Source organism: Parabacteroides sp. AM17-47 (genome assembly GCF_003434625.1).
GTDB lineage: Bacteria > Bacteroidota > Bacteroidia > Bacteroidales > Tannerellaceae > Parabacteroides > Parabacteroides distasonis.
This window is the reverse complement of record NZ_QTLI01000026.1, coordinates 1-57671: the sequence shown is the minus strand read 5'-3', so window position 1 is coordinate 57671 and position 57671 is coordinate 1. Positions and strand designations below refer to the sequence as shown.

Below are 57671 nucleotides of genomic sequence, written 5' to 3'. Positions count from 1 at the left end.
TGGCGAGATGAAGGCTGAGACTGAACTGGGCAAGATCGCTAAGGATTATATCGAGAAGGGACAATTGGTTCCGGACGAGTTGATCGTTGATATGTTGGCGAATGTATTGGATAGCAAGAAGCCGGCTAAGGGCGTAATCTTCGATGGTTTCCCTCGTACGATCCCTCAAGCGAAAGCCTTGAAGAAGATGTTGAACGAGCGTGGAACAGACGTTTCCGTTATGTTGAACCTTCAAGTAGAGGAAGAGGAGTTGATCAAGCGTTTATTGGAGCGCGGTAAAGTATCCGGACGTTCTGACGATAACTTGGAGACGATCAAATCCAGACTGGATGTTTACCATACTCAAACAGCTCCTTTGGCAGACTACTATGTAGGTGAAGGCAAGCACGTAGCCATCAAAGGGATGGGAACAATCGAGGAAATCTTCGGTCGTATCAAAGAGGCGGTTAATAACGTAAAATAATTGAAATAAACCAATATGGCTGAATCGAACTTTGTAGATTATGTCAAGATCTATTGCCGCTCAGGAAAGGGTGGAAGAGGGTCTTCTCACTTCCGTCGTGAGAAATACATTCCGAAAGGAGGTCCCGACGGGGGCGATGGAGGGAGAGGAGGTCATGTGTATCTCCGTGGTAACCGGAATTACTGGACGCTCCTTCACTTGAAATATGAGCGTCATATCATGGCCACCAATGGTGAGAGTGGTAGTGCGAAGCGTAGCTCGGGTAAAGACGGGGAGGATCGAGTAATCGAGGTTCCTTGCGGTACGGTTGTTTACGATGCTGAGACCGGAGAGTTTATTTGCGACGTTACGGAAGACGGTCAGCAAGTGATGTTGCTGAAAGGCGGTCGTGGCGGTCTGGGGAATTTTAACTTCAAGACGGCTACCAATCAAGCGCCCCGTTATTCGCAACCGGGTGAGCCGGCATTGGAACGTACGGTGATTCTTCAGTTGAAATTGCTGGCCGATGTCGGTTTGGTAGGCTTCCCGAATGCGGGTAAATCTACCTTGCTTTCTGTCGTATCCGCCGCTAAACCGAAGATCGCTAATTATCCTTTTACTACGTTGGAGCCTAATTTAGGCATCGTGAGTTATCGCGATAACCGTTCGTTCGTAATGGCCGATATACCGGGTATTATCGAAGGAGCAAGCGAGGGAAAAGGTTTGGGACTTCGTTTCTTACGTCATATCGAACGTAATTCATTGTTATTGTTCATGGTTCCCGCTGAGGCAGACGATATCAAGAAAGAATATGAGATCTTGCATAATGAGTTAGTGAAGTATAATCCGGAATTGCTGGATAAACGTCGTGTACTGGCGATCACCAAGAGCGATATGCTGGATGAGGAATTGATCGAGGCTTTGTCGCAAGACTTGCCGGAGGGAATTCCGTATGTCTTTATATCTTCTATCACGGGACTGGGTATTGTCGAGTTGAAAGACCTTTTATGGAAAGAGCTGAATAAGGAGAATTTCCATGAGGCTGAGCGAATTGTCCATAAGAATATAGATGTAAGCACGTTGGAATTTGAGGACGACAACGAATACATCTTCCCCGTGGATGAGGACGAGGATGACCCGGATGAGGTATACGAGGAATACTGGGACGATGATGAAGATGAAGATACAAGAAAATAAGCAAATAGAGGTGTCGCGGTTCTCCGGGTTAAGCGGATACCGCGACATTTCTCATTTTACGACAACACGTCATGGCGGCGTGAGTACGGGAACGTACGCTTCGATGAATCCGGGCGTTTATACCGAGGATGATCCGGGCTTCATCCGGAAGAACTTGGAACTTCTTTCGGATGCGGTCGGGATTTCCCTAGAGAATATGGTTATACCTCATCAGACCCATGAGGATCGAGTATTGGCGATCGACGCGTCTTTCCTTTCGCTGAATGATAAAGAGCGAAAGCTACGTTTGGAAGGCGTGGACGCTTTGGTGACGAATGTTCCGGATGTATGTGTAGCCGTATCTACGGCGGATTGTGTCCCTGTCTTGTTATATGCGCCGGATCGTAAAGTGGTAGCTGCCGTCCATGCGGGTTGGCGGGGTACGGTTTTACACATAGCTCGTAAGGCGGCAAGCTTGATGATCGAGGCATACGATTGCGATCCTACTCAATTGGTTGCCGGAATAGGTCCCTCTATCAGTCAAGCGGCATTTGAGGTGGGAGAGGAAGTCGTAAAAGCTTTTCAAATGGCGGGCTTCCCAATGGAGCGGATTCTTCGACGTAATGCGGAGACTCAAAAAGCGCATATCGATCTATGGGAAACCAACCGTTTACAATTGTTAGAGGCAGGATTGCTCTCCGGGCATATAGAGATCGCTGGCATCTGTACTTATATTCGGTATGAGGATTATTTCTCCGCTCGTCGCCTCAGTGTCAAAAGCGGCCGGATCCTTACCGGGATATGCTTGAAAAAATCTTAGTTATATTGGCTCAAACTTATAATAGACATGATTTCAATCACTCTTTCATCTGAGATATCGGAGGCTTGCCCCGATCTTCACGTGTTGGCTATCGCTTGCCAAGTAAAGAACACGGAGCCCGATGAACGACTTTGGGAAGAAATAACCCGTGTTGAGGAGGACATCCGTTCTACCTGTAAGATAGAGGATATTAATAAGTGGACTCCTATTTTCGCTACCCGTCAGGCTTATAAATGTCTGGGGAAAGACCCGAATCGGTATCGCCCTTCCGCCGAGGCGTTAAGACGGCGGATACTTCGCGGGCTTCCTTTATATAAGATAGATACCTTGGTGGATATCGTCAATCTGGTTTCTATCCGTAGCGGTTATTCTATCGGAGGATTTGACGCGGATAAGATTGTAGGCGGATTGGAACTAGGTGTCGGAAAAGAGGGGGAAATTTATCACGGTATCGGACGTGGTGAATTGAATATCGCCGGTCTTCCAGTCTACAGGGATGGAGTAGCGGGTGTCGGAACGCCTACCAGCGATGAGGAACGTACCAAGATTGAAATGTCGACCACTTCATTGTTAATGATTCTGAATGGTTATTCCGGTAAGGAGGGCTTATTGGAAGCGGGTGGTTACTCGGTTGACTTATTAAAAAGATATGTCTCAGCGGTAAACGTGGAAGCGGAACTGATATGCCGAGAAAACAGAGGAAAAATAACGTTATAACCGTGTTAATATTGTTTACAAAGCGAAAAATGTCCATCTTTTATGCTAAAAAACATCTATAATCTTTTGTTTTAATCATTTAATCTATAAATTTGTCCCCAGTAATCAAATGTTATCATAAAATGATTGAATTAATTGGTACAAACGCCGGCCTTGTATGGAACGTTTTAAATGAAGGCGGTAAAATGAGTTTTAAGGCAGTGAAGAAAGCCACGAAGATTAAAGCGGAAAAAGATATGTACGCCGCTTTTGGTTGGTTGGCGAAAGAAGGTAAATTAGCTTTCGAGGAGATTGAAGGTGAAATGTATGTTTCTTTAGTGTAAACAAGAGGAACGTTTACAAGAATTAGGGAGGGCTGTTCGATTTTTTTGGACGGCCTTTTTATTTGTCCATACGTTTTCTGTCAAAATAATTAAGTCTACAGTTGGTTAATTCAATTCAAAAACTTACTTTTGTGTAGAATTTGGTGTGAAATGACCGAAGATCATAAGAGATTGTTAGCTGTATTTGAGGTTAGAGTTCGTGATTTGATGGCGTTATGCGATCAGCAGAAACGTAGAATTGACGAACTTACAGCTGCTTTGAGCCTTAAAGACGAGGAGTTGCGGCAGGCGAAGGATATGATTGAAGGATTGAATGCCAAATGTGATAACATGCTGACGGCGCGAATTGTTTCTACGAATGAGGAAGAGATGAAGAACGCCCGGATGCGGTTATCAAAATTAGTGCGGGAAGTAGACAAGTGCATCGCACTTTTAAATGAATAGAAGCGATGGACGAAGAATTTCTTATAAATATAGTGATAGCCGGAAAGAAATATCCGCTTACGATCAAACGTCATGAGGAAGAGTTGGCGCGTGCCGCCGCTGATCAGATCAACAGCAAGATTCTTCAATACAGGCAGCATTTTGCGGTCGAGGTGGATACGAAAGATTTGTTAGCCATGGTGGCTTTTCAACTCTCGATGCATAATCTGGAGTTGGAAAAACGGAATGATACAAATCCTTTTACGGATAAGATACAGGAGCTTACAACCGAGTTGGAAGGATATCTGAAGAAATAACATACATATTGTAAGAAGAGAGTTTCCGCACTGCTTTGCACGGTAAGACCGTGTGATGGTAGTGCTTTTTTTGTATATAAATAAATGAATCTTAAATTATTAGTTAAATGGTTGGAATGTATATAATCATACCGATAGTAACCTTCATCATTGGTGGGTTGCTTGCGTGGCTGGGCATGCGTTTCCTTCTGAAGTCGAAGTACGACTCCGTGCTTCAAGAGGCGGAGAAGGAGGCCGAGGTGATAAAGAAGAACAAGATGCTGGAAGTAAAGGAGAAGTTTCTTCATTTGAAAGCGGACTTGGAAAAACAGGTATCACAGCGTAACGCTAAGATCCAGTCTGTCGAGACTAAATTGAAACAAAGAGAACTGACGATGAATCAACGTCAGGAAGAGTTACAGCGTAGGAATAACGAGGTAGAGGCTGTAAAGGAGAATTTATCTTCTCAGTTGGAGTTGGTGGAGAAGAAGAAGCAAGATTTGGATAAACTTCATCAGAAGGAAGTGGAGCATTTGGAGGCTATCTCCGGGTTGTCCGCCGAGGAAGCCAAAGAGCGTTTGATCGAGTCCTTAAAGGATGAGGCAAAGACGCAAGCCGCTTCTTACATCAACGAGATCGTCGAGGAGGCGAAGATGACCGCTAATAAGGAGGCGAAGAAGATCGTGATCCAGTCTATCCAACGGGTAGCGACGGAGACGGCTATCGAGAACTCTATTACCGTGTTCCATATTGAATCGGACGAGATCAAAGGACGTATCATTGGTCGTGAGGGACGTAATATCCGTGCTTTGGAGGCCGCTACCGGTATTGAGATCGTGGTGGATGATACGCCTGAGGCTATCGTTCTTTCCGGATTCGATCCGGTTCGCCGTGAGATCGCTCGTTTGGCCTTGCATCAATTGGTACAGGACGGACGTATCCATCCGGCTCGTATCGAGGAGGTGGTAACGAAGGTGAAGAAGCAAGTGGAAGACGAGGTCGTAGAGACTGGTAAGCGTACCGTGATCGATTTGGGTGTGCACGGTTTGCATCCGGAATTGATCCGTATGATCGGTAAGATGAAGTATCGTTCTTCTTATGGACAAAACTTGTTGCAACATGCTCGTGAGACGGCCAACCTTTGTGCCGTGATGGCTTCTGAATTGGGCTTGAACCCGAAGAAAGCGAAACGTGCCGGATTGTTACATGATATTGGTAAAGTGCCCGATGATGAGCCGGAATTGCCGCACGCTATCTTGGGTATGAAGCTTTGCGAGAAATATAAGGAGAAACCGGATATTTGCAACGCCGTAGGCGCTCACCACGATGAGGTGGAGATGCAGACGCTGTTGGCTCCGATCGTACAGGTTTGCGACGCTATTTCAGGTGCTCGTCCGGGTGCACGTCGTGAGATCGTAGAGGCTTATATCAAGCGTTTGAATGATTTGGAACAATTGGCTTTATCGTATCCGGGTGTTGTCAAGACTTACGCTATCCAAGCGGGTAGAGAGTTGCGCGTAATCGTTGGCGCTGATAAGATTGACGATAAGGACACCGAGAACTTGTCCGCTGAGATCGCTAAGAAGATTCAGGATGAGATGACTTATCCGGGACAGGTTAAGATCACGGTGATCCGTGAGACTCGTGCGGTAAGCTACGCTAAGTAAGAATATATTTAATATAAATAAAAAAGGCCGGTTTGTGTAAGTCGGCCTTTTTTATATCTGTCGTTATCGATTTCCCAGATCGTCGTATAAAGTTTGTAATAGGACTTTTCCTTTCTCCAAGCGGGTCTCGTTTCCGCTTTCAGGTTCTTCTACTAAAATCTTGTTCCCTTCATTGTCGTATACGGAAACACCGGATTCGTCTATAAAGCCAAATCCATTATTGAATGTATAAAAGGCGTAATGCGGGACGCAAGGATTCAATATATCTTTGCTGAATGAGAACTCATCCGTGGGGAGACCCATCTGATTTAATAAGGTGGCTGCCAAATCGGTTTGGTTCGCATACGTATCGATCACTTTAGGTTCGGCGATCGCTCCGCCTAGCCATAGCATAGGTATGTGGAAACGTAAAGGTCCGTACTCCTGCATGTTTTCAGGGTAACGGTATCCGTGGTCGGAGACAAAGATGACTACCGTATTTTTCCATGCCGGCAGTTCCTTGAACGTATCAATGAAATTACCGATACAGCTATCCGTAAACGCGACGGAGTTTAGATAAGGATGCTCCAAATGGTGAAACGGGACCTCGAATGGCTCATGGCTACTTAATGTCAGGAATGTACTTAACCAAGGTTTGCCGTCGACTGGTCTTTGCTTGATATCCTCGTAAAGATGCGAGAACGTGATATCGTCGTTTGCTCCCCATTTACTCAGACGGCTGCTCAAGGGAAAATCACGGTCTGCCGTTATCTTGCTGTAGCCGGAACTATAGAAATAACTTTGCATATTCGTGAAATTGATATCACCTCCATAGAGCATATCCGCCGTATATCCTTCTTTGTTAAGACTCTTTGCGATAGATGGAAGGGTCTGGCTTTTCACCGGATACTTCATGATGGAGGTGGTGGGTTGGGCTAAATAGCCGTTCAATACGGAGACTAAGCCTCGGTCGGTACGGAACGAGTTGGCATATAGGTTCGTGAATAATACACCTTCTTTGCTCAGCCGATTCAAGTTCGGCGTAATTCCCGGCTCACCACCAACAGCCTCGATAGCATTTGCCGTGAAACTCTCCATGATGATAATGAGAATATTGGGACGAGTCGTTGTCAATAGCTTGACAGGCTCTGTAGGTATGGAATCTCCCGGGCATAAGGAGTCTTGGGCTTGAATGAGCGTATCGAATAAGGCTTTCCGCTTTTCCTCCGGATAGAAATCGAATTGCGAGGCAAAATCCTGTTGCTTACTCAATGAGGCTATCAGACTGAAACACGGGTTGATCGCCGAATGATTCAAGAACTGGTTCTGGCTGAAATAAACCATGCCGACATTTGCCGTAGACGTAGTTACGCCTCCCCGGATCGGAATAAACAATATTCCCCCTGCTAAGAGGATGGCGAAAGTACTTCCCAATTGTTCCAATCCCGTAGGTGGAAAGCTAGGCTTTACTGGCGCGAACCGGAGGATGAAGGTGAACCAAGCATAGATACCTAGCGCATATGCCACGAATACCAATAATTGGATAAAGAACATTCCCAGCGGAACGCTCGCCATCGCATCGGCGGGCGATTGTAGGTAGAAGAATAAGGTAGCGTCCAACCTGAATCCCCAAAAGCTATATAAAGCCACATCTACGGAAAAGATCGCGGATACCAGAATTCCCATGATCAAGAAGTTCCCTTTCAATACCTTCTTTAGCCAAACGCCCGGAATCCAAACTGATACTAAAGTCAATAGGAGAGGGATGGCCGTAAGGTATCCCGCTATCGTACAATCCAGCTTCAGCCCATGAAGCATAACCTGTAGGAAGTCCGTGAAGGTACAAGCCTCGGACAACGCATGCTGATAAAACATAAATACCGGTTTTTGAATAACAAAAACCGGTAGCCATGCGATAAAAACGATTAGTATGAATAATAATCTTTTTTTCATTTCGAATATAGCTTTTCCCGTAACTCAGCGATAGCCGGATCTGTGATGTAATCATCGTAATCCATCATCTTATCGATGATACCGTTAGGAGTCAGCTCGATGATACGGTTCGCCACGGTTTGTATGAACTCGTGGTCATGGCTGGAGAACAGGATATTTCCCTTGAATGTCTTCAATGTATTATTGAAGGCTTGGATGGATTCCAAGTCCAAGTGGTTGGTCGGAGTATCCAAGATCAAGCAGTTGGCGTCGGTGAGCATCATACGTGAGATCATACAACGCATCTTCTCACCTCCGGAAAGTACGCTTACCTTTTTCATGAGCTCCTCGCCCGAGAACAACATACGTCCGAGGAAGCCTTTCAAGAATACCTCGTTAGTATCCGGCGAGAACTGGCATAACCAATCGAGCAGGTTGATATCTGTATTGAAATATTTGGAGTTATCGAGAGGAAGATAAGAGGTCGTGATCGTCTGTCCCCACTGATACGTACCGGCATCCGCTTTCTCCTCACCGTTGATGATCTGGAACAAGGCGGTCATGGCACGAGGGTCGTGACTGATAAATACGATCTTGTCATCCTTCTCCACGAAGAAGTTCAAGTCCTTGAACAATACCTGTCCGTCGATACTCTTCGACAATCCTTTCACCTCAAGGATCTGGTTGCCCGGTTCGCGGTTAGGCGTGAACAAGATTCCCGGATAGCGGCGTGAGGACGGTTTGATCTCCTCGATATTCAGCTTCTCCAACATCTTTTTGCGACTGGTGGTCTGCTTGGACTTCGCTACGTTGGCACTGAAACGGCGGATAAATTCTTCCAACTCTTTCTTCTTCTCCTCGGCTTTCTTATTCTGGTTCTGCTGTTGACGAAGGGCTAACTGGCTAGACTCGTACCAGAAGCTATAGTTTCCGGCGAATAATTGTAATTTACCAAAGTCGATATCCACGGTATGCGTACAAACGGAGTCGAGGAAGTGACGGTCGTGGCTAACAACCAATACGGTATGCTCGAAATTAGAGAGATAATTCTCCAACCAAGAAACCGTCTCAAGGTCCAAGTCGTTCGTCGGCTCATCCAATAATAGGTTATCGGGCTGTCCGAACAAGGCACGGGCCAATAAGACACGTACTTTCTGCTTACCGCTCAAGTCCTTCATATACATATAATGCAAATCCTCCTTGATGCCTAGTCCGCTCAATAGGTTGGCGGCGTCGCTCTCTGCGTTCCAGCCTTCCATCTCGGCGAATTTCTCTTCCAGTTCCGATACGCGGATACCGTCGGCGTCACTGAAATCAGGTTTCTCGTAAAGGGCGTTTTTCTCGCTCATCACCTCCCATAAGGTCGTATGTCCCATCAATACGGTATCCATAACCGTATATTCATCGAACGCGAAGTGATCTTGGCTCAATACGGAAAGACGTTCGCCCGGTCCTAGGTTAACGCTACCTCTGGTAGGGTCTAATTGCTTGCTGATTACACGGAGAAACGTAGATTTTCCGGCCCCGTTAGCACCGATAATACCGTAGCAATTGCCCGGTGTAAACTTCATGTTCACATCCTGAAAAAGGATGCGTTTTCCAAACTGTACGTCCAGATTGTTAACTGTTATCATATTTCGTATACCTATTAAATTGCGATTGAGGATGCAAAGGTACGAAAAATATTGTTTATCTTATCATTGGATGTCATACATCCCGCTCGTTCTCTCCCTTTTTTAGGCTAATTATCTTTTGGGCGTTGAGCGGTGAGATAACGCTTTTCCCGGTTTTGGCTTCCAGTCCTCTTTTCTTCCATTCATCTGTTAGATCTTTCCGTATCTCTATGGATTTCAATCGTTGGTTGATCCAATTATCCGAATAGCCCAATCGTTTATAATCGACCATGGCTTGCTCGATAGACAACTCCGGATCTTGCATTTGATCCAAACGTTCCTTCGCTACTTGGGCGATCCATAACTTAAAAGGTTCTGCTTTTGGAGATGGTACTGATTGGATAAGGCGGAAGAGTTGCTCGGTATTGGCTACGTCGGTTAAATATTTCTTGTCATCAGCGGCCTGCATTTTCAGTTGACTACAATTTGTAGTCAACTCGCTACCTTCTCTTTTCAATCTGGTTTTTAATACACTCCAGTATTTTCGAGGGTTGGGGCTATCTGTTAAAATAGATATAACATCAACGATCGAGAAATACCATTCCTCTTGTTCGTCATCCCATATGGCGCGAACTTTTCTTTCTTCGAATAAGCGGATAGATTCTTTTTGTGTCATTTGTAGTTGCTTTGAGTAGTTATAGACAAAGGTAAATGAGAATTTAGTATATCCATAGTTTAATAGTTTGATTAAAAGTTTATTTATCGCAAAGTAAGTATATTAATCTCATTTAAGCAAACGATACGCGGTTTAAATGAGAAGGTACGAAAAATATTGCTTATCTTTGCATTATACATTAATATCCAATTGTGTAATGAATAAACAATCTGTCATATCTCTTCTTCGGAAAGCAAAGCAGCCTTTGTCGCAGAGTTGCGGTGTAAAGCAGTTGGGGCTTTTTGGCTCTACTGTTCGTGAGAGCAATACGGAAAGTAGTGATGTGGATATATTGATCGACTTTGAGGATGATAAAGAGACTTATTCCAATTTCCTTTTGGCTTGTGAGATATTAGAGAAGCTTTTTGACAGATTGAAAGTGGACATAGTCACCCTTAAAGGGTTAAGCCCTTTTATTGGCCAGCAGATATTAAAGGAGGTAGAATATGTGTAAGACCCCTATCGCTTATTTGCTGCATATATTGGAGGAATGTAACTACATCCTTTCTGTAGTTACGGATGATCTGCCTATGTATCAATTTCTTTCGGATGAAACGTTAAAGAGGGCGGTTTGCCGTAGTTTGGAGATTGTCGGTGAAGTGACTAAGAAAATTCCCGCAGATGTTAAATATCAATGGAGTGACATTCAATGGAAACATATGGCTGGAATGAGAGATCGGTTGATTCATGACTATATGGGTGTTAATTATCTGATTGTTTGGGATGTGGCAAAGAATATTATTCCAAAATTGCAACCTCAAATAGAAGCGGTGATAGAGAAAGAACAGAGTCGTTGAGAGAGTTGTTGTGTTAGATATGTTTAGAAACCCTGCTATTTCGTAGGTGCTTATCTAGCATGGAACAGTTTTATGTCGTATATTTGCGGCGAATATAAAAACGAAATAATAAGAAACAGAGAGTAAACGATAGAGATATAAGAGATTGACATATTAGTATTTGCTATTTATTTCTTAATGTAGTAAAACGACCAAATAATAAAGCTCAAGAAGAAATAAGTTCGATAGTGAGTACACCCAAACGGGGTGTGTTCCTAGTGCTTATTTGGTTTGGGCTTGGGTGCTTGGTCGTACCTTCTACGTTCTGAATAAGTAGGGTTCACACCTTTTTTTGTGTCCTTATGCCTCTTATTTATTAACCCCATAATAGTATAGCCTATGATTTAAACCCATTCTTTCCTTATTTCCTTAATTTATGCTTCGCCGCATTTCTCCGGAAGAAAAACGACCAATTTTATTCTTAAAGCCCAGAGAAAGGTAAAGGTGGATGCGCCCCCGTTTTATTTTGTTTCGAAATGGGTGCGACACGCTTTTGCATTCTTTTCCCTGTTGGATGGAGATGCAGAGCGTGGCGCACTTTTAGTTTCAAACAATTTAAAAACGAATCTTTTTACGATGACAAATGATGAGTTGCAATCGAAGACGATTGCCTTTTTGCGCTTTCCCTTGATCGTGGGGGTGGTATTGATACATTGCTATTATAAAGAATTGCCGATAGGTGGTGTTAAGGTTCCCGTAATGGATGAATATCCCATTTATAAATTAATAGCGGACCTGTTTTCTCAAGTGCTGGCACGTACTGCCGTACCCCTTTTTTTCTTGATATCCGGTTATCTGTTCTTTTATAAGAGTTCCTTTAGTTGGCCTATGTATGGCTCTAAATTGCGAAAGCGGGCACAAACCTTGCTGTTGCCTTATCTATTTTGGAATGGAGCATTGGTGGGTTTGCACCTCTTGATAGAACTTTTGTTTCCATCTGTGCTTTCCGGTGAGGCTAAACCTGTGCTGGATAACGGATGGTGTGATTGGTGGGATATCTTTTGGGCGAGAGAACCTAGTGAGCCGGGAGGAATGCCGATGCCGATCAACTATCCGTTGTGGTTTATCCGTGATTTGATGGTATTGGTGGTATTCTCGCCATTGGTGTATGCTATGGTACGCTATTTACGGCAATATGCGTTAGCGCTACTTGGCTTTCTTTGGCTCATTTACGATGGGGTCAGTTCGCCGGGTTTAAGTCCGACCGCTTGGTTCTTTTTCTCGCTTGGTGCTTTCTATAGCGTGCATCGGCGGAATTTTGTAGTGGAGACGCGTCCTTTATTACGGGGGCGGCATTGCTTTATGTGGTTTTGGCTTTAGCGGATCTTCTTTCAAAGGAATTAGGATGGAATGTTTATGTGCATAATGTAGGCATTCTTGTGGGCTGTGTCTTTGCGATCTCTCTTTCGGCGTATGGATTGGAAAAGGCTCTTTGGCGGACTAACTCCTTCTTGGAGGGGGCTAGTTTCTTTGTCTTTGCCTCTCATGTTATCGTGCAGATCTTTATATATCGATTGATATTATGGTTCTTCCGGTCTTCTGCAGAATGGGCGATTATTGGGATTTACTTCGGGGTTGCTTTGGGAGCTATTTTGATCTGCTTGGCTTTCTATGCCATGCTTCGGCGCTTCCTACCTAGGCTTCTCTCTGCAATCACGGGAGGCCGATAGCTTTCTGTGGGGTGATGACTTGTCAGTGGGAGGCGCTTTGTTATGACTATTTGGTCAGGATTGGCGTTTTACGCTGACAATGCCTTTTTATAGGCAGGGTGAACTGGAGGGAAAGGAGAGCGAAAAAGGTCGGTTTTTGCCGGTTTTCGGGTCTGCGGATAGGCATTGTAAGGTTGTTACGATCCAGTTGTAGGGTGTTTACGGCGGCGTTGTTAGTTGCTTTCGACTGCGAATGCTATTGTTTTCGGAGCGAAACACTATTGTTTTCGAGTGAAAAGTCTATTGTTTTCGAATAAGAAGTCTATTGTTTGTATGTTTGAGGGTGATAAGAGACGGGAATCCTCGCTAGAATAAAAGCTCCAAAAATGATATGTCCTTGAAAGATAACTAATTGCTGATTTTTATTCTCAAATATGGAAACCGACTGTACTCTGGGGCGAAATATTCGATTCTCTGGAGCTTTAGAATACAAAATGTCAGAATGTCAAATTGGGCGATCTTCTATTATTAACAAAGGAAATCTCATTATCTTAGGGCAATGTCATAGGTTGTAGAGATGGGGCGTGCCCCGTCTCCCGTATCATGTGCGATGGATTCATGTTTCTTTGGCTATGGATGAAATTTGGTATGGTTGCCTTGTTTTTATCTGAATAATAAGGCTGGATTGGAAATAAATATCTACTTTTGTGCTCTAAAACATTAAAGTAAACGAAAATAGAAAGATGGCTGCAACGAAACGAATGAAACGTGCCTTGGTCTCTGTGTTTCACAAAGACGGGCTGGACGAAATCCTAAAGAAATTGCATAGCGAGGGTGTGAGCTTTGTATCAACAGGTGGTACTCAATCATTTATCGAGTCATTGGGTTTGCCTTGTGATGCGGTAGAGGACTTGACTTCTTATCCGTCTATTTTGGGCGGTCGTGTGAAGACGCTTCATCCGAAGGTATTCGGTGGTATCTTGGCTCGCCGTGAGAACGAGAATGACCAGAAACAATTAGCTGAATATGAGATCCCGGAGATTGACTTGGTTATCGTTGACCTATATCCTTTCGAGGAGACTGTCGCTTCCGGCGCTGAGGAACAAGCAATTATTGAGAAAATAGATATAGGCGGTATCTCTTTGATACGTGCCGCCGCAAAGAACTTCAAGGATGTGGTAATCGTAGCTTCCAAGGCTCAATACCAGCCGTTGATGGATCTTTTGAACGAGAAGGGCGCTGAGACAAGCATCGAGGATCGTAGATGGTTCGCCAAAGAGGCGTTCGCCGTTTCCTCGGGTTACGACTCCGCTATCTTCAATTATTTTGATGGCCGCAAAGGTTCCCATTTCCGTGCAACGGTAGATAGTCCGATGCATTTGCGTTATGGCGAGAATCCTCATCAAGCCGCTAAGTTCTATGGTAAGTTTAACGATATGTTCGATCAAATCCATGGAAAAGAGATTTCTTACAACAACTTATTAGATATCGACGCTGCCGTGAACTTGATCGATGAGTTCGACGAGCTGACGTTCGCTATCTTAAAACATAATAATGCTTGCGGTATCGCTTCCCGCGGTAATGTGGTTGAGGCTTGGAAAGAGGCTTTGGCTGGTGACCCGGTTTCCGCTTTCGGTGGCATCTTGATCACGAATACTACGATTAACAAGGAAGTGGCCGAGGAAATCAACAAGATTTTCTTCGAGGTGATTATCGCCCCGGCTTACGACGCTGACGCATTGGAGGTACTTCAACAGAAGAAGAACCGTATCATCTTGATCCGTAAGGATTGCAAGACTTGCCCGATGCAGTTCCGTTCTTTATTGAATGGTGTCTTGATGCAGGAGAAGGACTTGAGCATCCAAGGTAAGGCGGATTTGGAGCCTATGACGGATAAGCAGCCGACAGCCTCGGAGGTTGAGGACCTGTTGTTCGCCAACAAAATCGTGAAGAACAGCAAGTCCAACGCGATCACCTTGGTGAAGAACAAGCAGCTTTGCGCCAGCGGTATCGGGCAGACCTCTCGTGTGGACTCTTTGAGACAAGCCATAGAGAAGGCTAAATCATTCGGCTTCGACTTGAATGGCGCCGTGATGGCTTCCGACGCTTTCTTCCCGTTCCCCGATTGCGTTGAGATCGCAGACCAAGCAGGTATCACGGCCGTAATCCAGCCGGGAGGCTCTATCAATGATAAGTTGTCTGTCGAGTACTGTAACCAACATGGTTTGGCTATGGTGAAGACAGGTGTTCGTCATTTTAAACATTAATAATAAGACTAATGGGATTGTTTTCTTTCACACAAGAAGTTGCCATAGATTTGGGTACCGCTAATACCATTATCACGTGTAATGATAAGATGGTGGTAGACGAACCTTCGGTGATTGCTTTGGATGCTCGCTCGGACAAGGTGCTGGCTGTCGGTAAGGTGGCCCGTGAGATGTACGAGAAGACGCACCCGAATATTCGTACCGTACGACCGCTTCGTGAGGGAGTTATCGCGGATTTCTACGCTGCCGAGCAAATGATTCGCGGCTTTATCAAGATGGCGAGCGGAAGGAAGCGCTGGTTCGCTCCGTCCTTACGTATGGTGATCGGTATCCCTTCAGGTAGTACGGAGGTAGAGATACGTGCCGTGCGAGACTCTGCCGAGCATGCCGGTGGACGTGATGTGTACATGGTTTTTGAGCCGATGGCTGCCGCTATCGGTGTCGGTATAGATGTCTTGGCCCCCGAGGGTAATATGATCGTGGATATAGGAGGTGGTACTACCGAGATCGCTGTCATATCCTTAGGTGGTATCGTGTCGAATAAATCAATCCGTATGGCGGGTGACGATTTAACGGCTGATATCGTGGAGTATATGCGTCGCCAACACAACGTGAAGGTGAGTGAGCGTATGGCCGAGCGTATCAAGATCAACGTGGGTTCCGCGCTTACTGTATTGGAGGACGCTCCGGAGGATTATGTGGTTCACGGCCCGAATCAGATGACTGCCTTACCGATGGAGGTACCCGTCTCTTATCAGGAGATCGCCCACTGTTTGGATAAGTCTATCTCGAAGATCGAGGCGGCTATCTTGAGTGCCTTGGAGCAAACCCCTCCCGAGTTATATGCCGATATCGTGAAAAACGGTATCTATTTGGCTGGCGGTGGCGCTATGCTTCGCGGTTTGGATAAGCGCTTGCGGGATAAGATGAATATCCAGTTCCATATCGCCGAGGATCCGTTGCATGCCGTGGCGAAAGGTACGGGAGTCGCTTTGAAGAATATTGAGAAGTTTAATTTCTTAATCCGATAAGAGTAAATAATTGGGAATTGAGAATTGAAAGTTGAAAATTAGCGAGCCGATAGGTCTAGTTCTTTTCAATTTTCAATTCTCAACTTTCAGTTTTCAATTCCTATGCGTAAGTTACTAGAGTTCCTGATCGGGAAGAGGCATTGGTTTTTGTTCATTCTGCTTGAGGCTGTTTCGTTGATGTTGGTCTATCGTAATAACGCGTACCAACGGAATATTATATTCAGTTCAGCGAATGTCGTGACAGGATATATCGCCTCGATATCCGGATCTGTTACTTCTTATTTGAATCTTCGGGATATCAATAAGGAGTTATTGGAGCGTAACGGACAGTTGGAATTGCAAATGCTGGATCTGCAAGATCAGTTAGATGCGCTGATTGCGGATACGGTTAGTTTTAAGGGATTCGCGCCGGATTCGACGGAGCAATTTCCTTATTCGTTTGTCGTGGCGGATGTAGTGAACAACAGTGTCACGCATTTGTCTAATTATATTACCGTGGATAAAGGGAAGCTGGACGGGATCATGCCCGATATGGGAGTTGTCTCGGAACGAGGTGTGGTGGGTATCGTATCGACGGTTTCCGATCATTTCTCCGTGATCATTCCGTTGCTGAATCCTAAGTTCCGGTTGAGTTGTAAGGTATTAGGTAGTAGTTATTTCGGGTCATTAAGCTGGAATGGACGCAATACGCTGTACGCCAACCTCGATGAGTTGCCGCGCCATGTGGAGTTCCAGAAAGGCGATACGATCGTGACGAGCGGTTACTCCGCCGTATTCCCCTCGGGTATTATCGTAGGTACGGTCGCTGATTTCGAGAAACAACACGATGATAATTTCTATTCATTACAGGTAGAGTTGGCTACGGATTTTCAAGCGTTGAACAACGTGCGTATTATCAAGAATTTCCGTCAGACGGAGCAAATTGGTGTAGAACAAGAGGCGAAAAGAAATGATTAATAATTTACTGCGTGGTTTCATATATTTCGTGGTGTTTGTGTTGATTCAGGTCTTGATCTTGAACAACATTCATTTCTTGCGGATCGCTACCCCGTTTCTGTATCTCTATTTCATTATTAAGATGCCGGTCGGTAGCTCACGGACGCAAGTCGTTTTCTTCTCTTTCATAGCCGGGGTGGTTATCGATACGTTCAGCAACACACCGGGTATGCATGCGGCCGCCTGTACATTGGCGGGATTTTGCAGGGAGCCCTTAATCCGTGTATTCATGGGGAAAGATTTGCCGGAAGGTATTTACCCGTCTTATAAGACCTTTGGTTTCGGAGGCTTTTTCCGATATGTGTTATCGTTTGTGTTGATACAACATACGACTCTTTTTGTGATTGAGTCGTTGACTTTATTTGACCCGTTGTTTCTGGTTGTCCGTATCCTCTCGAGCGTGGTGATGACAACCTTATTGATTTGTACGGTAGAAGCATTCAATATAGAGTCTCAGAAAAGTGGAGAATAATACCAAGTATGAGTTTGAGAACAGGCGCTATGTCTTAGGTGGGGCGGTGATCCTGTTGGTTATCATCTTTATTATCCGTTTGTTCATCCTTCAGGTGGTCGACAACGATTATAAAGCTTGGGCGGATAGTAACGCTTTCTTGAAAAAAACCTTATATCCTTCCCGGGGTATGATGTACGATCGTAATGGTAAATTATTGGTCTATAACCAGCCCGCTTACGACGTGATGCTTATCATGCGTGAGATACAGCCTTTCGATACCCTCGATTTCTGTGATGTGCTGGGCATCACGAAAGAGCAATTCCTCAAACGTATAGCGGATATTAAGAACCGGCGGTTAAATCCCGGTTATTCTTCCTATGTCCCTCAAGTATTTATGAACCAGCTTTCCGCACAAGAATATGGCGTGTTGCAGGAGAAGTTATACAAATTTCCCGGCTTCTATATCCAGAATCGCACGATCCGCCAATACGAGTATCCCAATGCCGCTCTTGTGCTGGGAAATATCGGCGAGGTAAACCGGAAAGATATAGAGAATGACGCTTATTATACACAAGGCGATTACTCCGGCAGGACCGGGATCGAGCAATCGTACGAGGAATATTTGCGGGGCGTGAAAGGAGTCGAGATCCTGTTGCGTGACGCTCACGGACGTATCAAGGGGCGATACGAGGAAGGCATGCACGATATCCAGCCTGAATCCGGCAAGAACTTGAAATTATCCTTGGATATGGACTTGCAGGCTTATGGGGAGAAGTTAATGCAGAATAAATTAGGGGGTATCGTGATGATAGAGCCGGAGACAGGGGAGGTACTTTGTATGGTTTCCGCTCCTACATATGATCCGAGTATCTTGATCGGGCGCCAGCGGGGAAAGAACTACGTGGCTTTGCAGAAGGACCCGTTGAAACCTTTATTCAACCGCCCGCTCATGGCGCAATATCCTCCCGGATCTACATTTAAACCGACTCAAGGTTTGATCTTCTTGCAAGAAGGGGTGATTACTCCGGAAACTCAATATACCTGTGCGCATGGATATACCTTCCGGGGAGGTAAGCCGGCTTGTCACGGGCATCCGTCTCCTCTGAATCTGGTCGGGGCGTTGGCGACCTCTTGTAACTCTTTTTTCCCTTGGGGACTGCATGATATGATCGACAGCCGGAAGCGATATCCGTCGGTACAGGAGGCTTTTGAGGTTTGGAAGAATTATATGGTTTCTATGGGGTATGGCTATAAGCTGGGAATCGATCTTCCGGGGGAGAAGCGAGGGTTCATTCCGAATAGTAAGTTCTACGATAAGGTGTACCGGGGACGTTGGAATTCCAGTACGGTTATCTCGATCGCTATCGGTCAGGGTGAGATATTGGCTACGCCTTTGCAAATCTGTAATTTGGCGGCTACTGTCGCTAATCGGGGATATTATATTACTCCGCATGTCGTGAAAGAGATTCAAGACACTCCGCTGGATACATTATATAGTAAGAGGCATTATACATCGGTGGATACGCATTATTATAGTTATATTGCCGAGGGTATGCGAGGGGCTGTTACGGGAACCGCTTATGGTGGAACCTGTCGTGGGGCGGCTTTACCGGATATCGAGGTTTGTGGAAAGACGGGAACGTCGGAGAACCCGCATGGTAAGGACCATTCTATTTTTATGGGATTCGCTCCTTATCAAAAGCCGAAGGTCGCCATTGCCGTGTTTGTGGAAAACGCCGGATTCGGTGCTACCTATGCGGTGCCTATCGGTAAATTGATGTTGGAGAAATATTTGAAAGGAGAAATATCCGAGGCTAACAAGGCGACGGAGGAATATATTATGAATGCCGTAATACTACCGAACAATGCGCTATAGGAAAACGGAAATATGGAAGTCGGTAGACTGGATTACCATTTTGTTGTATTTGATTATGGTAATCGCCGGTTGGTTTAGTATTTGTGGGGCGAGCTACGAGTTTGATAACGTTGGCTTGTTCGATCCGTCGGGTCGTCCGGGGATGCAGATGATTTGGATCGGTACCTCACTCGCCCTTATTTTCGTCATATTGATGCTGGAAAGTGACTTCTTCGATATATTCGCCTATCTGATCTATGCGTGCGTGATCGTATTGTTGATCGCCACTATATTTTTAGCACCTAATATCAAGGGATCGCATTCTTGGCTCGTATTGGGACCTATCCGTTTGCAACCAGCGGAGTTGGCTAAGTTCGCTACCGCTTTGGCCGTGGCGAAGTTTATGAATGGCTATGGCTTTAAGCTAACGACGGTCAAGAATTTCTCAATCACTTTGTTCTTGATCTTCTTGCCGATGGTTTGTATTCTTTTACAGAAAGAGACGGGGTCGGCATTGGTTTACTTGGCATTCTTCCTGATGTTATACCGGGAAGGAATGACTGGATATATTTTGTTGATAGGAGTTTGTGCGGTCGTCTTTTTCGTTACGGGAATGAAATATTCAGAGGTGATGGTGGGTATTACCCCATTGGGTGAATTAATCGTCTCTTGCCTTGTCTTATTAATAACCATGGGATTAGTTGGGAGTGTCCGTAAGGATTATATAAGCGTTAAGATCATGCTTGGGGGAATTGCTTCGACATTCTTGATCGGGTATGTCGTTTCTTTGTTTGTCCCGGTAAACTTCACTTGGATATCGATAGGCTTGGTAGGAGCTGCGTCAATCTATTTATTCTATTTATCCATTCGAAACTGGGTATGGCATTATGCGTTAATCGCTCTGTTCGCTTTAGGTTCTATCGGTTTCCTATTTTCTGTGGATTATGTGTTTAATGACATATTGGAACCTCACCAACAAATTCGTATTAAAGTCTCTTTAGGCTTGGAGGATGATCCTAGCGGGGCGGGGTATAATGTGAATCAATCCAAGATCGCTATCGGTTCCGGAGGATTATCCGGAAAAGGATTCTTGAATGGGACGCAGACCAAATTGAAGTATGTGCCGGAACAGGATACGGATTTTATCTTTTGTACGGTAGGCGAGGAGCAAGGCTTTTTGGGAGCCTCTGCCGTATTGATCGTATTCGGACTTTTTATTCTTCGTCTGATTGTATTGGCGGAGCGGCAAGATAATGCTTTCGGGCGAGTCTATGGCTATAGCGTAGCCTCCATATTCTTTTTCCATCTGGCGATTAATGTCGGCATGGTGACGGGATTGACTCCGGTTATCGGCATTCCCTTGCCTTTCTTTAGCTATGGAGGTTCCTCGCTTTGGGGATTTACGATCTTATTGTTTATTTTTCTTCGTTTGGACGCTTCTCGGAAGGAGCGTTAGTGGAAGAAGGTAAGACCCGTAAGCCGATTTCCTGAATGCCCGGAAGTTGGTCGTTACGCATCCCCTGCCGGAAGCTAAAGGTATATTGCCCTTTAACGGGGAAATAGTAAGCAGACCGTATCGGGAAACTGGATTGAAACAGGGAGATCCCGTCCCCATACCATTTCCCAAACTCATCAGCTAACATACATTCAATCGTATCCCTTTTTAAAGGACCTATCGGAAGTTCCTCGCTGCAAAATACCCATAGGTTCTGATACGGATACATATTATTGTTCCGTACTTCCAAGGTTAGGTCGTACGGAACCGATATATCCTCAATCAAGAAAGTGAAATAGTACTCCTTATTCTTCTCCCACGAGGTGTTCTGGATAGCTTGATACTGATCGTATACAGCTTCATTCTCGCAAGAGAAGCATAAGAAGCATGTTACACAGGCGGCAATGAACTTTTTAAGCCTCAGGCTTTGTCTCTGGCCTATTCTCCGTTTTATCAGGTCTGGCCTGTTTGATCGGTTGCTGAGGTTTGTCATTATTCGCAGGCTTGTCATTGTTGGATTGCTTATCGTTATTAGCTCTCGGCCTTTGTTTCGGGCGATTGTTTCGGTTGTTCTCCCTGTTATTATCACGGTTGTTCTCCCGACTGTTTTCCCGGCTATTATCTTTGTTATTCTCCCGGTTATTCTCTCTGTCCCGGTTATTCTCACGATTGCTATTCCTATTATTTCCTCCGTTGCGGCGATTATTGCCACCGGCTCCGTTTCCTCCGTTGTTCTTATTCTCAGAAACAGGTGCGTCGGTGTTGGTAACTGCCGTCGCGGTGGTGTTAGCTCCGTTCCCGTTTCCATTGTTCTCGCCATTATTCTTGTTGGCAGGACGTTTTTTCTTTTTCTTTTTAACAGAGTCGAAACGTGTGACGCTTTCTTGCCCAAGAATATCTTGAGCGTCTCGTTTCGGTGGTTGTGGCTTCGTATCCGCCTCTAGAGATATCGGCTTCATGCCTTTCTTATTCATGTTAATGACATCGAAAGCACGGCTTGCCGGAATCGTGATAAGATTAGCCGCAAATGATTTATCCGTAGAATAGGTAATTTCCCGTTTGAAAATATCCGTCTTGAAATGATAGTAATTATTATCTTTGGTCTCCAAGACAATCTCCCGGGAGGGAAGGCGTTTCTGGGCTTCCACATATGTATCTACCTCATAGTTGATACAACATTTCAATTTAGCGCATTGTCCGGCCAATTTCTGGGGATTCATGGAAATATCTTGATAACGGGCAGCTCCGGTAGCGACCGATACAAAACTTGTCATCCAACTGGAACAGCAAAGTTCTCTACCGCAAGGGCCGATACCACCGATACGTCCGGCTTCTTGACGAGCACCGATCTGCTTCATCTCGATACGAACACGAAAAGCCTCCGCTAGCACTTTAATTAGTTGACGGAAATCTACACGTTCATCCGCTATATAATAAAAGATCGCCTTATTACCGTCACCTTGATACTCTACATCACCGATTTTCATATTCAATCCTAAATCGGCTGCGATTTGCCGCGAGCGAATCATAGTGGCATGTTCCTTTGCTTTCGCTTCCTCATATTTCTCGATATCGGTCGGTTTTGCCTTTCGGTAAATCCGTTTTGGCTCAGCTTCCGTGCGCACGTTGTTCTTCTTCATTTGCAGCAGAACCAATTTACCCGTTAAAGAAACCGTACCGATATCATGACCGGGACTTGCCTCTACGGCTACTATATCACCTTTTTCCAAAGGTATTTTAGCACTATTCAAGTAATACCCTTTGCGGGTATTTTTAAATTGAACCTCTACGAAATCAGTCGAGCCTTCCGCGTCGGGTACATCGCACAACCAATCATAGGTATTCAGTTTATTGTTTTGCCTTTTGCTGCAACCTTTGCAGCCCATATGGCTACTTCCTTTATCTAATATGAAATCCATTTATTTTTAATTTGTAAGAGGGCCATCGACATAACCGCCCAATTTATCTAAATATGCAAAAATAGTGATTTATTCCCATTCAAAATCATAGTTATGATTTTTTCAGTTATAAAAAAAGACCCGAAGATAGGTGTTATACCTAACCTTCGGGCCTTTTCTTATATATTTACACGATTAGTCTACCAACCCATGGCTCTTGAATACCTTGTGGATTGTCTCCAAAGCGTAATCTAGTTGCTCTTTCGTGTGGGTAGCCATAAGGGAGAAGCGGATCAGTGTATCCTCGGAAGCAACTGCGGGAGCTACTACCGGGTTTACGAAGATTCCGGCCTCAAATAATTCTTTTACGATAAGGAATGTCAAGTCGTTGTCACGGATAAACAACGGGATGATCGGGGTAGAAGTATGTCCGATCTCACAACCCATGTTACGGAAACCATCCAATGCGTAATGAGTCAAATCCCATAAATGTTGGATACGTTCCGGTTCGCTTAACATGATATCTAATGCCGCGTTCGCTGCGGCAGTAGCGGCAGGCGTATTGCTTGCGCTAAAGATATAGGAACGGGAGTGGTGACGTAAGTAATTGATAACCGGTTCGTCCGATGCGATAAAACCACCGATAGAAGCGAAAGACTTACTGAAAGTTCCCATGATCAAATCAACATCGTTCGTAACGCCGAAGTGATTACAAGTACCGCGGCCATGATCACCGAATACACCGATACCATGAGCCTCGTCAACCATTACACTTGCGTTATATTTCTTTGCGAGAGCTACGATTTCCGGTAATTTAGCGACATCACCTTCCATGCTGAAGACACCGTCGATAACGATAAGTTTCACCTTGTCTGGCTCGCATTTCTGGAGTTGTTTCTCCAAGGAGTCCATATCGTTATGCTTGAATTTCAATTTCGTGGAGAAAGAAAGACGATGTCCTTCGATAATGGATGCATGATCCAACTCATCCCAAAGGATATAGTCCTCACGTCCGGTGATACAGGATACAACACCTAGATTAACTTGGAAACCTGTAGAGTATACGATGGCGTCTTCTTTACCAACAAATTCTGCTAAACGTTTTTCCAACTGGAGGTGTAAGTCCAACGTTCCGTTTAAGAAACGTGAGCCGGCACAACCTGTACCATACTTTTTAATGGCCTCGATCGCTGCTTCTTTTACTTTAGGATGATTGGTTAATCCTAAGTACGCATTAGAACCAAACATCAAGACTTTCTTCCCGCTGATTAGAACTTCCGTGTCCTGATCGCTCTGGATTTCCCTGAAGTAAGGATAGATTCCCATTGCCATGGCTCTTTGAGGAGCGTCGTACTTTGCTAGTTTCTCTTGTAAAAGTTTCATATTATTATAAAAGAGAATGATTTATCTCGCTATTTATTTATTCTAATAAAGAACACAGGTTCGCCGCGTACATAATCCCATGTTTCGGCAAATCCAGCCGCAAAAGTAGTAAAAAAATAACTTATAGTAGTCGAAATGCTTTAAAAGTTTTATAAAAGCATTATTTTTGTCCTCTCAAATAAAAAAGAAGAAGTGAGGATGAGCGAACGGGATATAAAAGTACAAGCTATCATAAACCCTATATCAGGTGTAGGGTCGAAGCGCAAGATACCTAAGATGATCGAAGGGATCTGCTCGAAAAAGAACTGTTCGTTAAACATTTCTTTTACAGAGTATGCAGGCCATGCCAGCGAGTTGACTCGGCAAGCCATAGAGGAAGGAGCTGAATATATTTTGGCGGTAGGCGGTGACGGGACGGTGAATGAGATAGCGAGAGCTATGATCCATTCGAACGCGATCTTAGGTATTATCCCGAAAGGTTCGGGCAATGGCTTAGCTAGAGAATTGCACATACCGATGGACGTGAAAAGGGCTATCGATCTGATCGCTAAAGGGCATGTTACGACGATAGATTGCTGCCGGGCGAACGGACAGGTCTTTTTCTGTACCTGTGGAGTCGGTTTTGATGCCGCCGTCAGCCAGAAATTCGCAAATGAGAAACGGCGCGGGTCTCTTACTTATATAAAGAATACGATAGAGGAGTATCTGAGCTATAAGCCTGAGCCTTATGAATTGGTGGTAGATAATCAGACGATCAAGGAGAAGGCGTTTCTAGTCGCTTGCGCGAATGCTTCGCAATATGGTAATAATGCGTTTATCGCTCCGCACGCAAATATACAGGACGGACGGATGGACGTTACGATCTTATCCCCTTTTATGCCATTGGATATCGCTCCTTTGGCCATTCAATTGTTTACCAAACAGATTGATCGGAATAGTAAGATTAAGACGATGAAAGCCCAGCAAGTCACGATTATTCGCCAACATCCGGGCGTGATGCACTTGGATGGAGAACCGATCATGGCAGATCGCCGTATCGATATTACGGTGGAACCGAAGGCCTTACATGTGCTGACTCCGGAGGTTGTGTCTTTCACCAAGGAGGTACATAATTTATTTGACGAGGTAACTCGCTTCTTCGATAAAAAACTTCCTTACATTTTCAAGTAAAAGTCTTTAGCTATAGCGGTGAATTCATCGCTATATCGATGCCGCTCGATTTCTAGGGTCAGATGAGACGACTTGGGTTTTGCTACCGGCGTCGCTGAGAGTTCTATTAATAAACGCTTAGGAGGGGCGTCCGGTATGGGGGAAACGTGGGCTTCTCTCGATGGCGACAAAGACTCTTCTCGAGCGAGGTCTATTAAAGACTCCCGTTGATCGAAGGGAAGCACCAAGGCGATATTTCCTTCGGCTGCCAACAGTTTGCGGCTATCACGCAATAAATCCGGGAGTGATAGAGTATCCGTATGCCGGGCTAGATTACGTTTAGTATCCGGGCATTTCAATGAATCAATAAAATAGGGTGGGTTGGATACGATCAAGTCATATTTGATATTCTCATCCGGCATATATTCGGAGAGCGAGGTTTGATAGACTTGTATCCGGTTGGCGAAAGGCGATTTCGCGATGTTTTCCCGAGCTTGTAAACATGCGTCTGAATCTATATCGATAGCGTCTAGGATCGCGGTGCTACGCTGCGCCAGCATGAGGGCGATCAATCCCGTTCCGGTTCCCACATCCAAAATCCTCTGACATCTCTCTATGCTAGCCCACGCCCCAAGCAAAACGCCATCCGTTCCGACTTTCATGGCACATTTATCGTGCCATACCGTAAATTTCTTGAATTGAAAATAAGGATTTGCCATATCTCTATCGATTGTATGCCGCGAAATTAGTAAGAATTGAATGAAAAGCTGTAACTTTGGCACGTTTATTGTATTAACATATACAATGATGAATGTATATATGAAAGAAAAGACGAGAGTATTTTGCCAGAATTCGTTTGATGACTTGGATGACAATATTGGTATCGTAATGCCAATTCTTACAGAATGCGATGTAGATGAGGATTTCACGGAAGGAATAGAGAAAGTTGGAGACACTATACCCATTCTTCCGTTAAGGAATATGGTACTCTTTCCGGGTGTTGCCATGCCGGTGATTATCGGGCGTCCTAAATCGATGCGCCTGATCAAAGAGGCTGTACATAAAAAGAGTTTGATCGGAGTTGTTTGCCAGAAAGAGATGGATACGGAAGATCCGGTTTTAGAGGATTTATATACTACCGGGGTAATCGCTGACATCGTTCGTGTCTTAGAGATGCCGGATGGTAGCACTACTGTTATTCTTCAAGGTAAGAAACGCTTTGAATTGAATGAGTTGACCGAGACAGATCCGTATCTCTCCGGTAAGATCACCGTGTTGGAGGACACGAAGCCGGACAAGACAGACCGCGAGTTCGAGGCTTTGATCTCAACGATCAAGGATTTGACCATCAAGATGCTTGGGGCTGTGGCTGAACCTCCCCGGGATTTGATCTTCTCGATCAAGAATAATAAGAATGTCTTGTATGTGGTCAATTTCTCTTGTAGCAATATACCGAGTGGATCGGCCGAGAAACAGCAATTGTTATTGATCGGGGACTTAAAAGAGCGTGCGTATCGGTTACTTTTTATCTTGAACCGCGAGTATCAGCTGGTGGAGTTGAAAGCTTCCATCCAGATGAAGACACATGAGGATATCAATCAACAACAAAAAGAATATTTCCTTCAACAGCAAATCAAGACCATTCAAGAGGAATTGGGCGGGAATATCAATGAGTTGGAGATAAAAGAATTACGGGAGAAAGCCAGTCGTAAGAAATGGCCTGCCGAGGTAGCGCAGGTCTTTGAGAAGGAATTGCGAAAATTGGAACGATTGCATCCGCAATCTCCGGATTATTCCGTACAGACGCAATATGTCCAGAATATCGTTAACTTGCCGTGGAACGAGTATAGTAAGGACAATTTCAACTTGTCTCATGCCCAGAAGGTCTTAGATCGTGATCATTATGGTTTGGAGAAGGTGAAAGAGCGTATTATCGAGCATCTGGCCGTATTGAAACTGAAAGGGGATATGAAATCTCCGATTATCTGTTTGTACGGTCCTCCGGGAGTCGGCAAGACTTCATTGGGGCGTTCCATCGCAGAGGCTTTGCGCCGCAAATATGTACGTGTTTCTTTAGGTGGATTGCATGATGAGGCAGAGATTCGCGGACATCGTCGTACCTATATCGGCGCTATGTGCGGACGTATCATCCAGAATATACAGAAGGCGGGAACATCGAACCCTGTCTTTATCTTAGATGAGATCGATAAGATCACGAATGATTTCAAGGGGGATCCGGCATCCGCTTTATTGGAGGTCTTGGACCCGGAGCAGAATAATGCGTTTCACGATAATTATCTGGATATCGATTACGATTTAAGCAAGGTAATGTTTATCGCTACCGCTAACAATTTGAATACGATTTCCCAGCCGTTGCTGGATCGTATGGAACTGATCGAGGTGAGCGGTTATATCATGGAGGAGAAGGTAGAGATCGCAGCGAAGCATCTCGTGCCTAAGCAGATGGATGTACACGGCTTGAAGAAAGGTTCCGTGAAATTCCCCAAGAAAACCTTACAAGTGATCGTTGAAGCCTATACACGCGAGAGCGGTGTCCGGGAATTGGATAAGAAAATCGCCAAAATCATGCGTAAGCTAGCCCGTAAGGTCGCTAGCGATGAGCCTATCCCGACTAGTATTAAGCCGGAGGATTTGTATGAATATCTAGGGGCGGTCGAATATTCCCGCGATAAATATCAAGGGAATGACTATGCCGGCGTGGTTACGGGATTAGCTTGGACGGCTGTTGGTGGTGAAATTCTTTTCGTGGAGTCGAGCTTAAGTAAAGGTAAGGGATCAAAGCTTACTTTGACCGGGAATCTGGGAGATGTGATGAAAGAGTCTGCCATGTTGGCACTTGAGTATATCCATGCGCATGCGGCTCAGTTTAATATCAACGAGGAGTTGTTCGAGAACTGGAATGTGCATGTCCACGTACCGGAGGGGGCGATCCCGAAAGACGGACCGAGTGCCGGAATAACGATGGTGACTTCTCTTGTCTCCGCCTTTACTCAGCGTAAGGTGAAAAAGAACTTGGCTATGACGGGCGAGATTACGCTGCGTGGCAAAGTGCTTCCCGTAGGTGGTATCAAGGAGAAGATCTTGGCGGCTAAACGTGCCGGGATTAAGGAATTGATTCTTTGCAAGGAGAATGAGAAGGATATCAATGAGATCAAACCGGAGTATTTGAAAGGCTTGGTGTTCCATTATGTGAGTGATATTCAACAGGTGGTAGATCTTGCGTTGCTGAGAGAAAAGGTGGATAATCCCTTGTTCTGATAACGACTTTTTAGGCATATATAGGTGTGGGCTTATACGTATATACGTGTAGGCCCATATTAGTATCGGCGTAAGCCTATACGTATATACGTGTGGGCCTACGCCGATATAGATGTTTTTAAGGGAAGCGTATACTTCTATTTAGAGCATTTCCGTAGGAATTCCAAGCTGTTGCGTATCTCTTGGATATCAGATTTGAAATCATCGTACTCAATGGAGATAAGCCCGTTGAAATGCTGACGCTTCAGCTCGTTGACGAACGCTTTTACCGGTAAGATCCCGGTTCCCCATGTGGCGTCTTCCATCTTGTCGGTGAGGTCTTTCAAATGCGCCACCTTGATGCGTCCGGATAACTTCTGGAGATTTTTGAGCGGATCTTCACCCACCCGTTTCCAATGGCCGATATCGGCGCATACTCCCATCAAGGGAGAACGGCCTTTCAGCACTTTCTCTACCACCTCGGCACTTGCGTAAATGCATGGACTCGGATGGTTATGAATCGCTACCTCCATATCGTACTTCTTGGCGAGGGATTCGATGTAGTCCAACTGGTTTAACTCCGGTTCGACAGTCACGATATGCGCGCCTATTTTATGAGCGAACGCGAAGAACTTATCCCATTCCTCGTTAGTCCCATAAGAGGCTACACCAAAGGCGATCGGCTTGATTCCCCTTTTCTTGAACTCATGGCGTAATAAAGCGCAGTCATCATCGCTTAAGTCGTAATTCAGATAGGTCTCTTTTGGGAACGGAGCGCCCAATTCTTGGAAAAAGAAAGCCTCCGCATACCCCATGCCCAGTTGTTGGGTCTTATCCAAGGTCTCCATCAACGTAAGATTGTGGAAAGTCCAAGTCTGTATACCCACCTTCCAGTCCGCTTTTTGCGCCGCCAGCTGTACGGCCTGCCCAAGGAGCATGACCGTACATAGTGCTAATATAATATATCGTTTCATACTTATACCGGCATTTCCGGAAGACTCCAGCCTTCACGATAGGTATGTCTGATATATTCGTTGGCAGCCTCTAGCGCATTGAACTCCGCGTATTTCGTATCGAAATAGGGGTGACCGTCTATCACCTTGAAATCATCGCTGGTTACGATCTTCAATACGTCGGAAGAGGATATGTTGGTGAAACGCATGTTTTGGGCGTCCCACATCAATTTCTTGTTCAAGCCTTGCAGACGGATCGCTAATACACCCAATAGCACCATCTCGTTGAATGGTCCGGAATAAGCGAAGTTGGAAGTTCCTTCCACACGGTTCTCCGGCGATTCTTTACAAGCACGGATCCAGTCTTGCTCATGGAAACCGTCAAAGTATCCGGTAGCGTTCGGGATACGGCGCAAATAGGGGGTTACTTGAGGTACACGGCCGGATAATAACCGGGAGTTGAAACCTCCGCAATCGCAGATCAACGTGTCTTTAGTACCTACGAAGATACATCCACCCAAACCGTCACGCATCATATCTACACCATCCGGTAATAAGTCCGGACGCTGAGGAAGCATACCGCCATCGTACCAATATACTTTCACCTCCGGTAAGGCTACCTTTGGAAGATTGTCACGAGCCGGGAAGCGGAATTCTACCACCTCCGATTGAGGAGCGGATTCCGTATTGATCTGGGTAGAACGGCCTTGTACACGATCCGGATAACCTAACTTCAAGGATTGGTAAACCGGATCGAGCACGTGGCAAGCCATATCTCCGAAAGCTCCGGTTCCGAAATCCCACCATCCACGCCAGTTCCAAGGGGTGTAGATCTCATGGAACGGACGCATGGCGGCCGGGCCGATAAATAAGTCCCAATTCATCGTCTTCGGACAACGTTGTTTTTCGGTTGGGCGCTGTAATCCTTGCGGCCAGATCGGACGGTTGGTCCATGCGTGTACTTCTTTTACTTCACCGATCTCTCCGTTCCAGATCCATTCGCATAATTGACGGACACCATCGCCGGAGTTCCCTTGGTTACCCATCTGGGTCGCTACCTTATATTTAGCGGCGAGTTTTGTCAATAAACGGCTCTCGTAAACGGAGTGGGTAAGCGGCTTTTGGCAATATACGTGTTTACCCATTGTCAAGGCCGTGGCCGCGATCGTGGCATGAGTATGGTCCGGAGTAGCTACCATGACACCGTCGATCTGGTCGCCCAACTCATCGAACATCTTCCGCCAGTCCCAATAACGTTTAGCGTCCGGGAATTCCTCGAAGCAGTTCTTCGCGTATTTCCAGTCGATATCGCAAAGCCCGATGATGTTCTCGGTTTTCATGCCGACCAAGTTCGGGTGGCCTTTACCACCGATACCGATACCGACAATATTCATCGTATCACTTGGTGCCTTATGGCCTAATCCTGCGATCGTTTTAGAGGGGACGATTGTTAGACCAGCTGCCGCTACGGCTGCTTTTTTCAGAAAATCTCTTCTTGATTCCATGTTGTATAATTTGTTTTTTTTAGTAGTTACTGTTAGAAATTGAAACAGGAGGTTACCATTCTATGATCCGAAGGGTAAGGGGAGACTACCACGTCCGAGGTGGTCTCGCTTTCGCCTGTGATAAATGAGTCTGTTACCTTACATCCGGAATATAGTACGAAATCCAGACGGTCTAGTATTTCTTGTTCGCTAGGAACGGGAGTCCATGTATAGCCGGGTGTGGAGACCTCGTCCGGATGGATTGTCCGGTAGGAGTCGTTCATCCCGATCTCAGAGAAAGCCTTGGTTGCCGGCCACTCCACCTTGATCTTGTGGATACCGGCATCGGCGGCCCGTTGTGTCCAGTCCAAGAAAGAAGGCTCATTAAAATCTCCTGTTAAAAAGACAGGATAACCTTCTTTCATGACTTGCTGTATATCTTTTTGATAACGAGTTACTTCTTCACGTCGGGCCTCGTTGGCGAACCGGATAGCTTCCTCCTCGGTATCGATAAACGGATAATCGCCATAAGGAATCCCATTCAATTGATAAGGCTGATACGGGATATAATATAGATGGCAATTAAACATCCAGCAGAATTTGTCTTTGCCTACCTGTATCTTCACCCCGTAGCGGGAAGCCGTACTGTCGACGACCGGATAACGAGATAAGATATAATGTCCCTCCCCTTGGTTGAAAAGGTGGAAACCTAGGGATTCCGCGATTTCCGGCACATGATCGTGCTTGATGCCGTCTTCTTCATAGATATGCCCTTCTTGGATTCCTACGATATCCGTCTGGCTAGCCTCGATCACTTTCGCTGTCTGGCTAGGGGGAAGCTTTCCCCCTAGGGTATTCAACCAAATATTGAAACTACTGACTTTTACCGTTGCCGGCTTGTCGCTACATGCGCTCAATGCACAACAAAGTATGGCTACGCAGCATAAAATTTCACTTATCTTCCTCATGTTTCTCTGGTATTTACAGGAACAAATATATTAAATGTCCCGTTCTTTTCACTACTAAGACTTCTTAATTTATTTTACCATCGGCCAAGGAAACTTCGATACAAGCTGGATGCGTTGACCTGTAGCTTGTGATTTTCGGGCGGCCTCGATAATCTCTAATACGTGTAACGCATGCTCGACATTTATACGTGGTTCCGTGTTTAATGCCATGTGTTTGCTGATATCGGAAGCACCTTCTTGCCAAACATAGCCATTGGTGTCCGGAACGAAACGCTGGGGTACCGGATGATCCATCGTCGATAAGTCCACCCCGTTCGGTGCCCAGTCGTAACCTACCATATGCATATTGCCGTGTGAACCGTATAAGGAGATCGTCGCTTTCTCCTGTCCTTTACCTAAATGTCCGTATGGATCGAAATAGTTGAAACCACACTCGATATGAGAAAGGACTCCCTTTTCGTGTTCCATGATAATCATGGCATTATCTTCTTCTCGAACTTTGATCTTGCCCTTATCGTCTACGGTTCTCTCCGGGGTTACGATTGTAGTCATGGCAACAACGGATTTAGCCGGTCCCAATAATCCGGTTAGGGTAGCGATATTATAAACTCCTAAGTCGGGCATACTGCCACCTAGCGGTTCGTAGAAGAAAGCGGACCAAGAAGGACCTTCATGTCCGTAATGTCCGTGCGCGCATGCCAGATTACCTAGGGTTCCTTTATTGATTTGTTCGGCCATAAAGGCAAATTGAGGACTGTTTACAACGGCAGGCGCACCCCAGATACGAAGCCCCTTGCTAGTAGCGAGATCGTATAATTCTTTGCCTTCCTTATAGGAATTCGCCAAAGGTTTCTCGCTCCAGACATTTCTTCCTGCCATCAAAGCCTTACGGTTCAACTCTCCGTGAACCTGCATATCGGTCAATGTAAGCATCAAGTCGAACTTGGAACCACTAAGCATATCATCGATATGCTTGTACCATTTAGGTATATTATATTGCTTGGCAGCCTTTTGAGCACGATCCGGTTTGATATCGCAACAAGCCACGATTTCTACATACGGGCATTTCGATATATGGGGAAAATATTGGGTAGATACACTTCCGCAACCGATAACGGCTACTTTCACCTTTTTACCTTCCGATTCGAATTTCTCCGCATAGGCGGAAAGGGGTGATAGTAGTGACGCGAGACTTGCCGCGGCCGATACTTTAAAGAATTCTTTTCTATTCATGGCATTGATTTCTTAATACAATTAGTCTAAATCCTTAATCTTTACATTCTTGAAATATACTTTACTTCCATGGTCCTGAAAACAAAGTTTACCGGTGGTAGAGATACCGTAATCGGGGAAAGCTTCCCATTTACCGCTATAACGACGCATCTTCCAATCTTCGGACCCTTCTTGGAAAGAGAATAGTTTTTCTCCGTTCAGCCAGTGCTCAACATATCCATCCTTGTAAAGTACCATAGAGGAGTTCCATTCTCCCGGAGGGTTCACCTGTTTGGTTTCCGGTACATACATAGCGTAGTTGCAACCCGTTTTCTGCCAGTCTTCCAATCCCTCTTTTCCGGTCTCGCTGACCCAAGGATAGTTATCGTCATCGATCAACTGGTATTCCGGGCCGGTTTCAAAAGGAGCTTTGTATTTAGGTCCTTCTTGTACGTGATATAAGAATCCGGAGTTTCCTTGCGCTCCGATTTTCCAGTCCCATTTGATCTGGAAGTTATGGTAATTCTTAACGGTAACGATATCGGTACTTACCTTGATCGTAGTATCCGCTATCACGTCACCACCGTTTCCGTAGCCGACGATCACCCCGTCTTCTACCTGCCATCCCTTGACATCACCCCCGTTGAACATTTTCCAACCGGTAAAATCCTTGCCATTGAATAACAAGGTATAGCCTTCCGCTTTTTCTTCCTCAGTCAATACATTATCTTTTACTTCCGTGGATGAGGAACGACTTCCACATGCAACCATACACATCCCGTAAATGGTTACTAGAAAAATAGATACGATCTTTTTCATCTGTTAGAATATTTAGTTTGATTATCTCCTTATGATAACGCCATTTGATATGGTTTATTTGTTCATTGGCAAAAATACTGCACATAAAGGATTTGGATAATAGAGTATCTAGCTAAAAAAAATGGATTATCTTTGCGTTATTCAGTAACCATCTAAAAGTTTTGGTTTATGGCGAAAATAAAGCATGGTTTTTCCGGTCAGCGGTTGATTGTCTATCCTTTCTACATTATAGAACAAGCGTTGAACAACCCGTTGGTCGCAGACTTGGTCGTACACTCTATGGGGTATTTTCCGAAGGCGGAAAACCATTATATTGATCGTGCGTCCGGTTGTGGAGAGTATCTTTTAATTTATTGCACCAAAGGAGAGGGCTGGTACGTGTTGGATGGAAAACGATATGTCGTACCCGAGAATCATTTTTTCATCCTCCCGGCAGAGAAGCCCCATCAATATGGTTCGAGCGAGCATGATCCTTGGTATATTTATTGGGCACATTTTAAAGGGAAAAAGGCGAAGTATATCAGCGATCAACTGCAAGGGGTGATCCCGATCGACATGGATGATAATTCCCGTATCGGCGATCGTATCGCTTTTTTTGATGAACTATTGAATGTGTTGGAGAGTGGGACGGATGAGGCTACGGTTAATTACGTCAATTTAAGTTTCAATCATTTGATCGCCTCTTTCCTCTATGTGAAGACGTATAGGGAGGCTAAATTCTCCAAAAGCAAGGCGGAGAATACGTTCTTTATTAGTTTGGCGACCCACTTCATGACGGAGAATCTGGAAAATAAATTGACATTAAAGGAATTGGCCTCTCATTTCGGCTATTCGGAATCTTATATGTACAGGCTTTTCTTCAAGGAAACCGGCTATGCGCCGATGAATTATTTCTTACATATGAAAATAGACCGGGCTTGCCAGCTATTATTACATACGAATATGAAGATCAATCAAGTCGCCTTGAAACTGGGCTTTGACGATCCCTACTATTTCAGCCGTATCTTTAAGAAGATAGTAGGGACATCACCCAAGGATTACCGGCACTCGTTACCGAAGTGAGATATTTACGATGAACCTAAACGGGAATTTAGGGCTGCCCTAAACGAGGGCTTAGGGATACCCTAAACGGGAGCTTAGGGCTGGCGGTATTTATTCCGGTCGGCTTCCGTTATTTCCCGGATTACACGGCAGGGATTGCCGGCAGCTATAACATTGGCCGGAATATCTTTGGTTACGACGCTTCCTCCGGCGATTACCGTGTTATCGCCAATGGTCACCCCGGGAAGGATACAGGCTTGCGCACCGATCCATACGTTATCGCCGATAGTCACGGGAAAAGCGTATTCCAAACCCTCATTACGTTGCTTTACGTCAAAAGGGTGGCCGGCGGTATAGATGCCTACGTTCGGGGCGATGAATGCGTTATTGCCGATACGAACTTTCGCTCCATCCAAGATAACGAGATTCACGTTGGCGAAGAAATTATCCCCAATCTCGATATTATAGCCATAATCGCATTGGAAAGGGGATAGGATAACGGTGTTCTTCCCTTTCTTGCCTAGAAAAGAGGTTAGAATCCGATCTTTTTCTTCCTCTTGGTCGGGGGGCAATTGGTTGTATTTGAAAAGGACGCATTTCGCTCTTTTCATCTCATCTTGAAGCTCACTATCATGATTCGCATTGTATAATAGACCTTCCGCCGCTTTCTCTTTTTCTGTTTTCATATGTCTCTTACTAAGATTTATAAAACGATGATTTGCGCGAAGATACTATTTTATTGGGAGGAGTTTATCCTCCGATTCGTATTTCCAAACCCATTTTTTCCCCCATCTCCTTAAAGGGGAACAGCTCTTCTTTGGCTAGCATTTGCTCGCAGGGATAAGGATAGGTGAGACCTAATTGCTCGTATTTATCTTTTCCCAATGTATGGTAGGGAAGCAGGTGTACGCATTTGATACGATTCTCTTTCGCCAGCATGAATATTTCCCGGAGTGTATTCTCATTGAAATTGAAACCGGGAATTACCGGTACACGGATCGTTACTTTATTAGCGCTCTTACTGGATATATACCGTAAATTCGTGAGGATCGTATCCAAGTTCGCTCCAGTTTCTTTCTGAAGTAAATCCTTGTCCGTATGTTTGATATCGAACAAGAACAAATCGATAAGCGGAAGCGCTTGCTTTATCTTATCAAGATTCACTTGCCCGCAAGTCTCCACGGAGGTATGCAGTTTCTCGTTCTTGCATTGGATCAGCAAATCCATCAATCCCTCGAATTGCGTGAAAGCTTCGCCACCGGAAAACGTAACCCCTCCACCGGAATTCAGGTAATAATCCCGGTCACGCAAAAGGATTTCCATGATCTCGGATGAGGTAATAGATTCACCGACAAACTTAATGGCGTTCTGCGGGCATATACGCTCGCAAGCCTTGCAGGCTACACAGGCCTGACGATTAAACACCGGAAAATGGTCTTGGATGGAGATATTGCCCCGTGGACAAATCGCCTCGCAACGTCCGCATCCGATACATTTATTCTTGATATGGAGCAAATGCGGTTTCCTTTTCTGGGATTCCGGATTGGAGCACCATGAACAATGTAGGGGACAACCTTGAAGGAAAACGACGGTCCGGATGCCCGGGCCGTCGTGAACGGCGAACCGTTCGATCTCCATGATTGATAACCTATTCTCGCTAACCTTATATTTATTTATCATACAATACCCTGCTTAAAAGTTCCTGTTGAATATTGGGAGATAAATCGACGAATACCGCGGAGAACCCGCTTACCCGGACGATTAGGTCCGGGTAATTTTCCGGGTGCTCTACCGCGTCTTCTAAAACTCCCTTATCTACTACAGTCACCATCAAATGGCAACCCCCTTTCGCAAAATAAGTCTTGAACAGGCTCTTGATGACAGCCCTGTTCTCGTTGAACATGGAAGGAGAAAACTTAATGTTTTGTACCGAGCCTCCATGATACTTGGCGTCGAACTTCGCCAAGGAATTCAGCATGGCCGTGGGGCCGCTTTTATTCGCTCCCCCTTGCGGATTATTGGCAGGATTCATATACATGCACGATAATCGTCCGTCGGGTGAGGCGGCGGTCCGGTTTCCCCATTCCGTGTTTAATTGGTTATTGCTGATAACGATCAAGAAGTATTGCATACCGATGGCGATACCGCGATCGCGTACGCCTTTCGCTACGAACTCGTACAAATCGTTGGCCATCGTATCGGCAGTCTCAAGGTCGTTACCATATTTATCACAGTTTAGGCAATCTTTTCGTAAAGCCTCATAGCCGTTAAAATTAGCTAGCATGGCATCATTTAATTGCCGTAACGTGTATTTTTTTTGATTGAATACCAGATCCCGGATTACCCACAGGGAATCGGAAGTGTTGATATTGCCATACGTCTCGTTTGTCCCGCCTAGATAACGTACGCCTCCGTCCAAAAGCGCTTTTCCCCGTGCGATGCAATCATCGGTCAATAGGCTGGAAAACAAGAAACTTACGTGCTGGTTCATCACCTCATACGAATGGTATTGGGCTTTGACAGACAGATCCAGATAATAATCGAGTAAAGCCTTGTAACCGTCATAGAATTCCTCGAATGTCTGATACTCCTCTAATTTCTTTAGAGGTACCGGCCCGGATTTACGTTTACCGTCAATCGGGTCGATACCATCATTCATATAAATCGTAAGTAGTTTTAGTAAATTGATGCAGATGTTGGGCGTACCCGTACTTTGTCCTTGTATCACGAACTCGGTACACCCGAAAGGCACGTATTGTTCCGCTGCTTTCTCGTCTACACGCATTCCGTACATGACGGCCGGAACGTTTACGTCGTCATTGTAAAGGGTCGGGTAAGTAGCTCCCGCACCCAAAGCGTCCAACGCTTCGTCCCAGATTTCCTCGGAGGTCTCTTTATCGAAGCGCAAGGTGAATTGCGGCTCTACATATCTGCAATTTTTCGCTACTTTCATGGCGATATGCAGGAATACGTCGGCCTCTTTCGGGTGTTTGCGCCCTTTACCGCCTACGATGATACGTCCGTTTACGGTGGTACGGCGATTCTCAATCATGGTCCAAAGCGAGTGGATATATCGGTATGCCTCTTCGTCGGTCAATCGCCCGGACTTGAGATCGGCTACTAAATAAGGGCCTAGATAATCATCCAGACGACCGTAGTTTATAACACCAGCCAACAAAGCGAATAACCAGAATAACTGCATCGCTTCATGGAACGTACCGGGTTTCTTCTCCTTGATGTTCTCTAGGGCTTGGCAGATACGCTCTAATTCTTTTTGCCTTTTCTCGTCGGCTGAAGCCATTTGATCTCTAGCGTCTTGCTGGAGATGAGAAGCACAATCTACAAAAATATCCAGACATTGGATGCCTGCTTTGTAAAAGTTATTATCGGGTTGCTCTTTGAGTTTCTCCTGTAAATCAGAGCGAAGGCCACCGATGCCCTTATCCAATAGTTTCGGGTAATCCAGCATCATTCCGGATAGACGTGCGGTAGCGATCATCGGGTATTCGCAGTCGATGAACATACCCAATGTATCCTCGGTGAGGACCTCCTTGTTGAATTGGGTCTTTAAATCGTGATCCAACCAATAATCATATAACGCATCCACCCGTTTTCGTTCAGTTTCATCCAGTTGTTGCTGGAAGGCACGGAGTTTCTTGAATACGCAATAATGCCCGACACCCCCTAAGGAAGTTACGCATCCGAACCCGATCGGTAGGAAGTCCGTACGTCCGGCGATCAAGTCTTGATTCGTGATCTTGCGAAATAGCGTGGGGTATAAAACTTTCAGGCATTCCACTTCACGTATCTCTTTGGGTAGGGCGGCACAGGCTTTATGGACTGCCGTATACCGCTCCATGATCTCCAGTTGTACGATCAGAGGTTTCTCGCAAGGTAATTTCTTGCTGATCTCTACGTTTTGCGCCCCTTCTACATTGAAATTTGCCATATGATTATTGTTGTTAATATTGTGTAGAGACGGGGCATGCCCTATCTCTACAAGCAGATGATTTTTTAATGTTTGCTTCTTTCGGCTTCCCGCCAATTATTTTGATAACCGGTTAGTAAGTCCGTAAAACGTTTCGTGATCAAGTGCGGACGGGTGATCGCGCTGCCTACTACTACGGAATGAGCTCCGAGGAAGATACATTTCATGGCATCTTCCGGCGAGTAGATATGCCCCTCCATAATGACATAGGCTTTGTCTTTAAAGTCACGGCACATACGGGCGAATTCCCGTAAATCCGGTTGCTCGATATGCTTGGTTGCTTCCGTATATCCATATAAGGTAGGGCCAACGATATCGGCTCCCATTTCTACGGCACGTACAGCTTCCTCATAATTAGAGACATCCGCAAAAATGATAGCTTCCGGTATCTCTTTCTTGACGATTGGTAGCAATTCGTATGCAGGGCGGCCTTCATGGGTTATTTGGCTCGTACAGTCCAAGGCGATAATCTCGGCTCCGGCTTCCCATACGGCTTTAGCGGCCTCTAAGGTTGGGGTGATAAACACATCTGTGTCATCGTGCCAGATTTTCCAAAGCCCGATTACTGGTAAATCCACTTCTTTTTTAATCGCCTTGATCTGCTCTGGGTCGTTGGCACGGATACCCGCGGCTCCTCCCCATTGGGCGGCTTTTGCCATTTTTACGACAAAGTCTACTGAAAAAGTCGGATCATCGTGTTGTACTTGACAGGATACGATCAGTCCTCCCTTGAATGAATCTAAAAGTTCTTTCTTATTTGTTTTCATATTTTTTTTCGTTACATTGTTTTCTCTAAAAGCGCGGCGCCGATTATTCCGGCGTCATTTCCTAATTCCGCACGGATGACTTGGGGGATACCTATTTCCTCGGCGGCGAAGGTACAAGTATGTAGTTTCTCGTTTAAAGGTTTCAACAGCAGGTCACCTGCATGTGCGATACCCCCCCCTAAAATGATTACTTGCGGACGGAAGATGGTTATGAACGTGGAGATTCCGGCGGCCAGTCTACTGATATAGTCATCGACGATCTGTTTAGCGAGGGAATCCCCTTGTTTAGCGGCCTCGAAAAGAATCTCACCATTGACTTTGTTTTCGTCTTCGCCGCAAAGTTTCCATATCAAGGTGTCCTTATTCTTTTGTAAGGTCTCTTTCATGATACGGATTAATGCGGTGGATGAGCAATAAGCTTCCAAACAACCTTTTTGCCCGCATGTGCAGCGTTCGCCATTGTATACCAATTTGGTATGTCCGAGTTCGGCTCCCATATTATCGGATCCGGAATAAATCTTCTTACCCATGATAATTCCGCCTCCGACTCCCGTTCCTAGCGTTAGCATGATGGCGTCGGTATATTGGCTGGCCGATCCGGCCAAGACCTCTCCATAGGTCGCGCAATTGGCGTCGTTGGCTATATAAGTAGGCAATGAGATATGCTTCTTTAAATAGTCGTAGATGGGGACATTCTTCCATCCGAAACAATTGGCATGTACCAAAAGGTTCGTCTTTGGATTTACGTAACTGGGCATGCCGATGCCCCAAGAAGAGATGTCTTCCATTTGCAAGCCTGCTTTGAGAACCGCTTTTTTGCTGACTTCCGCCATGTCGGTGGTGATCTCCTCGATTGTGCGTCCGGCTTGTGTCGGTATACTCTCCTTTGCGATAATCTGGTGATTCTCATCTACTACGCCAGCGACCATATTGGTACCGCCAACGTCCAGACCGAGATAATACTTGGTGCTTTCCATCTTTGCTCTTTATTTTATGAGGTCAATAGAGTGAATTATTTGTTGGCAAAGATAGAGGAGTTACCCGCCCTAGACAATGTGAGGTTTAGCCTAAAATAATGGACTATTTTTGCATAAGTGTTCTCGCAAGCTTACGAGAGTACTTTAGAGAAGAGGTGTTATCGAGAGGAGACTTCTGTAATAACCTTCAAATATAGTGTGACTGTGTTTCTTTATGTTTAAAGAATCATATCGTAGGTCGATTCTATTATTTTTCTCGATGATGGAGCAAGCCTCTTTTATCATGGGCTTGAAGTCTTCTTCTGTTTTATCTTTGTCTCCGTTGGCTAGGTAGATATATAATTTTTTTCTCCTTGATAGGTTTCCGTGAACACTCGTAACCTATCAATCATCATATTTTCGCTGTATTTATAGTTCGGTGATATGGCTATAATATAAGGAAATAAGTCTGGGTGTTCCATCATCGCATAAGTGACGAATGTCCCTCCCAACGAATGTCCGACTAAAATCCTGTTATTTCCCGCATGGTATTTTTCTTGGATGAAAGGGATTATTTCATTCGTTAATGACGAGAGCATTTCTTTTCCATGTCCCGGGTTGTCATATCTTTTTACCGATAAGGAATCTGTGAAAGGCGGGGTCAGCTCACTTTGCCTGTTTGAATTAAATATTCCAACAATAATACAGGGTATGTTGGGATGTGTCAACTCGAATGTTGAATAAAATAAATTGAATGTGGGGGGATATTGTGCGTCTAAGACATAAATAGCGAGTAAAGAGTCTCTTTTAAGGCTACCATCTACTCCGCTTAAATAGACTTGCATTTCACGGGTCTCTTCAAAATAGTCTGAGTTGTAGATATATCGACTCCCTAATGCCTGCATCAAGTAGAAATCGGCTTGCGCATGTATCCGGCATATTCCTGAGAATAATACGATAAGAAAGAGAAGAACTGTTTTTGTTTTCATAAATAGTGATATCTAGAATTATGCAAATATAGCGAAAAATAAAGTCTTTAAGTATGTTTAAAAAAAGGACCGGACGATGGGTATCGAACGGTCCTTTCTTTAATCTTTATGTCGTATGCTGTTATTCAGCTTCTTTTTCAGCAGCTTCCTTTTCTGCCGGAGCATCTTCCGGGGTGAAGTCAGTGATACCTGCGTTGATCAAGATGTTATACCAAGAGAGTAGTTTCTTGATGTCGCTTGGATAAACACGCTCACGATCATAGCTAGGCAATACCTCGGCAAAGTACGCACGCAATTGGTCTGTCGTGGCTTTGGAAGGTACCAAAGAGGCGGTTTTTCCCTCTTCCTTGTTCTTTACGCTAGTCAATACCTCATGTAAAGGCACTTCTGTTTCATCCGTATAGATTGCGATATCGCCTAATGAGATTACTTTATCTTTTGCGTATGCGGGTACTCTCTTGTTATCAGTCAGCGATTCAACGATCAACATGTTTTTTCCATGGGAAACCAGTTTATACAGACCGGGTTTTCCCGAAATAGACAAAATAGTCTTCAACATAATGTTTTTTATTTTCTATTAGTGTTAAACTTCGAAGTGACAAAGGTAATAAGAAAAAGTGGAATTCTTCCGTCATGAGGACGGTTAACTTCGTTGGAGAAGTATCTTAGGTGCATCAACGAAGTATCTTAGGTTCGTTGACGGAGTATCTTAAGTTCATTGGATGATGAAGGTAAGATGCTGTAAAAGCCACTCGTCCCGCTATCGGTGATTATTGGGATTGAAGCCAACATAACAGTTTGCCTACTTGCGGTATAAGGGCCTGTCTATTGTCATTATAGATAACGTAATCGGAGCGATCTTTCTTTTCCTCGTCCGACATTTGGCTGTTGATTCTGCGTTCGATTTCTTCTCTCGAGGCTGAGTCCCTCCCCAAGGCTCTTTCGATGCGGAGTTCTCTTGGGGCATAGACCATCAAGCTTATGTCTACCACTTTGTAGAAACCGGATTCGAATAATATGGCGGATTCGATGGCGCATAAAGGGGAAGTCTGTCTCTCTACCCAAGCCGAGAAATGACGGTTTACCTCAGGATGAATGATCTGGTTGACCTGTTGTAATTGTTCCGGATTATTAAAGATGTGGGAGGCTAGAAGTTTCTTGTTCAATCCCTCATTCGTATAAATCTCCGGATCGAAAAGGGCTGTTAATTTCTCACGGATAACCGGGGAGTTATTTGTCAGCCATTTACTTTCCTCGTCCGCTATGTATACGGGTACACCGGATAACGCTAATAAAGAGGCTACGACGGATTTGCCGCTCCCGATCCCTCCTGTAATACCTATTTTAATCATGCTTATTGTTGTGTTCCAAAATAAATTCTACCTTATCTGGCAATAAGGTTGCCGTATGTACCCAGTCTGGTTTCTTGGTGAGTTTGACGGGTAGGGTACCAGATACGTTTTGCTCCAGATCCTCAAAAGGTATATGAATCGAGAACATATCTTCCGAAAGTCCTTTGAATCGGGACAAGGGCACACTGCAAGTCACTTTTACGACCGCCGGAAACATACGTACCGTATAATGTGGCGGTATATGACTGCAAGAGACAGGTATTTCCAACGTCTTCTCCGTGTACTCCTCTATCGGAATCGTGATAGATACGTTTTCCGGATCGAAGTTAACGCCGTCTACTTTGATTAGTTGTACGGTTCTCGTAATGTTTTTATTCGCTTTTTTAACTTCAGTGAAAGCCGTCTTGACCGAGGTCAACGTATCTAAGATCGCTGCGGTGGCATAAGCGTTGATCTTTTGGGGATTGATTTGGATATCCCCGGATAATTGAAAGCCGGCTTCCATATGAATATCACCATTAAAAACGACCTGTATTTCCTTATGGACCCGCTGACTGAAATCCATATCTATTTGTTGCGGATCAAAACTTTGTAATGCCGTAGTGGCTATCAATTGTTTTTGAATATCGTTCTCGATCTGCCTTTTACTTACTTGAACCGAACCATTTTTCTCCTTCGTATTCTTCATGTTCACTTCGATCGGAGCAAACGATCTTCCAAAAGTATAGTTGAGTAAAACGCTACCCTTGTCTTTTACCTTTGCGGTAATCGTTTCCACCTCAGGGGCATTAAACGCTATATCGGCAGGTACGTTCTTATACTTAACCGGAAAAACAAGTTCTATCTCATATTCCTGCTGCAAGCTTTGGAGTAGCCAGAAACCGAAAGCCAAAAGGGCGAAAAAGAAAAAGACCAAGACCTCTTTCCATCTGTCTCCGTGGAAAAAAGCCTTAGTCTTTGCTTGGATAGACTTGAAGGAATTTTGTATGTTCTCAAGTCGTGACATATTCTGTAGTTAGATTATTTCTGCTGCTGAGCGTCTTCCGCTGAAGCGAAAATAGAAGTTTTATCTACACGGATACGTACTCCATCCGCTACCTCGATTAGCATATAAGTATCACCGATCTCTTTGATCTTTCCATAGATACCTCCGGCGGTAATCACTTTATCGCCTGTTTTCAACGCCTCACGTGATTTCTGGATTTCTTTTTGTTTCTTTTGTTGCGGACGGATCATGAAGAAATAGAAGATAGCTACGATAACTACCATCATCAAAATACCGGACCACTGACTTCCTCCAGCTGGAGCTTGAAGTAAAATACTGAGTAAGTTCATACTATAATAATCGTTTTACAAGTTAATATCAATAATGATATGCACAAATGTAATGATAATAATTAATCTTTGAGCAATAACTTCTCTTTTTTTAATTCGTTGACTATTGAATCCAGAATTCCGTTAATGAATGTTCCGCTTTTAGGTGTACTATAATACTTTGCGGCATCGATATATTCATTTAAGGTAACGTTGATGGGAATGGTCGGGAACGATAAAATCTCGGCTAAGGCGACTTGCATGATGATCAAGTCCATATTGGCGATACGTTCGGTTTCCCAATTCTTCATATGTTTGTCGATGCGTTCACGATATTCCTTACCTTTCAACAAACTTTGACGGAATAACTTGATTGCGAAAGCCTTGTCTTCCAAATCCTTGAACATTGGCAATAAGGCTTGTTTACTACCTTTCTTCTCCTCGAATTTCTTGATAGTCTTCAAGGCGAAAGTCTCTACGATCTCAATATCGTCGTTCCAGTAGATGCTTTTGTCTTCCAGATATTCCTCTATCATCTCGTTCCCACAGATTACTTTCTTGAAGATCTGGCGCCAGAACTCACGATCCGTCTCGTACGAGTCTTCTTCGTTTTTCAAGTATTCGGCGTAAATTTCAGAGCTTAAGATCGTATCCAATACGTTTTTAACAAACTCCTCGTCGTTACTCCATGAGAGACCTTGCTCGTCCACATACTTTTTCAACGTATCGTTTTCCGCTAATTGAGCGACAAAACGATTGTCTACGAAGCGTGTATTCGGGTTTAACTCCTCATCGGTAGGCATGTATTTGCACTTCCGGGTGTCAAGGATCCTTCTTTGCAGGTTGGTAACTTCGATAATTAGGAGTAAGAAATAATAATATAAGTCATATGACTTCTGAAGGCTGAAAAGCAATTCGTTTTCCGCAACTTTGAGGTCACCGTTTCCGTTTTGATAGTAAGAGTATACTATCTGTAAAACTTTAATGCGGATTAAAATTCTGTTGATCATCGTTTGAAGGAACTTCTTATTATAAATTAGGCTGCAAAGGTAGTCGTTTTTTCCATAAAAGAATCCGGATTTACTTAATTTTATATGTGTTAGATGATATTTTACAAATTTAGCCTCAATGGGCGTATTTTCGATCGTTAAAATAGTTGCTAATTAAAAAAAAATGCACATATTTGAAGCAAGTTATATAAAGTGGGTGGTTTTTTAACGAATGTTAGCTGTCATGGAAGAATCAAGGAATAAAAAACATGTTGAAGGTGGCGACAGGGAGATTCTATACTCTAAAGCCATTAAAGCGGGAAAACGGATTTATTATCTGGATGTGAAGAGGAATTTGAAAGATGACCTATTCGTTGCCGTTACGGAAAGTAAGAAAATTCAATCAAAGGATGGTTTGCAAATCTCATTTGAGAAGCATAAGATTTTCCTTTATAAGGAGGACTTTGAGAAGTTCATGGAGGGAATGCAAGATGTAATCAGTTATATCAAGAACTCAAATCTGAAGAAATCCGCGGAAGACGTGGTGGAACCTGAAGAGGAGGAAACGATTCATGGCGATTCCCCGGAGGAGGATATGGCTTCCGGTGCTATAAAGTTGGATATTGAGTTTTAATGTAACACGAAGAGAAAAAGATAACGGGCTGTTTTACTCATGGAGAGAAACAGCCCGTTATGTGTTAGGAGCTTTCCGCAAAGGAAAATCCTATTCTTTGCTGCGAATTATTCAGCCGGGTGGATAGCCTCTGTAGGACATGCGTCAGCGCAAGTTCCACAATCTGTACACATTTCAGGGTTGATGCTGTATTTATCACCTTCTGAAATTGCTCCTACCGGACACTCATCAATACAAGTTCCGCATGCAATACAATCATCGCTAATTACGTAAGCCATTTTTTTAAACGTTTAAATTGATAACTATTAGTAGGTGCAAAAATATAGCTTTCTTTCTATTTAAAAAATATCTACTGGCTTATTTTCTTCAAAAATCTTCTTTTTTGCAATATCTTTGTCGGGTTTTCGTTATTAAACAAAATAGGTTGAGATTTGAGACGATTATTACTTATATTATATGTGGTAAGCTTGGCTACCATGGGAGCCATGGCTCAAAAGGAAAGGGTGAGGAATCAGCCGTACGCTGATTTGAAATGGCTTCATCTGGGGTTTCATGTGGGTATTCACTCGCAGGATTTGTTATTGACCCATACCGGTGTCATGACCAATGGAGAGACTTGGTTCGCGGAGATTCCTTCTTACTCACCCGGCTTTAGTGTCGGGGTGATCGGAGATATGTATATGAATCCTTATTTCAATTTACGCTTCACGCCTTCTATCCATTTCGGAGATAAGAAATTTAAGTTTCGGGAACAGGCTACGGGAGAGGAATTCATCACGAACGTTCGTTCCAGTTATCTGAATTTCCCCTTAGACGTTAAATATACGGCTTTACGCTTGAATAATTACCGTCCTTATTTGATCGGCGGTATCTATGGCTCCGTGGATATAGGCCGTAAGAAAGGTAATCCGATTCTATTGAAAAGCACGGACTTCGGATTTGAGTTTGGCTTGGGATGTGATATCTATCTACCCTACTTTAAGTTATGCCCAGAGTTGAAATTCTGTTTCGGATTGGTTAACCTATTGGAGAAAGATCGTCCGGACTTGGTAGATCAAGCAAATATCAAATATACGGATGCCTTATCGAAAGCTACATCCCGTATGGTGATCCTGACATTTAATTTCGAATAAATAACTCGATATAGATATAAGCGGCCGGAATAGCCATCATTACGCTATCGAAGCGATCCAGCATGCCTCCATGTCCGGGTAATACATGCCCGGAATCTTTCACGCCTAACGTACGTTTCATCAAAGATTCGATCAAGTCGCCCCAAGTCCCGAATACTACGATTGTGCCGGCTAATCCAAGCCATGTGTACCAGTTCGTGGCCGGCATGAACCAAGCGAATATTTGGGAGGTTATTAATACGAATGCCAACCCTCCGTAAAAACCTTCCCAGGACTTCTTGGGAGAGATACGTTCGAACAATCTTCTTTTTCCAAGCATAGATCCCACTAGATAAGCTCCCGTATCATTTACCCATACGAAAACGAAAATAGCCAAGGCAAAATAGGGGATATGTACGATCTCGCCCGGCGTATTAGGTACCGATGTAATAAAGTTTAGCAGAGAGAAAGAGCCTGCGCAATAGATTTGACCGAATAAGGTCAATGCCCAGTTATTGATTGGATTACTGGCTTTATCGTAAAGCTCGGTGATCATGGTATACATTAAGAATAAAAGATAGGGGAGAAATATATTGCCTCCAACCAAGCCATTGGCGTAACCGAATGTGGTGGCGAAGAGGTAGGCTCCCCCCAAGGAACTGACAAATCGTTTGATGGCGGCATTCTCATAATGTTTGACCAATCCGTAGAACTCCCATAGAGAAAGTCCGGTAATGAGTCCAAATACCGTAAGAAAATAATAGGAGTGGAAATAGATCGCACCGACTAATACCGCGACGAAAATGATGCCAGTCAATGCACGTGTAATCAGATTTTTCAAAACAATAGTGTTTTTGCTTGTTTGTAATTTTGGCTGCAAATATAACTAATAAATTGATAATACAGCAATAAGGAAGGCTGGATAGTAACTTTTGATCAAAGATACACCCCAGCCTTACTTGTTATGAATGTCTTGACTTTGGTCAAGCTATTTTCCCTGTCTTGTTTTCTTCGGTAGGAGTATCGGTTACGTTTTCCGTTGTTGCGTCCGCTTCCGCCTCCTTATCCGCATTCTCCTTGTTCTTTCCGTTAGCCTTTTCCTGCAACTCCAGAATCTCTTGGGAACGGGAGATCCAGGCGCGTTTCCCGAAGATATGCTCTACATCTTCCGAGTAGATTACCTCACGATCCAATAATACCTGCGCAAGTTTACTATGTCCTTCCTTATTCTCGGATAATATCCGTTTTGCCCTGTCGTATTGCTCATTGATGATCTTCTGTACTTCCGTATCGATCAATTTCGCGGTCTCCTCACTATAAGGCTTGGTGAATCCCCAATCCTGTCCGGTGGAGTCGTAATAGTTCAAGTTTGGAAGTTTATCGCTCATACCGAAGTAAACGACCATCGCATATGCTTGTTTCGTGACACGTTCCAAATCGTTGGATGCGCCTGTGGATATTTTTCCCAAAACTAATTCCTCTGCGGCACGTCCTCCTAAAGTAGCGCACATCTCATCCTGCAATTGCTCGCGGGTGGTGATCTGTCTCTCTTCCGGCAAATACCATGCCGCACCTAATGCCTTACCACGGGGAACGATTGTCACCTTAACCAGCGGATTGGCATGTTCCAACAACCAACTTAACGTAGCGTGACCGGCCTCATGGTTCGCGATACATTTCCGTTCTTCCTCCGTCGTGATCTTCGAACGTTTTTCCAGACCGCCGACAATGCGGTCTACCGCATTCATGAAGTCTTCTTTCTGTACGAATTTCTTTCCGTTACGGGCGGCGATCAAAGCGGCCTCATTACAAACATTAGCGATATCAGCACCCGAGAAGCCCGGAGTCTGCCTTGCTAGGAACTCAGCGTCTACGCTTTCATCTATCTTGATCGGACGCAAATGCACCCCGAATATCTCTTTACGTTCATTCAAATCCGGTAATTCAACATGGATTTGTCGGTCAAAACGTCCGGCACGCAACAACGCTTTATCCAAAATGTCCGCACGGTTTGTAGCGGCTAAGATAATAACACCACTGTTAGAGCCGAAACCATCCATTTCGGTCAACAACTGGTTCAACGTGTTCTCACGCTCATCGTTGCTATTCATATTCGCGTTCTTCCCACGGGCACGGCCTACCGCATCGATCTCATCGATAAAGACGATACAAGGAGATTTTTCCTTCGCTTGGCGGAATAAGTCACGCACACGGGAGGCGCCTACACCGACAAACATCTCCACGAAATCAGAACCAGACAAGGAGAAAAACGGCACATTAGCTTCTCCGGCAACAGCCTTCGCCAATAATGTCTTACCGGTTCCCGGAGGGCCTACCAACAATGCACCCTTGGGTATCTTACCTCCTAATTCAGTATATTTTTCCGGATTCTTCAAGAAAGAGACGATTTCCTCTACCTCTTGTTTCGCTTCCGCCAATCCGGCGACATCCTTGAATGTCACCTTACGGTCATTATCTTTATCAAAAAGCTGAGCTTTTGCCTTACCAACGCTGAACACGCCACCCGGACCTGCGCCGGTACCACCGGACATACGTCTCATCAAGAACATCCATACACCGATCAATAAGATAATCGGGCCGAATGAAACCAAGAAATTCCAGATAGCGTCATCGCCTTCCTCGAACCGGACTTGTGTATCGATATGACTATCGGCTACCGCTTTGTCATAGAAATCGGAAAACTTGTCGGCCGACGGGATCTTTACGTATACTTTCGGAGAAACCCCGATTTTAGAAACGTCCATATTCCCAAAGACCTGTTCAGTCTTTCCATTTTTCACTGTAGCCTCCACCAAATTCTTCTTGTTGTAGACTGTCATTTTATCGAATACGTTTTCCTGCGCTAGTTTCTGGAACTCTGTCCAGCCTAGCTCTTTCGTTCCCGAAGAATCATTTGTCATGTATAGGGCAACAAGCATGATGAAGATCAACCCGTACATCCAATACAAATTAAAGCGGAACATCTTAGGTTTCCCGCCCTTCGGTGTTTTATTAAATATATCGTTTTTATTTTCCATAAGAGATTATCATCAAATATTTAGGCCGGCTTAATCAATGTTAGGTACTTGTATAACCTTCGAGTCTGCCCAAAGGTTCTCTAAGTTATAAAATGCACGTTGTTCCGGCAGGAATATATGTACAAGAACCGTGCCATAATCCATGCCGATCCATTGAGCGCCCTGTGTACCGTCAATGGATAATGGTTTCTCGTTCGCGTTCTTGCGTGCGAAATCCCATACGGAATCAGATAACGCTGAAACTTGGGTAGGAGTGTTTCCCTCACAAATAACCATATATTGACAAATGGCACCAGAAGTCTGGCTTAAATCTACTGTTACAATATTTTTGCCCCTTTTTTCTTGAAGGCCTTCAACAATCGTTTTTACTAATTCTTTTGTTTGATCCATTTATTTCTATTGATATAATTTTCCAAGTCGCAAATATACTTCTTAATTCGTTACATACGTCTTTTTCTTTCATTAATATATGTGTAATACCTTGTTTGAGACTATCTCCTCGATCGTTATAAGCTTTTAAAAAAACACGTACGTCTTTTTGAGAAAACATGTACGTGTTTTATCAAAAAGACGTACGTGTTTTTTCTGGACATTTTTTTCGAAAGTTTGTTTGCAAATTTTGAAAAAGTATATACCTTTGCATCCGCTAACAAGAGAGTTGGTGATTTGTTAAATATTGTTCTATGGTGTAATGGTAGCACAACAGATTCTGGTCCTGTTTGTCCTGGTTCGAATCCAGGTAGAACAACGTTTAAAGTTTACTTGACAATTTTGTAGAGATTGTTCTATGGTGTAATGGTAGCACAACAGATTCTGGTCCTGTTTGTCCTGGTTCGAATCCAGGTAGAACAACATAAAAAAGCCTCGTTATTCGATAAGAGTAGCGAGGCTTTTTTGTTGTAGATATCATGTTTTTATTTGTAACGAAGCCATTTGGACATCTCCTTTATACTAGGTTTCTTACCATACATGAGAATGCCTACACGGTATATTTTGGCGGAAAACCAAGTAAAACCGATGGATGATATATACAAAAATCCAATGGAAAGTAGTATTTCCCACAAAGGCACCTCGAATGGCACCCGGACCATCATGACGATCGGAGAAGTGAAGGGGATCATGGAGCACCAGAAAGCTAATGGTCCGTCAGGGTTTTCCATGCTATAGATCCCCGCATAGAGGGCGAAAACCAAAAGAAGCGTGACTGGTAGCATGAATTGTTGCGTGTCTTCTTGGCCGTCTACAGCTGATCCGATAGCGGCGAATAAAGAAGAATATAATAAGTAGCCGCCTATGAAATAAGCAATAAACAAGATGCCTATCTCGGTGAAGTTAATCGTATGAAGCATCTCTATCCATTCATTTGCCGGCTGCTGGGCTGCGATAACCGTCATGTTAGGGGTTGTGTTAAGTGCCATGCTTGATTGCAAGATCTCGCTTTCCATACCTCCTCCCAAAAAGAAAGTTCCCCCGGTGATGAGAATAAAGGTCATAACCGCCCAAAGGAATACTTGCGTAAGCCCGACAAAACCGATTCCTATAATTTTACCCATCATTAAGTCGAAAGGTTTGACGGACGAGATCATAATCTCGATGATCCGGTTCGTCTTTTCTTCCATAACCCCTTGCATGACCATTCCTCCATAGATTAGGATGAACATATAGATAAGCATGGTGAAAATTACTCCGGTTATGGATGCCACTACGGACGAGGATTGCTTTTCGCTTCCGTCATCCCCCCATTTGATCGTTTGTATGTTGAAATCTACTTTACTTTCTTTTATGATCTCTTGTAGATTGGGGATATTGAATGTTGCCAGTTTGTCACTCTCTATCTGCTTCTTTAATGTCATATTGACGAGTCGGCTCAAATCCGCCGGGATTTGTTTCTTGGAATAGAGGGTTGCGTTTTTCGGATTTTTCTGCAAGTCGTCGGAGATGTTGAGAAATGCGAATATCTCCTTTTCCGACATTTGCCTGTACTTATCCATATCTTTGTCGCCGTTGATAAAACGATAGCTTTCCGTATCCTCGAACAACGGGGCGTATTTGCCGGTGGCGTCGAGTATGGCGACTGTATGAACCTCATCTCCCTTGATGGAAGAGAGCCATAGGGGGACGAACGCAAGTGCAGCGAATAGAAACGGTGTGAGGAACGTGAGCAGGATAAATGACTTTTTACTTACTCTCCGGAGATATTCCCGTTTGATGATTAATCCAATTTTGCTCATACCTTTGATGTGTTTGTACCGGAAACGGTGTTGATAAAAATGTCATTCATAGAAGGGATCTCCTCCGTGAAGGAAAGAATCTCATATTGGGACGCCAGCCGGGTAAGCCAATCGGAGTTACTGATATTTTCTTCCTTGCGTATCCTTAACTCCTCAATACCTCCAGTCTCCTTGCGTACATTTAATATATAGGTATTACTCTTAAACCGTTCCCGTACCTCCTTGACATTGCCGGACAGGACGACCTCAGAGCGATCGATTAAAGCAATCTCGTCACAAATCTCCTCAACGGAGGACATGTTGTGAGTTGAGAATATAATGGTATGTCCGGCCGCCTTCAATTCCAATATCTCTTGTTTAAGGCGATCGGCGTTGACCGGATCGAATCCGCTAAATGGCTCGTCAAAGATCAATAGCTCGGGTTCGTGTATCACGGTAATGATGAACTGTACTTTCTGTTGCATACCTTTCGACAGCTCTTCCAGTTTGCGATTCCACCAAGGCATGATGTCAAATTTCTCGAACCAACGGGTCAAACGACTGCGTGCCTCTGGGTAGGAGAGACCTTTCAATTGTGCCAGATAGATCGCCTGCTCCCCGACTTTCATCTTTTTATACAACCCTCTCTCTTCCGGCAAGTAACCGATCTGGTAGATGTCTTCCGGGCTGGATTCATGGCCGTTGAAGCGAACGATTCCGCTATCCGGTGCCGTAATCCGGTTGATGATCCGGATCAAGGTTGTCTTGCCCGCCCCGTTAGGCCCCAGTAATCCAAAGATTGTTCCTTGAGGAACTTGGATACTTACCTTGTTCAGCGCCAGATGCCCGGCGTACTGTTTTACCACGTTTTCTGTCTCAAGGAAATTCATAGATGTTTTTTTATTACATTTTTAATACGATACGCTCACCTAGCTCTTTGCAGAGCACGTTCTTGATCTCGTTGAGGTGGGCGTTCTGTTTCATTAAATCAAAGATCTGTTCCATGTCACCCTTGTTTTGAGCCTCTTTGATTTTCGCTTGGATATCCTTTATCTTATAGAGGATATAGGCATCTTTCATGGAATAGATTTCCCGGGGTACCAAGTAATCCAATTTATCTTCTTCTTGCTCCAGTTCCCTGAACTTCGTATGATATTTACTAAGCTGGTACTTATCGCTGATAAGGTTGGCGGCAAGCCGGCTGATGTTCGGGTCCGGATGGGCAAGGAAATAACGACTGGCCATAAAGCCCTCGTTTTGACAATGTTCAGCAGCTTCGTCCAGCATTTGTTTGAAGGCTGGCGTATAAAACGTAAGGTCATCACGTTCCAGATCGAAACGGATATAATCGGCGACCCTCATGATGACATGCTCGTTGGTCTCCTCATCTACGTAGTCATAGAGGACACGTTCGCCATATCGTACGATATAGCGCAGAAGAGCCAACTCATAAGCCTCAAAAGGAGAACGTTTCGGTTGGACCTGTATGTTGGGAGCCGTCGGAACCTCGTAGGGAGGAGTAGGGGGCGGACCCGCTTCCTCTTCCGGAATATAGTCCTCGGGCAGTGGAGGCGGAATATTTTCCGGAGGAAGGGTATTCGCCTCTTCCGGTGTATACGGTTGGTAGCCGGGGAAATCCGGATACTCAGGGATCGTATTGGCTGGAGGTTGAACGGGCGGTGTATTCCTTACGGATTTAGCCGCTTGGTTCTCTTCCTTGTTGAGACGGATCTTATTGACCTCGTTGAGTAAGACTTGCTCGTCTATCTCCATGGTCGTACTACATTCCCGGATATACACGGAGCGAGCGATATTATCAGGTATAATCGCTACCGTACGGATAATATCCGAGATCAGGGCGGAACGTTTGATCGGATCACCCCCCGCTTCCGCCAATAGTAACTTTGTCTTGAAACGGATGAAATCCGTCTCGTTCTGGCTGATAAACTCTGCGAACTCGCTCGCGCTATGGCTACGGGCAAACGAGTCCGGATCTTCTCCCGCCGGAAGAAGCACGACCTTGACGTTCATCCCTTCTTCCAATAACATATCGATACCCCGGAGGGCCGCTTTGATTCCGGCGGCGTCTCCATCGTATAATACCGTGATATTATTCGTGAAACGATGTATGAGCCGGATTTGCCCTTGCGTGAGCGCCGTACCCGAGGAGGCAACCACGTTTTCTACGCCCACTTGGTGCATACCGATCACGTCCATATATCCTTCCACCAAGAAACAGCGATCCTGTTTCATGATTGCTTGCTTGGCGAAATAGATGCCGTAAAGCTCGTTGCTTTTATGATAAATCTCGCTTTCGGGGGAGTTTACGTACTTCGCTGTCTTCTCGTCCTTTTTCAATACACGTCCGCCGAATGCCACGACCTTTCCGCTTAGCGTATGGACGGGAAAGATGACACGTCCCCGAAAACGATCGTTCACGTTTCCGTTATCATAAGCGATAACTAAACCGGTTTTCTCTAAGAATTCTTTTTTATAGCCTGCTTGGGTAGCGGCCTTGTATAAGGCATCCCGCTGGTCCAAGCTATACCCGAGCTGGAATTTACGGATGATATCTTCCCGTAATCCTCGCTCGGCGAAGTAGCGCATACCTACGCTTTTCCCTTCAACATGCTCATGTAATAAAGTAGAGAAGTATTGCCCCGCCCAACTATTGACGATAAGCATACTTTCCCGGTCGCTACGGATTTGTTTCTCTTTCTCGGTAAGTTCCCGTTCCTGTATCTCTATATTGTATTTTTTCGCCAGAAAGCGTAAAGCGTCGAAATAGCTGAGTTGCTCATGTTTCATGATGAAGTGAACGGCGGTTCCACCTTCTCCGCAAGCGAAACACTTACAGATATTCTTTGAGGGGGATACGTAAAAAGACGGTGATTTGTCCGAATGAAACGGGCATAATCCTACATAGTTGATCCCTCGTTTCCGAAGAGTCACGAATTCAGAGACAACATCCACGATGTTCGCCGCATCCAATATCCGGTCTATGGTAGGTTGATCGATCATTTTAAATTACTCCTTTTTTAGCGAACACAAATGTAGTGAAAAATAACCAAACACAAACAAGAGCCAATGTTTGCTTGTGTTTAGTTATTTTTCCCTATATTTGCAACGTGAAACGAATGCTACTCGCCAAGTACGCCTTCCAACTTATAAGACTATATTTTGTAACTGATTGGATATTAATAGAATATATATCCTTTCAGGACTAGAAGAATTATCCATCATCCTGTGGAACATCCTTTGACAGACAATTGGTTCGTATTGCGAGACCTGACCCGTCCCAATGCTAAACGCCCGGCCTATAGGTTGCTGGAGGAAAAGGGCATAGAGGTTTTCACTCCTATGCGTTGGCAGTTGGTCGAGAGGAAGGGTAAGCGGATTCGTGAGGAGGTTCCTCTTCTGCACGATTTACTTTTTGCCCATACTACCCGTACCTGTATGGATCCAATCGTAGAAGAGATCAGTACCCTCCAATATCGTTATTTGCGTGGTGGCTACCGTAAGCCGATGACGGTAGGCCATGCGGAGATGAACCGTTTTATCCGTGCTGTCCATTCCGATGATTCCCCACGCTATTTCTTGGTTGAAGAATTAACTTCTGCGATGTACGGTCGCATGATCCGTATCGAGGGTGGCCCATTGGATGGCTACGAGGGTCGTTTACTCTCTATACGGGGTTCCCGTGTGAAACGTTTGATCGTGGAGATCCCCGGTCTGTTGGTTGCCGCTGTGGAGGTCGATCCTGAATATATTCGGTTACTCTAACATATATCCCCTATATTCTACGGGAACGCATTGGGTGGCGTTTGAGCGGTCTGTTTATCAGCTGTTGCGTTTGTCACCCCAAAATCATAGGGTAATTTCAATTAGTTGACTTGGAGGATTTTTGTCTTTAGAACAAAAAGAATGAGCCTATGAAGTCTACTGAGGAATACTTAAGTATATTAAGGAGCGAAAAAGAATCGTTGTTTCGTAAATATCAGATAAGTAATCTTGGTTTGTTTGGCTCGGTGGCTCGTCATGAACAAAGGGAAGATAGTGATATTGATATATATTACGAGAGTTCTCATATGAGTTTGTTTACATTATGTCGCCTAAAGTCAGAACTTGAGAAACTTCTAGGTTGTTCTGTTGATTTATTCTGTAAAAGAGAGTCATTTGCAGGAACTCGTATGGAAAAATCCATAAATAAAGATTTGATTTATGTATAAATGGAAAGATTCGGGACGAATTTTGGATTTGATAGACATGATGATTGATTCAATTCATGTTATATAAGTCCGTACATCTCATATTAAGGATGGCAATGATTTCTTATTGACTCCTGATGATATGTTCGTTTTGGATGGTGTTTGTATGAAATTGATTTTTATTGGTGAAAGTGTAAAAACTATAGATAAACTTTCAGAAGGAGAACTTTTCTCTTTATATCCTGTAATTCCTTGGAAGGAGATTATGAAGTTGCGGGATGTGATAGCTCATCATTATCTTAAAATAGATGTTGATATTGTTTATTCAACAATGAAGGAGGACTTACCCCTTTTGCAGGCAACCTTATTATCGATGAAGCAAGCTATTCTATCATAAACCATTCATCAATAATCCGTTCTCCACATGGGTCAGCAGGATACGCTCATTGAGTACTTCTACCCCGCTGGCAATTATGGGAAAGGTCTCTTGTATCATTGTTGTCTAGGTTTAAAAGAGAGAGACACAAGAAGATACACCCAAAGCCATCAAAGCGGCGATTAATGAGGAAAGATGTTTGGAGATTTTTTGAATAGGGGTAAACACGGACAGCTTGACTTTGAGAATATAGATGACTTGGAGGACGGAACTCCGATCGTTGCTAGATATAATAATAGGGAATTTCAGTTTGGTATTTACGGGGAAGGTTATGTTATCTATCAAGATTGCTGGCAGACGAAAGCCGGAGTTCTTGTGTTCAGTTTGGAACAAAGTTCCATTGAAGGGTTTTTCGAGGATTCAACAGTCTATGAATATACGCCCGATTTTGAATTTGATAAAAAGAAAGCGTATTATAATGCAAGACGCAATTTCTCGGAGCCGGGAAATAGTGTATGGGGATGATTTCACGCTCATGTGTATGCTCGACAGCATCGAAACTCATCACTTTCGTCACTTGGTTCTTGCATATGCTTGTTCCTTTGCGGTCTCATGCCTGAAATGATCCGAAAATAACCCCCGAGGAGATGGTCAAAGAGCGTTTCTCCGTACCCGTATCAACGATGCGTGAAGCAGTCGTCTCAGACACCGCTCAACTGGCCGTTTTTGAGAAGATATACTGCATGTGCCCGAGGATATATACTGCGTTAGGCAATTAATATATACTTCACAGGGCAATTAATATATACTTCGTTTTCCATATCTACGGTTGCAATGTGCAGATCCTGCCCAATGCAACCCATGCGATCCAAATCATCCACCAGGGT

The 57671-nt window shown here is 44.5% G+C and carries 55 protein-coding genes, 2 tRNA genes and 1 pseudogene (1 of these 58 running past the window's edge); 28 read left to right on the top strand and 30 right to left on the bottom strand.

The genetic code is table 11. The features are described from left to right. From DW205_RS18910 to rny, 8 genes are all read left to right on the top strand, one after another. Positions 1 to 463, top strand: partial view of an adenylate kinase gene (locus DW205_RS18910; protein WP_005854805.1) — the 3' portion only. 110 nt of this gene lie to the left of the window's left edge; 463 of the gene's 573 nt are visible here — the last part of the coding sequence; its start codon lies off the left edge, out of view; it ends in the stop codon at positions 461 to 463. 15 nt (positions 464 to 478) lie between these two features. Further along, the gene (gene obgE, locus DW205_RS18905; RefSeq protein ID WP_005864880.1) at positions 479 to 1639 is read left to right on the top strand and encodes a GTPase ObgE; all 1161 of its coding nucleotides are present in this window, start codon (positions 479 to 481) and stop codon (positions 1637 to 1639) included. Further along, complete coding sequence (gene pgeF / locus DW205_RS18900) at positions 1611 to 2438, top strand: peptidoglycan editing factor PgeF (RefSeq protein WP_005864883.1); 828 nt, start codon at positions 1611 to 1613, stop codon at positions 2436 to 2438. The genes obgE and pgeF overlap by 29 nt, the downstream gene beginning before the upstream one ends. A 27-nt stretch (positions 2439 to 2465) precedes the next feature. Beyond that, a complete protein-coding gene (locus DW205_RS18895) occupies positions 2466 to 3155 on the top strand; it encodes a B3/4 domain-containing protein (protein ID WP_005864885.1) in 690 nt (229 codons plus the stop codon). Between the two features lie 122 nt (positions 3156 to 3277). Next, positions 3278 to 3478, top strand: a complete 201-nt coding sequence (locus DW205_RS18890) for a winged helix-turn-helix domain-containing protein (protein WP_005854813.1) — start codon at positions 3278 to 3280, stop codon at positions 3476 to 3478. 150 nt (positions 3479 to 3628) lie between these two features. After that, positions 3629 to 3922 (top strand): hypothetical protein, encoded by a 294-nt coding sequence (locus tag DW205_RS18885; protein ID WP_005864886.1) that lies wholly within the window; start codon positions 3629 to 3631, stop codon positions 3920 to 3922. 5 nt (positions 3923 to 3927) lie between these two features. Then, on the top strand, positions 3928 to 4218 hold the full coding sequence (locus DW205_RS18880; RefSeq protein ID WP_005864888.1) for a cell division protein ZapA: 291 nt from the start codon (positions 3928 to 3930) through the stop codon (positions 4216 to 4218). Positions 4219 to 4325: 107 nt separating this feature from the next. Continuing rightward, on the top strand, positions 4326 to 5864 hold the full coding sequence (gene rny / locus DW205_RS18875; RefSeq protein ID WP_005854819.1) for a ribonuclease Y: 1539 nt from the start codon (positions 4326 to 4328) through the stop codon (positions 5862 to 5864). Positions 5865 to 5927: 63 nt separating this feature from the next. Here rny and DW205_RS18870 read toward each other — a convergent pair whose 3' ends face one another. From DW205_RS18870 to DW205_RS18860, 3 genes and pseudogenes are all read right to left on the bottom strand, one after another. Further along, complete coding sequence (locus tag DW205_RS18870) at positions 5928 to 7796, bottom strand: LTA synthase family protein (RefSeq protein WP_005864890.1); 1869 nt, start codon at positions 7794 to 7796, stop codon at positions 5928 to 5930. Further along, positions 7793 to 9409, bottom strand: coding sequence for an ABC-F family ATP-binding cassette domain-containing protein (locus DW205_RS18865; RefSeq protein ID WP_005864892.1), 1617 nt, complete (start codon positions 9407 to 9409; stop codon positions 7793 to 7795). The genes DW205_RS18870 and DW205_RS18865 overlap by 4 nt, the downstream gene beginning before the upstream one ends. Positions 9410 to 9569: 160 nt before the next feature. Beyond that, positions 9570 to 10064 (bottom strand): annotated as a pseudogene (locus DW205_RS18860) (Bro-N domain-containing protein); the annotation flags it as partial. Positions 10065 to 10260: 196 nt separating this feature from the next. Here DW205_RS18860 and DW205_RS18855 point away from each other — a divergent pair. From DW205_RS18855 to rodA, 9 genes are all read left to right on the top strand, one after another. Further along, the gene (locus DW205_RS18855; RefSeq protein WP_005854828.1) at positions 10261 to 10557 is read left to right on the top strand and encodes a nucleotidyltransferase family protein; all 297 of its coding nucleotides are present in this window, start codon (positions 10261 to 10263) and stop codon (positions 10555 to 10557) included. Further along, positions 10550 to 10900, top strand: a complete 351-nt coding sequence (locus DW205_RS18850) for a DUF86 domain-containing protein (protein ID WP_005864896.1) — start codon at positions 10550 to 10552, stop codon at positions 10898 to 10900. The genes DW205_RS18855 and DW205_RS18850 overlap by 8 nt, the downstream gene beginning before the upstream one ends. A gap of 615 nt (positions 10901 to 11515) precedes the next feature. Next, positions 11516 to 12259 carry an acyltransferase gene (locus tag DW205_RS18845; protein WP_005864898.1) on the top strand — a complete coding sequence of 248 codons (744 nt, stop codon included), beginning with the start codon at positions 11516 to 11518 and terminating at the stop codon, positions 12257 to 12259. A 1072-nt stretch (positions 12260 to 13331) separates the two neighbouring features. Continuing rightward, positions 13332 to 14855, top strand: coding sequence for a bifunctional phosphoribosylaminoimidazolecarboxamide formyltransferase/IMP cyclohydrolase (gene purH / locus DW205_RS18840; protein ID WP_005864899.1), 1524 nt, complete (start codon positions 13332 to 13334; stop codon positions 14853 to 14855). 11 nt (positions 14856 to 14866) lie between these two features. Then, the gene (locus tag DW205_RS18835) at positions 14867 to 15886 is read left to right on the top strand and encodes a rod shape-determining protein (protein ID WP_005854830.1); all 1020 of its coding nucleotides are present in this window, start codon (positions 14867 to 14869) and stop codon (positions 15884 to 15886) included. Positions 15887 to 15988: 102 nt separating this feature from the next. Next, complete coding sequence (gene mreC / locus DW205_RS18830; protein WP_005864901.1) at positions 15989 to 16843, top strand: rod shape-determining protein MreC; 855 nt, start codon at positions 15989 to 15991, stop codon at positions 16841 to 16843. Beyond that, positions 16836 to 17354, top strand: a complete 519-nt coding sequence (mreD, locus tag DW205_RS18825; protein WP_005864903.1) for a rod shape-determining protein MreD — start codon at positions 16836 to 16838, stop codon at positions 17352 to 17354. The genes mreC and mreD overlap by 8 nt, the downstream gene beginning before the upstream one ends. Next, on the top strand, positions 17344 to 19212 hold the full coding sequence (gene mrdA / locus DW205_RS18820) for a penicillin-binding protein 2 (RefSeq protein ID WP_005864905.1): 1869 nt from the start codon (positions 17344 to 17346) through the stop codon (positions 19210 to 19212). Before mreD ends, mrdA begins: the two co-directional genes overlap by 11 nt. Beyond that, the gene (gene rodA, locus DW205_RS18815; RefSeq protein ID WP_005864906.1) at positions 19202 to 20647 is read left to right on the top strand and encodes a rod shape-determining protein RodA; all 1446 of its coding nucleotides are present in this window, start codon (positions 19202 to 19204) and stop codon (positions 20645 to 20647) included. The genes mrdA and rodA overlap by 11 nt, the downstream gene beginning before the upstream one ends. Here rodA and DW205_RS18810 read toward each other — a convergent pair. From DW205_RS18810 to DW205_RS18800, 3 genes are all read right to left on the bottom strand, one after another. Next, positions 20607 to 21179: a gliding motility lipoprotein GldH gene (locus DW205_RS18810; RefSeq protein WP_029257204.1), complete on the bottom strand. Its 573-nt coding sequence runs from the start codon at positions 21177 to 21179 to the stop codon at positions 20607 to 20609. The genes rodA and DW205_RS18810 overlap by 41 nt on opposite strands. Next, a complete protein-coding gene (locus DW205_RS18805; protein ID WP_008778157.1) occupies positions 21100 to 22605 on the bottom strand; it encodes a regulatory iron-sulfur-containing complex subunit RicT in 1506 nt (501 codons plus the stop codon). Before DW205_RS18805 ends, DW205_RS18810 begins: the two co-directional genes overlap by 80 nt. A gap of 174 nt (positions 22606 to 22779) precedes the next feature. Continuing rightward, positions 22780 to 23967: an aminotransferase class I/II-fold pyridoxal phosphate-dependent enzyme gene (locus DW205_RS18800; protein WP_005854840.1), complete on the bottom strand. Its 1188-nt coding sequence runs from the start codon at positions 23965 to 23967 to the stop codon at positions 22780 to 22782. 198 nt (positions 23968 to 24165) lie between these two features. On the opposite strand from DW205_RS18800, the gene DW205_RS18795 reads away from it, so the two are divergent. Continuing rightward, a complete protein-coding gene (locus DW205_RS18795; RefSeq protein ID WP_005854843.1) occupies positions 24166 to 25137 on the top strand; it encodes a diacylglycerol kinase family protein in 972 nt (323 codons plus the stop codon). Here the strand turns inward: DW205_RS18795 and DW205_RS18790 are convergent. Beyond that, positions 25122 to 25835 carry a tRNA1(Val) (adenine(37)-N6)-methyltransferase gene (locus DW205_RS18790; protein WP_034530446.1) on the bottom strand — a complete coding sequence of 238 codons (714 nt, stop codon included), beginning with the start codon at positions 25833 to 25835 and terminating at the stop codon, positions 25122 to 25124. The genes DW205_RS18795 and DW205_RS18790 overlap by 16 nt on opposite strands. Before the next feature lie 88 nt (positions 25836 to 25923). Between DW205_RS18790 and lon the strand changes: the two genes are divergently transcribed. Next, the gene (gene lon, locus DW205_RS18785) at positions 25924 to 28395 is read left to right on the top strand and encodes an endopeptidase La (RefSeq protein ID WP_005864912.1); all 2472 of its coding nucleotides are present in this window, start codon (positions 25924 to 25926) and stop codon (positions 28393 to 28395) included. A gap of 137 nt (positions 28396 to 28532) precedes the next feature. Here the strand turns inward: lon and DW205_RS18780 are convergent, their stop codons facing one another. From DW205_RS18780 to DW205_RS18760, 5 genes are all read right to left on the bottom strand, one after another. Next, positions 28533 to 29348: a sugar phosphate isomerase/epimerase gene (locus tag DW205_RS18780; protein ID WP_008778156.1), complete on the bottom strand. Its 816-nt coding sequence runs from the start codon at positions 29346 to 29348 to the stop codon at positions 28533 to 28535. A 2-nt stretch (positions 29349 to 29350) separates the two neighbouring features. Further along, positions 29351 to 30832 carry a Gfo/Idh/MocA family oxidoreductase gene (locus DW205_RS18775; RefSeq protein WP_005864916.1) on the bottom strand — a complete coding sequence of 494 codons (1482 nt, stop codon included), beginning with the start codon at positions 30830 to 30832 and terminating at the stop codon, positions 29351 to 29353. 32 nt (positions 30833 to 30864) lie between these two features. After that, the gene (locus DW205_RS18770) at positions 30865 to 31779 is read right to left on the bottom strand and encodes an endonuclease/exonuclease/phosphatase family protein (protein ID WP_005864918.1); all 915 of its coding nucleotides are present in this window, start codon (positions 31777 to 31779) and stop codon (positions 30865 to 30867) included. 69 nt (positions 31780 to 31848) lie between these two features. Further along, a complete protein-coding gene (locus DW205_RS18765) occupies positions 31849 to 33012 on the bottom strand; it encodes a Gfo/Idh/MocA family protein (RefSeq protein WP_005854857.1) in 1164 nt (387 codons plus the stop codon). 21 nt (positions 33013 to 33033) lie between these two features. Continuing rightward, positions 33034 to 33810 (bottom strand): DUF1080 domain-containing protein, encoded by a 777-nt coding sequence (locus DW205_RS18760; RefSeq protein ID WP_005854859.1) that lies wholly within the window; start codon positions 33808 to 33810, stop codon positions 33034 to 33036. A 168-nt stretch (positions 33811 to 33978) separates the two neighbouring features. Between DW205_RS18760 and DW205_RS18755 the strand changes: the two genes are divergently transcribed. Then, complete coding sequence (locus DW205_RS18755) at positions 33979 to 34872, top strand: AraC family transcriptional regulator (protein WP_005864921.1); 894 nt, start codon at positions 33979 to 33981, stop codon at positions 34870 to 34872. 74 nt (positions 34873 to 34946) lie between these two features. Here the strand turns inward: DW205_RS18755 and DW205_RS18750 are convergent, their stop codons facing one another. From DW205_RS18750 to nusB, 11 genes are all read right to left on the bottom strand, one after another. Continuing rightward, positions 34947 to 35537, bottom strand: a complete 591-nt coding sequence (locus DW205_RS18750; protein WP_005854862.1) for a sugar O-acetyltransferase — start codon at positions 35535 to 35537, stop codon at positions 34947 to 34949. Between the two features lie 64 nt (positions 35538 to 35601). Then, positions 35602 to 36531, bottom strand: coding sequence for a glycyl-radical enzyme activating protein (locus DW205_RS18745; RefSeq protein ID WP_005864923.1), 930 nt, complete (start codon positions 36529 to 36531; stop codon positions 35602 to 35604). Beyond that, entirely contained in the window at positions 36521 to 38800 is a 2280-nt protein-coding gene (locus DW205_RS18740) for a pyruvate formate lyase family protein (protein ID WP_005864925.1), read from the bottom strand. The genes DW205_RS18745 and DW205_RS18740 overlap by 11 nt, the downstream gene beginning before the upstream one ends. Before the next feature lie 65 nt (positions 38801 to 38865). After that, entirely contained in the window at positions 38866 to 39606 is a 741-nt protein-coding gene (locus DW205_RS18735) for an N-acetylmannosamine-6-phosphate 2-epimerase (RefSeq protein WP_005864927.1), read from the bottom strand. Positions 39607 to 39617: 11 nt separating this feature from the next. Then, positions 39618 to 40583, bottom strand: coding sequence for an ROK family protein (locus DW205_RS18730; RefSeq protein WP_005864930.1), 966 nt, complete (start codon positions 40581 to 40583; stop codon positions 39618 to 39620). A gap of 326 nt (positions 40584 to 40909) precedes the next feature. After that, a complete protein-coding gene (locus DW205_RS18725; RefSeq protein ID WP_005864932.1) occupies positions 40910 to 41551 on the bottom strand; it encodes an alpha/beta hydrolase in 642 nt (213 codons plus the stop codon). A 121-nt stretch (positions 41552 to 41672) separates the two neighbouring features. Further along, entirely contained in the window at positions 41673 to 42110 is a 438-nt protein-coding gene (locus tag DW205_RS18720; protein ID WP_005864934.1) for a DUF5606 domain-containing protein, read from the bottom strand. A 211-nt stretch (positions 42111 to 42321) separates the two neighbouring features. Beyond that, on the bottom strand, positions 42322 to 42903 hold the full coding sequence (gene coaE, locus DW205_RS18715) for a dephospho-CoA kinase (protein WP_005864936.1): 582 nt from the start codon (positions 42901 to 42903) through the stop codon (positions 42322 to 42324). Next, a complete protein-coding gene (locus DW205_RS18710) occupies positions 42896 to 43909 on the bottom strand; it encodes a YbbR-like domain-containing protein (protein ID WP_005864938.1) in 1014 nt (337 codons plus the stop codon). The genes coaE and DW205_RS18710 overlap by 8 nt, the downstream gene beginning before the upstream one ends. Before the next feature lie 14 nt (positions 43910 to 43923). Continuing rightward, positions 43924 to 44238: a preprotein translocase subunit YajC gene (gene yajC / locus DW205_RS18705; protein ID WP_005864940.1), complete on the bottom strand. Its 315-nt coding sequence runs from the start codon at positions 44236 to 44238 to the stop codon at positions 43924 to 43926. Between the two features lie 62 nt (positions 44239 to 44300). After that, entirely contained in the window at positions 44301 to 45227 is a 927-nt protein-coding gene (gene nusB / locus DW205_RS18700) for a transcription antitermination factor NusB (protein WP_005864942.1), read from the bottom strand. Positions 45228 to 45450: 223 nt separating this feature from the next. On the opposite strand from nusB, the gene DW205_RS18695 reads away from it, so the two are divergent. Beyond that, a complete protein-coding gene (locus DW205_RS18695) occupies positions 45451 to 45840 on the top strand; it encodes a DUF3276 family protein (protein ID WP_005864945.1) in 390 nt (129 codons plus the stop codon). Between the two features lie 107 nt (positions 45841 to 45947). On the opposite strand, the gene DW205_RS18690 is transcribed toward DW205_RS18695, so the two are convergent. Next, positions 45948 to 46118 (bottom strand): DUF362 domain-containing protein, encoded by a 171-nt coding sequence (locus DW205_RS18690; protein WP_005854886.1) that lies wholly within the window; start codon positions 46116 to 46118, stop codon positions 45948 to 45950. Between the two features lie 153 nt (positions 46119 to 46271). Here DW205_RS18690 and DW205_RS18685 point away from each other — a divergent pair, with 153 nt between their 5' ends. Further along, the gene (locus tag DW205_RS18685; protein WP_008778155.1) at positions 46272 to 46973 is read left to right on the top strand and encodes a porin family protein; all 702 of its coding nucleotides are present in this window, start codon (positions 46272 to 46274) and stop codon (positions 46971 to 46973) included. On the opposite strand, the gene DW205_RS18680 is transcribed toward DW205_RS18685, so the two are convergent. The 3 genes from DW205_RS18680 to rsfS form a co-directional block, all read right to left on the bottom strand. Next, a complete protein-coding gene (locus DW205_RS18680) occupies positions 46960 to 47793 on the bottom strand; it encodes a phosphatidate cytidylyltransferase (RefSeq protein ID WP_005864948.1) in 834 nt (277 codons plus the stop codon). The genes DW205_RS18685 and DW205_RS18680 overlap by 14 nt on opposite strands. A gap of 142 nt (positions 47794 to 47935) precedes the next feature. Then, positions 47936 to 49990 (bottom strand): ATP-dependent zinc metalloprotease FtsH, encoded by a 2055-nt coding sequence (ftsH, locus tag DW205_RS18675; RefSeq protein WP_005864950.1) that lies wholly within the window; start codon positions 49988 to 49990, stop codon positions 47936 to 47938. A gap of 30 nt (positions 49991 to 50020) precedes the next feature. Further along, a complete protein-coding gene (rsfS, locus tag DW205_RS18670) occupies positions 50021 to 50380 on the bottom strand; it encodes a ribosome silencing factor (protein WP_005854895.1) in 360 nt (119 codons plus the stop codon). A gap of 287 nt (positions 50381 to 50667) precedes the next feature. Here rsfS and DW205_RS18665 point away from each other — a divergent pair. Together DW205_RS18665 and DW205_RS18660 are read left to right on the top strand one after the other, a co-directional pair. Next, positions 50668 to 50738, top strand: a tRNA-Gln gene (locus DW205_RS18665). Positions 50739 to 50771: 33 nt separating this feature from the next. Then, a tRNA-Gln gene (locus DW205_RS18660) sits at positions 50772 to 50842 on the top strand. A gap of 62 nt (positions 50843 to 50904) precedes the next feature. Here DW205_RS18660 and DW205_RS18655 read toward each other — a convergent pair. From DW205_RS18655 to dnaG, 3 genes are read right to left on the bottom strand one after another with little or no spacing between them, the layout of a single operon-like run. Continuing rightward, entirely contained in the window at positions 50905 to 52221 is a 1317-nt protein-coding gene (locus DW205_RS18655; RefSeq protein WP_005864952.1) for an ABC transporter permease, read from the bottom strand. Beyond that, positions 52218 to 53090 carry an ABC transporter ATP-binding protein gene (locus DW205_RS18650; RefSeq protein ID WP_005864954.1) on the bottom strand — a complete coding sequence of 291 codons (873 nt, stop codon included), beginning with the start codon at positions 53088 to 53090 and terminating at the stop codon, positions 52218 to 52220. Before DW205_RS18650 ends, DW205_RS18655 begins: the two co-directional genes overlap by 4 nt. 13 nt (positions 53091 to 53103) lie before the next feature. Further along, complete coding sequence (gene dnaG / locus DW205_RS18645) at positions 53104 to 55221, bottom strand: DNA primase (protein WP_005864956.1); 2118 nt, start codon at positions 55219 to 55221, stop codon at positions 53104 to 53106. A gap of 225 nt (positions 55222 to 55446) precedes the next feature. Here dnaG and DW205_RS18640 point away from each other — a divergent pair, with 225 nt between their 5' ends. The 4 genes from DW205_RS18640 (at position 55447) to DW205_RS18625 (ending at position 57309) form a co-directional block, all read left to right on the top strand. Further along, entirely contained in the window at positions 55447 to 55983 is a 537-nt protein-coding gene (locus tag DW205_RS18640; RefSeq protein WP_005864958.1) for a UpxY family transcription antiterminator, read from the top strand. A 149-nt stretch (positions 55984 to 56132) separates the two neighbouring features. Next, complete coding sequence (locus DW205_RS18635; RefSeq protein WP_005864960.1) at positions 56133 to 56429, top strand: nucleotidyltransferase family protein; 297 nt, start codon at positions 56133 to 56135, stop codon at positions 56427 to 56429. Positions 56430 to 56550: 121 nt separating this feature from the next. Continuing rightward, complete coding sequence (locus DW205_RS18630) at positions 56551 to 56805, top strand: DUF86 domain-containing protein (RefSeq protein WP_005864962.1); 255 nt, start codon at positions 56551 to 56553, stop codon at positions 56803 to 56805. Positions 56806 to 56979: 174 nt separating this feature from the next. Beyond that, positions 56980 to 57309 (top strand): hypothetical protein, encoded by a 330-nt coding sequence (locus DW205_RS18625; RefSeq protein ID WP_005864966.1) that lies wholly within the window; start codon positions 56980 to 56982, stop codon positions 57307 to 57309. Positions 57310 to 57671: the final 362 nt, after the last annotated feature.

Bases quoted from the DNA above. Each gene is read 5' to 3' on its own strand.
- obgE (WP_005864880.1), top strand. From the start codon at position 479: ATGGCTGAATCGAACTTTGTAGATTATGTCAAGATCTATTGCCGCTCA.
- pgeF (WP_005864883.1), top strand. From the start codon at position 1,611: ATGATGAAGATGAAGATACAAGAAAATAAGCAAATAGAGGTGTCGCGG.
- DW205_RS18895 (WP_005864885.1), top strand. From the start codon at position 2,466: ATGATTTCAATCACTCTTTCATCTGAGATATCGGAGGCTTGCCCCGAT.
- DW205_RS18890 (WP_005854813.1), top strand. From the start codon at position 3,278: ATGATTGAATTAATTGGTACAAACGCCGGCCTTGTATGGAACGTTTTA.
- DW205_RS18885 (WP_005864886.1), top strand. From the start codon at position 3,629: ATGACCGAAGATCATAAGAGATTGTTAGCTGTATTTGAGGTTAGAGTT.
- DW205_RS18880 (WP_005864888.1), top strand. From the start codon at position 3,928: ATGGACGAAGAATTTCTTATAAATATAGTGATAGCCGGAAAGAAATAT.
- rny (WP_005854819.1), top strand. From the start codon at position 4,326: ATGGTTGGAATGTATATAATCATACCGATAGTAACCTTCATCATTGGT.
- DW205_RS18870 (WP_005864890.1), bottom strand. From the start codon at position 7,796: ATGAAAAAAAGATTATTATTCATACTAATCGTTTTTATCGCATGGCTA.
- DW205_RS18865 (WP_005864892.1), bottom strand. From the start codon at position 9,409: ATGATAACAGTTAACAATCTGGACGTACAGTTTGGAAAACGCATCCTT.
- DW205_RS18855 (WP_005854828.1), top strand. From the start codon at position 10,261: ATGAATAAACAATCTGTCATATCTCTTCTTCGGAAAGCAAAGCAGCCT.
- DW205_RS18850 (WP_005864896.1), top strand. From the start codon at position 10,550: ATGTGTAAGACCCCTATCGCTTATTTGCTGCATATATTGGAGGAATGT.
- DW205_RS18845 (WP_005864898.1), top strand. From the start codon at position 11,516: ATGACAAATGATGAGTTGCAATCGAAGACGATTGCCTTTTTGCGCTTT.
- purH (WP_005864899.1), top strand. From the start codon at position 13,332: ATGGCTGCAACGAAACGAATGAAACGTGCCTTGGTCTCTGTGTTTCAC.
- DW205_RS18835 (WP_005854830.1), top strand. From the start codon at position 14,867: ATGGGATTGTTTTCTTTCACACAAGAAGTTGCCATAGATTTGGGTACC.
- mreC (WP_005864901.1), top strand. From the start codon at position 15,989: ATGCGTAAGTTACTAGAGTTCCTGATCGGGAAGAGGCATTGGTTTTTG.
- mreD (WP_005864903.1), top strand. From the start codon at position 16,836: ATGATTAATAATTTACTGCGTGGTTTCATATATTTCGTGGTGTTTGTG.
- rodA (WP_005864906.1), top strand. From the start codon at position 19,202: ATGCGCTATAGGAAAACGGAAATATGGAAGTCGGTAGACTGGATTACC.
- DW205_RS18810 (WP_029257204.1), bottom strand. From the start codon at position 21,179: ATGACAAACCTCAGCAACCGATCAAACAGGCCAGACCTGATAAAACGG.
- DW205_RS18805 (WP_008778157.1), bottom strand. From the start codon at position 22,605: ATGGATTTCATATTAGATAAAGGAAGTAGCCATATGGGCTGCAAAGGT.
- DW205_RS18800 (WP_005854840.1), bottom strand. From the start codon at position 23,967: ATGAAACTTTTACAAGAGAAACTAGCAAAGTACGACGCTCCTCAAAGA.
- DW205_RS18795 (WP_005854843.1), top strand. From the start codon at position 24,166: ATGAGCGAACGGGATATAAAAGTACAAGCTATCATAAACCCTATATCA.
- DW205_RS18790 (WP_034530446.1), bottom strand. From the start codon at position 25,835: ATGGCAAATCCTTATTTTCAATTCAAGAAATTTACGGTATGGCACGAT.
- lon (WP_005864912.1), top strand. From the start codon at position 25,924: ATGAATGTATATATGAAAGAAAAGACGAGAGTATTTTGCCAGAATTCG.
- DW205_RS18780 (WP_008778156.1), bottom strand. From the start codon at position 29,348: ATGAAACGATATATTATATTAGCACTATGTACGGTCATGCTCCTTGGG.
- DW205_RS18775 (WP_005864916.1), bottom strand. From the start codon at position 30,832: ATGGAATCAAGAAGAGATTTTCTGAAAAAAGCAGCCGTAGCGGCAGCT.
- DW205_RS18770 (WP_005864918.1), bottom strand. From the start codon at position 31,779: ATGAGGAAGATAAGTGAAATTTTATGCTGCGTAGCCATACTTTGTTGT.
- DW205_RS18765 (WP_005854857.1), bottom strand. From the start codon at position 33,012: ATGAATAGAAAAGAATTCTTTAAAGTATCGGCCGCGGCAAGTCTCGCG.
- DW205_RS18760 (WP_005854859.1), bottom strand. From the start codon at position 33,810: ATGAAAAAGATCGTATCTATTTTTCTAGTAACCATTTACGGGATGTGT.
- DW205_RS18755 (WP_005864921.1), top strand. From the start codon at position 33,979: ATGGCGAAAATAAAGCATGGTTTTTCCGGTCAGCGGTTGATTGTCTAT.
- DW205_RS18750 (WP_005854862.1), bottom strand. From the start codon at position 35,537: ATGAAAACAGAAAAAGAGAAAGCGGCGGAAGGTCTATTATACAATGCG.
- DW205_RS18745 (WP_005864923.1), bottom strand. From the start codon at position 36,531: ATGATAAATAAATATAAGGTTAGCGAGAATAGGTTATCAATCATGGAG.
- DW205_RS18740 (WP_005864925.1), bottom strand. From the start codon at position 38,800: ATGGCAAATTTCAATGTAGAAGGGGCGCAAAACGTAGAGATCAGCAAG.
- DW205_RS18735 (WP_005864927.1), bottom strand. From the start codon at position 39,606: ATGAAAACAAATAAGAAAGAACTTTTAGATTCATTCAAGGGAGGACTG.
- DW205_RS18730 (WP_005864930.1), bottom strand. From the start codon at position 40,583: ATGGAAAGCACCAAGTATTATCTCGGTCTGGACGTTGGCGGTACCAAT.
- DW205_RS18725 (WP_005864932.1), bottom strand. From the start codon at position 41,551: ATGAAAACAAAAACAGTTCTTCTCTTTCTTATCGTATTATTCTCAGGA.
- DW205_RS18720 (WP_005864934.1), bottom strand. From the start codon at position 42,110: ATGTTGAAGACTATTTTGTCTATTTCGGGAAAACCCGGTCTGTATAAA.
- coaE (WP_005864936.1), bottom strand. From the start codon at position 42,903: ATGATTAAAATAGGTATTACAGGAGGGATCGGGAGCGGCAAATCCGTC.
- DW205_RS18710 (WP_005864938.1), bottom strand. From the start codon at position 43,909: ATGTCACGACTTGAGAACATACAAAATTCCTTCAAGTCTATCCAAGCA.
- yajC (WP_005864940.1), bottom strand. From the start codon at position 44,238: ATGAACTTACTCAGTATTTTACTTCAAGCTCCAGCTGGAGGAAGTCAG.
- nusB (WP_005864942.1), bottom strand. From the start codon at position 45,227: ATGATCAACAGAATTTTAATCCGCATTAAAGTTTTACAGATAGTATAC.
- DW205_RS18695 (WP_005864945.1), top strand. From the start codon at position 45,451: ATGGAAGAATCAAGGAATAAAAAACATGTTGAAGGTGGCGACAGGGAG.
- DW205_RS18690 (WP_005854886.1), bottom strand. From the start codon at position 46,118: ATGGCTTACGTAATTAGCGATGATTGTATTGCATGCGGAACTTGTATT.
- ftsH (WP_005864950.1), bottom strand. From the start codon at position 49,990: ATGGAAAATAAAAACGATATATTTAATAAAACACCGAAGGGCGGGAAA.
- rsfS (WP_005854895.1), bottom strand. From the start codon at position 50,380: ATGGATCAAACAAAAGAATTAGTAAAAACGATTGTTGAAGGCCTTCAA.
- DW205_RS18655 (WP_005864952.1), bottom strand. From the start codon at position 52,221: ATGAGCAAAATTGGATTAATCATCAAACGGGAATATCTCCGGAGAGTA.
- DW205_RS18650 (WP_005864954.1), bottom strand. From the start codon at position 53,090: ATGAATTTCCTTGAGACAGAAAACGTGGTAAAACAGTACGCCGGGCAT.
- dnaG (WP_005864956.1), bottom strand. From the start codon at position 55,221: ATGATCGATCAACCTACCATAGACCGGATATTGGATGCGGCGAACATC.
- DW205_RS18635 (WP_005864960.1), top strand. From the start codon at position 56,133: ATGAAGTCTACTGAGGAATACTTAAGTATATTAAGGAGCGAAAAAGAA.
- DW205_RS18630 (WP_005864962.1), top strand. From the start codon at position 56,551: ATGTTCGTTTTGGATGGTGTTTGTATGAAATTGATTTTTATTGGTGAA.
- DW205_RS18625 (WP_005864966.1), top strand. From the start codon at position 56,980: ATGTTTGGAGATTTTTTGAATAGGGGTAAACACGGACAGCTTGACTTT.